The sequence below is a fragment of the Rhizobium sp. YS-1r genome (assembly GCF_000757525.1).
In the GTDB taxonomy this organism is placed as follows: Bacteria; Pseudomonadota; Alphaproteobacteria; order Rhizobiales; family Rhizobiaceae; genus Neorhizobium; species Neorhizobium petrolearium.
On sequence record NZ_JPYQ01000024.1, the window covers coordinates 1 to 56,714 of the forward strand.

The 56,714-nt window shown below is 61.6% G+C and carries 53 protein-coding genes (1 of these 53 running past the window's edge); 27 read left to right on the top strand and 26 right to left on the bottom strand.

Features of this window, described 5'->3' with window-relative positions; translation table 11 throughout:
• The first annotated feature begins 136 nt into the window (after positions 1-136).
• On the top strand, positions 137-622 hold the full coding sequence (locus JL39_RS16100) for an NUDIX domain-containing protein (RefSeq protein ID WP_244446904.1): 486 nt from the start codon (positions 137-139) through the stop codon (positions 620-622).
• Between the two features lie 17 nt (positions 623-639).
• On the opposite strand, the gene glgX is transcribed toward JL39_RS16100, so the two are convergent.
• From glgX to JL39_RS16110, 3 genes are all read right to left on the bottom strand, one after another.
• Positions 640-2,718, bottom strand: a complete 2,079-nt coding sequence (gene glgX / locus JL39_RS16105) for a glycogen debranching protein GlgX (RefSeq protein WP_052182910.1) — start codon at positions 2,716-2,718, stop codon at positions 640-642.
• Between the two features lie 68 nt (positions 2,719-2,786).
• Positions 2,787-3,029, bottom strand: coding sequence for a hypothetical protein (locus JL39_RS31620; protein WP_152601148.1), 243 nt, complete (start codon positions 3,027-3,029; stop codon positions 2,787-2,789).
• Positions 3,026-3,310, bottom strand: a complete 285-nt coding sequence (locus tag JL39_RS16110) for a hypothetical protein (RefSeq protein ID WP_052182911.1) — start codon at positions 3,308-3,310, stop codon at positions 3,026-3,028. The genes JL39_RS31620 and JL39_RS16110 overlap by 4 nt, the downstream gene beginning before the upstream one ends.
• A 113-nt stretch (positions 3,311-3,423) precedes the next feature.
• Here JL39_RS16110 and JL39_RS16115 point away from each other — a divergent pair, with 113 nt between their 5' ends.
• Positions 3,424-3,690: a hypothetical protein gene (locus tag JL39_RS16115; RefSeq protein ID WP_037152601.1), complete on the top strand. Its 267-nt coding sequence runs from the start codon at positions 3,424-3,426 to the stop codon at positions 3,688-3,690.
• A gap of 229 nt (positions 3,691-3,919) precedes the next feature.
• Here JL39_RS16115 and JL39_RS16120 read toward each other — a convergent pair whose 3' ends face one another.
• The 5 genes from JL39_RS16120 to coxB form a co-directional block, all read right to left on the bottom strand.
• Positions 3,920-4,984: a c-type cytochrome gene (locus JL39_RS16120; protein ID WP_037152604.1), complete on the bottom strand. Its 1,065-nt coding sequence runs from the start codon at positions 4,982-4,984 to the stop codon at positions 3,920-3,922.
• On the bottom strand, positions 4,981-5,643 hold the full coding sequence (locus tag JL39_RS16125) for a cytochrome c oxidase assembly protein (RefSeq protein ID WP_052182912.1): 663 nt from the start codon (positions 5,641-5,643) through the stop codon (positions 4,981-4,983). The genes JL39_RS16120 and JL39_RS16125 overlap by 4 nt, the downstream gene beginning before the upstream one ends.
• 206 nt (positions 5,644-5,849) lie before the next feature.
• Positions 5,850-6,233 carry a hypothetical protein gene (locus JL39_RS16130; RefSeq protein WP_037152605.1) on the bottom strand — a complete coding sequence of 128 codons (384 nt, stop codon included), beginning with the start codon at positions 6,231-6,233 and terminating at the stop codon, positions 5,850-5,852.
• Positions 6,230-8,746 (bottom strand): cytochrome c oxidase subunit I, encoded by a 2,517-nt coding sequence (ctaD, locus tag JL39_RS16135; RefSeq protein ID WP_037152607.1) that lies wholly within the window; start codon positions 8,744-8,746, stop codon positions 6,230-6,232. The genes JL39_RS16130 and ctaD overlap by 4 nt, the downstream gene beginning before the upstream one ends.
• The gene (gene coxB / locus JL39_RS16140) at positions 8,743-9,816 is read right to left on the bottom strand and encodes a cytochrome c oxidase subunit II (protein WP_081952865.1); all 1,074 of its coding nucleotides are present in this window, start codon (positions 9,814-9,816) and stop codon (positions 8,743-8,745) included. The genes ctaD and coxB overlap by 4 nt, the downstream gene beginning before the upstream one ends.
• A 200-nt stretch (positions 9,817-10,016) precedes the next feature.
• On the opposite strand from coxB, the gene JL39_RS16145 reads away from it, so the two are divergent.
• Positions 10,017-10,217, top strand: a complete 201-nt coding sequence (locus JL39_RS16145; RefSeq protein WP_037152610.1) for a hypothetical protein — start codon at positions 10,017-10,019, stop codon at positions 10,215-10,217.
• 40 nt (positions 10,218-10,257) lie between these two features.
• Entirely contained in the window at positions 10,258-10,818 is a 561-nt protein-coding gene (locus JL39_RS16150) for a type 1 glutamine amidotransferase domain-containing protein (protein ID WP_037152612.1), read from the top strand.
• Positions 10,819-10,820: 2 nt separating this feature from the next.
• Here JL39_RS16150 and JL39_RS16155 read toward each other — a convergent pair whose 3' ends face one another.
• The 6 genes from JL39_RS16155 to JL39_RS16180 form a co-directional block, all read right to left on the bottom strand.
• A complete protein-coding gene (locus JL39_RS16155; protein ID WP_052182963.1) occupies positions 10,821-11,924 on the bottom strand; it encodes a DNA topoisomerase IB in 1,104 nt (367 codons plus the stop codon).
• A gap of 57 nt (positions 11,925-11,981) precedes the next feature.
• Positions 11,982-13,682 carry a sensor histidine kinase gene (locus tag JL39_RS16160; RefSeq protein ID WP_052182964.1) on the bottom strand — a complete coding sequence of 567 codons (1,701 nt, stop codon included), beginning with the start codon at positions 13,680-13,682 and terminating at the stop codon, positions 11,982-11,984.
• A 236-nt stretch (positions 13,683-13,918) separates the two neighbouring features.
• Complete coding sequence (locus JL39_RS16165) at positions 13,919-15,025, bottom strand: ABC transporter ATP-binding protein (protein ID WP_037152614.1); 1,107 nt, start codon at positions 15,023-15,025, stop codon at positions 13,919-13,921.
• Between the two features lie 6 nt (positions 15,026-15,031).
• Positions 15,032-15,913, bottom strand: coding sequence for a carbohydrate ABC transporter permease (locus JL39_RS16170; protein ID WP_052182913.1), 882 nt, complete (start codon positions 15,911-15,913; stop codon positions 15,032-15,034).
• Complete coding sequence (locus JL39_RS16175) at positions 15,910-16,836, bottom strand: sugar ABC transporter permease (protein ID WP_037152616.1); 927 nt, start codon at positions 16,834-16,836, stop codon at positions 15,910-15,912. Before JL39_RS16175 ends, JL39_RS16170 begins: the two co-directional genes overlap by 4 nt.
• Positions 16,837-16,931: 95 nt before the next feature.
• Positions 16,932-18,182 carry an ABC transporter substrate-binding protein gene (locus JL39_RS16180; protein ID WP_200883974.1) on the bottom strand — a complete coding sequence of 417 codons (1,251 nt, stop codon included), beginning with the start codon at positions 18,180-18,182 and terminating at the stop codon, positions 16,932-16,934.
• Positions 18,183-18,448: 266 nt separating this feature from the next.
• Between JL39_RS16180 and JL39_RS16185 the strand changes: the two genes are divergently transcribed.
• On the top strand, positions 18,449-19,501 hold the full coding sequence (locus tag JL39_RS16185; protein WP_052182914.1) for a LacI family transcriptional regulator: 1,053 nt from the start codon (positions 18,449-18,451) through the stop codon (positions 19,499-19,501).
• Positions 19,502-19,566: 65 nt separating this feature from the next.
• Here the strand turns inward: JL39_RS16185 and JL39_RS16190 are convergent, their stop codons facing one another.
• The 5 genes from JL39_RS16190 to JL39_RS16210 form a co-directional block, all read right to left on the bottom strand.
• Positions 19,567-21,072 (bottom strand): tripartite tricarboxylate transporter permease, encoded by a 1,506-nt coding sequence (locus tag JL39_RS16190; RefSeq protein WP_037152622.1) that lies wholly within the window; start codon positions 21,070-21,072, stop codon positions 19,567-19,569.
• Positions 21,073-21,081: 9 nt separating this feature from the next.
• Positions 21,082-21,543, bottom strand: coding sequence for a tripartite tricarboxylate transporter TctB family protein (locus tag JL39_RS16195; RefSeq protein WP_037152624.1), 462 nt, complete (start codon positions 21,541-21,543; stop codon positions 21,082-21,084).
• Between the two features lie 202 nt (positions 21,544-21,745).
• Positions 21,746-22,729, bottom strand: coding sequence for a tripartite tricarboxylate transporter substrate-binding protein (locus JL39_RS16200; protein WP_037152626.1), 984 nt, complete (start codon positions 22,727-22,729; stop codon positions 21,746-21,748).
• Between the two features lie 210 nt (positions 22,730-22,939).
• Positions 22,940-24,325: a sigma-54 dependent transcriptional regulator gene (locus tag JL39_RS16205; RefSeq protein WP_037152628.1), complete on the bottom strand. Its 1,386-nt coding sequence runs from the start codon at positions 24,323-24,325 to the stop codon at positions 22,940-22,942.
• Positions 24,322-26,148, bottom strand: coding sequence for a sensor histidine kinase (locus JL39_RS16210; RefSeq protein WP_280114089.1), 1,827 nt, complete (start codon positions 26,146-26,148; stop codon positions 24,322-24,324). The genes JL39_RS16205 and JL39_RS16210 overlap by 4 nt, the downstream gene beginning before the upstream one ends.
• Positions 26,149-26,389: 241 nt before the next feature.
• Between JL39_RS16210 and JL39_RS16215 the strand changes: the two genes are divergently transcribed.
• The 13 genes from JL39_RS16215 to JL39_RS16275 all read left to right on the top strand — a co-directional run bounded on the left by JL39_RS16215 (position 26,390) and on the right by JL39_RS16275 (position 43,153).
• The gene (locus JL39_RS16215) at positions 26,390-26,884 is read left to right on the top strand and encodes a DUF4126 family protein (RefSeq protein WP_037152631.1); all 495 of its coding nucleotides are present in this window, start codon (positions 26,390-26,392) and stop codon (positions 26,882-26,884) included.
• Complete coding sequence (locus tag JL39_RS16220; protein WP_037152634.1) at positions 26,881-28,254, top strand: FAD-containing oxidoreductase; 1,374 nt, start codon at positions 26,881-26,883, stop codon at positions 28,252-28,254. The genes JL39_RS16215 and JL39_RS16220 overlap by 4 nt, the downstream gene beginning before the upstream one ends.
• Before the next feature lie 103 nt (positions 28,255-28,357).
• On the top strand, positions 28,358-30,325 hold the full coding sequence (asnB, locus tag JL39_RS16225; RefSeq protein ID WP_052182915.1) for an asparagine synthase (glutamine-hydrolyzing): 1,968 nt from the start codon (positions 28,358-28,360) through the stop codon (positions 30,323-30,325).
• A 2-nt stretch (positions 30,326-30,327) separates the two neighbouring features.
• Positions 30,328-31,635 (top strand): lipopolysaccharide biosynthesis protein, encoded by a 1,308-nt coding sequence (locus JL39_RS16230; RefSeq protein ID WP_037153635.1) that lies wholly within the window; start codon positions 30,328-30,330, stop codon positions 31,633-31,635.
• On the top strand, positions 31,632-32,789 hold the full coding sequence (locus tag JL39_RS16235) for a hypothetical protein (RefSeq protein ID WP_037152637.1): 1,158 nt from the start codon (positions 31,632-31,634) through the stop codon (positions 32,787-32,789). The genes JL39_RS16230 and JL39_RS16235 overlap by 4 nt, the downstream gene beginning before the upstream one ends.
• 112 nt (positions 32,790-32,901) lie before the next feature.
• Positions 32,902-34,566, top strand: coding sequence for a GumC family protein (locus tag JL39_RS16240; RefSeq protein WP_052182916.1), 1,665 nt, complete (start codon positions 32,902-32,904; stop codon positions 34,564-34,566).
• Between the two features lie 2 nt (positions 34,567-34,568).
• The gene (locus JL39_RS16245) at positions 34,569-35,909 is read left to right on the top strand and encodes an O-antigen ligase (protein ID WP_052182917.1); all 1,341 of its coding nucleotides are present in this window, start codon (positions 34,569-34,571) and stop codon (positions 35,907-35,909) included.
• Positions 35,902-36,675: a polysaccharide deacetylase family protein gene (locus JL39_RS16250; RefSeq protein WP_037152641.1), complete on the top strand. Its 774-nt coding sequence runs from the start codon at positions 35,902-35,904 to the stop codon at positions 36,673-36,675. Before JL39_RS16245 ends, JL39_RS16250 begins: the two co-directional genes overlap by 8 nt.
• Positions 36,672-37,934 (top strand): glycosyltransferase family 4 protein, encoded by a 1,263-nt coding sequence (locus JL39_RS16255; protein WP_244446905.1) that lies wholly within the window; start codon positions 36,672-36,674, stop codon positions 37,932-37,934. The genes JL39_RS16250 and JL39_RS16255 overlap by 4 nt, the downstream gene beginning before the upstream one ends.
• 420 nt (positions 37,935-38,354) lie before the next feature.
• Positions 38,355-39,464, top strand: a complete 1,110-nt coding sequence (locus tag JL39_RS16260) for a glycosyltransferase family 4 protein (protein ID WP_227705206.1) — start codon at positions 38,355-38,357, stop codon at positions 39,462-39,464.
• Between the two features lie 10 nt (positions 39,465-39,474).
• A complete protein-coding gene (locus JL39_RS16265) occupies positions 39,475-40,542 on the top strand; it encodes a glycosyltransferase (protein WP_081952866.1) in 1,068 nt (355 codons plus the stop codon).
• Positions 40,469-42,637, top strand: coding sequence for a hypothetical protein (locus JL39_RS16270; RefSeq protein WP_037152644.1), 2,169 nt, complete (start codon positions 40,469-40,471; stop codon positions 42,635-42,637). The genes JL39_RS16265 and JL39_RS16270 overlap by 74 nt, the downstream gene beginning before the upstream one ends.
• A 303-nt stretch (positions 42,638-42,940) precedes the next feature.
• The gene (locus JL39_RS16275; protein WP_152601151.1) at positions 42,941-43,153 is read left to right on the top strand and encodes a hypothetical protein; all 213 of its coding nucleotides are present in this window, start codon (positions 42,941-42,943) and stop codon (positions 43,151-43,153) included.
• A gap of 143 nt (positions 43,154-43,296) precedes the next feature.
• Here the strand turns inward: JL39_RS16275 and JL39_RS16280 are convergent, their stop codons facing one another.
• Positions 43,297-43,809, bottom strand: coding sequence for a ferritin-like domain-containing protein (locus JL39_RS16280; RefSeq protein ID WP_037152650.1), 513 nt, complete (start codon positions 43,807-43,809; stop codon positions 43,297-43,299).
• 76 nt (positions 43,810-43,885) lie between these two features.
• On the opposite strand from JL39_RS16280, the gene JL39_RS31960 reads away from it, so the two are divergent.
• The 4 genes from JL39_RS31960 to JL39_RS16295 all read left to right on the top strand — a co-directional run bounded on the left by JL39_RS31960 (position 43,886) and on the right by JL39_RS16295 (position 46,158).
• Positions 43,886-44,032 (top strand): hypothetical protein, encoded by a 147-nt coding sequence (locus JL39_RS31960; protein ID WP_161784768.1) that lies wholly within the window; start codon positions 43,886-43,888, stop codon positions 44,030-44,032.
• A gap of 97 nt (positions 44,033-44,129) precedes the next feature.
• A complete protein-coding gene (locus JL39_RS16285) occupies positions 44,130-44,309 on the top strand; it encodes a hypothetical protein (RefSeq protein WP_152601170.1) in 180 nt (59 codons plus the stop codon).
• Positions 44,310-44,343: 34 nt separating this feature from the next.
• A complete protein-coding gene (locus JL39_RS16290) occupies positions 44,344-44,547 on the top strand; it encodes a hypothetical protein (RefSeq protein WP_037152655.1) in 204 nt (67 codons plus the stop codon).
• Between the two features lie 105 nt (positions 44,548-44,652).
• Complete coding sequence (locus JL39_RS16295; protein ID WP_037153645.1) at positions 44,653-46,158, top strand: phospholipase D-like domain-containing protein; 1,506 nt, start codon at positions 44,653-44,655, stop codon at positions 46,156-46,158.
• Here the strand turns inward: JL39_RS16295 and JL39_RS16300 are convergent.
• The gene (locus JL39_RS16300; protein ID WP_037152658.1) at positions 46,138-47,079 is read right to left on the bottom strand and encodes a UPF0104 family protein; all 942 of its coding nucleotides are present in this window, start codon (positions 47,077-47,079) and stop codon (positions 46,138-46,140) included. The genes JL39_RS16295 and JL39_RS16300 overlap by 21 nt on opposite strands.
• Before the next feature lie 65 nt (positions 47,080-47,144).
• Between JL39_RS16300 and JL39_RS16305 the strand changes: the two genes are divergently transcribed.
• Entirely contained in the window at positions 47,145-47,897 is a 753-nt protein-coding gene (locus tag JL39_RS16305; RefSeq protein WP_052182918.1) for an endonuclease/exonuclease/phosphatase family protein, read from the top strand.
• Between the two features lie 2 nt (positions 47,898-47,899).
• Here the strand turns inward: JL39_RS16305 and JL39_RS16310 are convergent, their stop codons facing one another.
• The 3 genes from JL39_RS16310 to JL39_RS16320 all read right to left on the bottom strand — a co-directional run bounded on the left by JL39_RS16310 (position 47,900) and on the right by JL39_RS16320 (position 49,826).
• Entirely contained in the window at positions 47,900-48,580 is a 681-nt protein-coding gene (locus tag JL39_RS16310; protein ID WP_037153647.1) for a phosphoribosyltransferase family protein, read from the bottom strand.
• Between the two features lie 193 nt (positions 48,581-48,773).
• Positions 48,774-49,043, bottom strand: coding sequence for a hypothetical protein (locus JL39_RS16315; RefSeq protein WP_037152661.1), 270 nt, complete (start codon positions 49,041-49,043; stop codon positions 48,774-48,776).
• 219 nt (positions 49,044-49,262) lie between these two features.
• On the bottom strand, positions 49,263-49,826 hold the full coding sequence (locus JL39_RS16320) for an XRE family transcriptional regulator (RefSeq protein ID WP_037152664.1): 564 nt from the start codon (positions 49,824-49,826) through the stop codon (positions 49,263-49,265).
• 95 nt (positions 49,827-49,921) lie between these two features.
• Here JL39_RS16320 and JL39_RS16325 point away from each other — a divergent pair, with 95 nt between their 5' ends.
• Both JL39_RS16325 and JL39_RS16330 read left to right on the top strand, forming a co-directional pair.
• The gene (locus JL39_RS16325; RefSeq protein WP_037152669.1) at positions 49,922-51,295 is read left to right on the top strand and encodes an LLM class flavin-dependent oxidoreductase; all 1,374 of its coding nucleotides are present in this window, start codon (positions 49,922-49,924) and stop codon (positions 51,293-51,295) included.
• Position 51,296: 1 nt separating this feature from the next.
• On the top strand, positions 51,297-52,532 hold the full coding sequence (locus tag JL39_RS16330) for an MFS transporter (protein WP_348270567.1): 1,236 nt from the start codon (positions 51,297-51,299) through the stop codon (positions 52,530-52,532).
• Between the two features lie 46 nt (positions 52,533-52,578).
• Here JL39_RS16330 and JL39_RS16335 read toward each other — a convergent pair whose 3' ends face one another.
• Positions 52,579-54,096, bottom strand: a complete 1,518-nt coding sequence (locus tag JL39_RS16335) for a globin-coupled sensor protein (RefSeq protein WP_037152672.1) — start codon at positions 54,094-54,096, stop codon at positions 52,579-52,581.
• Positions 54,097-54,447: 351 nt separating this feature from the next.
• On the opposite strand from JL39_RS16335, the gene JL39_RS16340 reads away from it, so the two are divergent.
• Both JL39_RS16340 and JL39_RS16345 read left to right on the top strand, forming a co-directional pair.
• Positions 54,448-55,089 carry a TetR family transcriptional regulator C-terminal domain-containing protein gene (locus JL39_RS16340; RefSeq protein ID WP_037153651.1) on the top strand — a complete coding sequence of 214 codons (642 nt, stop codon included), beginning with the start codon at positions 54,448-54,450 and terminating at the stop codon, positions 55,087-55,089.
• 21 nt (positions 55,090-55,110) lie between these two features.
• Positions 55,111-56,304, top strand: coding sequence for a pyridoxal phosphate-dependent aminotransferase (locus tag JL39_RS16345; protein WP_037152674.1), 1,194 nt, complete (start codon positions 55,111-55,113; stop codon positions 56,302-56,304).
• A gap of 6 nt (positions 56,305-56,310) precedes the next feature.
• On the opposite strand, the gene JL39_RS16350 is transcribed toward JL39_RS16345, so the two are convergent.
• Positions 56,311-56,714 carry the end of a DUF763 domain-containing protein gene (locus JL39_RS16350; protein WP_037152677.1) on the bottom strand. Its footprint extends 856 nt past the window's final position, so only the last 404 of its 1,260 coding nucleotides appear in the window; its start codon lies beyond the right edge, outside the window; its stop codon occupies positions 56,311-56,313.

The window sequence follows — 56,714 nt, forward strand, 5'->3', positions numbered from 1 at the left end:
TAAAATCGGAGCCAGTGGAATCCACAGATTCACAAAAGCCGCCCGACGCTCTAGTTGAAGAATCGGATAGCGGATCGTCCGCTGCAACGCAGATTTGCTTCCGACAGGCCTTCCGATGGACAATCCGACACGCACCATGATTGTAATGGACTCTGGGCGTTCGCGTTTCCAGTTTCGAACCGCAGCGCTCATCCGCTCCAATGGACATCTTCTCATCCACCGGGGAACGACTGAGCCCTTCTGGTCGCTTCCGGGCGGTCGCGTGGAGTTTCAGGAAGCAACGACGGAAACGCTGGCGCGGGAAATCGAGGAGGAAATCGGATCCCGGGCAGCCATCGGTCCGTTGCGCTTTGTCATCGAGAACTTCTTCACCCTGGAGGGGCGGACGGTCCATGAAGTCGGCTTCTATTACGAGACCGAACTACTCCGCCCCCTGCCTTTCCACGAAAGTGAGGTCGTCCACCGTTGTCGCGACGGTTCCAACGACCTGGAATTCCGCTGGATTCGCCCCACGGCAAGCACGCTTGACGAATATGACCTGAAGCCCTTTCCGCTCCGTGCGTTGATCGCCGGCACGTCGAGCGACATCACGCATCTGGTCTATCGAGATCATGCCACTTGAGAGATTCCTGACGAGCCTCACGGTCTGCGGAAGAGCGCCAGACTGCGGCCTTCGAGCTCAAAATCCTTTTCCTTGGTGATCACCAGGCCGCGCTTCGAAAGATCGGACGTGGTGAGTTCCAGCACCCAGCCGCCCTCGCCGAATTGCGGGATGCGGAAGGGAACATTTCCTTCGAACGGGTTGAAGAGCAGCAGGACGTCGTGCCAGACGCCTTCCTGCCCCTTGAGATCCTCCCGGCCGATATGCAGGCCGAGTGTCGTGCCGTCATCCCAATGCTCGGGCTTCTGCTCGCCGCCGCCGGCATTGAACCAGTTCACCTCCATGCCGTCGCGCCAGTTTTCACGCCTCAGCAACGGCTGTTCCTGACGCAGCTTGATCAGGCAACGCGTAAACTCCCGCAGTTCTTCGCAGGTCTCCGGCAAGTTCTCCCAGTGGACCCAGGAAATCTCGTTGTCCTGGCAATAGCCGTTGTTATTGCCCATCTGGCTGCGGCCGAACTCGTCGCCGGCAAGCAGCATCGGCGTACCGTGCGAAAAGAAGAGCGTCGCGAGGAAATTGCGCTTCTGACGCTCGCGGATCGCGTTGATCGCCTCGTCATCGGTCGGGCCTTCGGCGCCGTAATTGTAGCTGTGATTGTCGTTATGGCCGTCGTTGTTGTCCTCGCCGTTCGCCTCGTTGTGCTTTTCGTTGTAGGAGACGAGATCGTTGAGCGTGAAGCCGTCATGGGCGGCGATGAAGTTGACGCTTGCCCAGGGCCGGCGGCCGCGCTGGTCGTAGAGATCGCCGGAGCCAAGCAGCCGGGCAGCGAAATCGGTCGAGACATTGGTCCCTTTCCAGTATTCCCGCACGGTATCGCGATACTTGTCGTTCCACTCTGACCAGCCGGGCGGAAAGCCGCCAACCTGATAGCCGCCGGGACCGATATCCCAGGGCTCGCCGATCAGCTTCACCTTCCACAGCATCGGGTCCTGCGTCATCGCGTCGAAGAAGCCGCCGCGCTGGTCGAAACCCTGCGGCTCGCGACCGAGGATGGTGCCGAGGTCGAAGCGGAAGCCATCGACATGCATGGCATCGGTCCAATAGCGGAGCGAATCCATGATCAGTTGCAGCACGCGCGGATGCGAGGTGTTCACCGTGTTCCCGGTGCCCGTATCGTTGATGTAGTAGCGATGCTGATCCGGCATGGTCCGGTAATAGGAAAAGTTGTCGATACCCTTGAATGAGAGCGTCGGGCCGAGTTCGTTGCCTTCCGCCGTATGGTTGTAGACCACGTCGAGGATCACCTCGATGCCGGCATCATGGAAGGCCCGCACCATGTCGCGAAGACCCTGGATCCCTCTCGGACCGTAGTAGCACGGGGCCGGCGCGAAGAAGCCGAGCGTGTTGTAGCCCCAATAGTTCTTCAGGCCTTTGTCCAGGAGATGCTGATCATCGGGGAAATAATGGACGGGCATCAGTTCGACCGACGTGATGCCGAGGCTCTTGATGTAGTCGACCGAAGCCTTGTGGCCCATGCCCTCGTAGGTGCCGCGGAGCTCTTTCGGGATCGCCGGGTTGAGCTGGGTGAACCCCTTGACGTGAGTTTCGTAGACGATCGCAGCCGGCCACGGGATGCTTGGGCGATTCTGATCCTGCCAGTCGAACGCATCCGGATCGATCACCCGGCATTTCGGCATGAAGGGCGCGCTGTCGCGCTCGTCAAACGTCAGGTCCTTGTCTTCATTCTGCAGGTCATAAGCGAAAAGCGCCTCGTTCCACTGCACATCACCGACAAGCTCGCGGGCGTATGGATCGATGACCAGTTTGTTCGGATTGAAGCGGTGACCGTTTTCCGGATCGTAGGGTCCGTGGACGCGAAAGCCGTAAAGCGCGCCGGGCTTCAGGCCGGGAACATAACCGTGCCAGATCTCGTGCGTATATTCCGGGAGTTCGAGACGCGCAGTCTCGATCCTGCCGCTCTCGTCATAAAGGCAGAGTTCGACGCGTTCCGCATGCGCCGAGAAGATCGCGAAATTGACGCCCTCGCCATCAAAATTGGCCCCAAGCTGGTGCCAGGAGCCCGGCTCAATGACGATATTGCTCGATTTGGTATCCATGCCACACCTGATGAAAGATTCGCGGAACAATGGTGCGACACAGCATTTCGTTCCCTCGGCCTTCGAGATTACGGGTTATTCGATCCCGAAGGCGCAGGATCTGCGGGCGGATTGTTCGTCGTCCCAGAGGGTGAGGTGGCCGGGCTTTGTCCTCCGGTACCGGTTTGCGGCGTAGGATCCTTGTCCGCCGGAGCTGTCGCATTCGACTGTTGCGGAGACGTGTTGTTGATCGGGTCGTTCTGGTTTTCGCCACTGTCGCTGCAAGCACTCAAGAGCATGAGGACAGAAAGGGCGGCGATCAAGCGTTTCATGTCCGGTCTTCCCCTTCGGATGTGCCGGATGCAGCCCGGCGGCGTGTATCGAGCGCAATGACCTTTTCAACGGCAGCAATATCTTCCGCCGCCGCGACCGGGATGGGGTCGCCGGCAATGGCTTCCAGGACTTCCGGTGCCAGCGCTCCGTTGCGGATCACATATTCCAGTGCTTCACGGGTCTGACGTTCTGCTTTCAATTGCGCGTAGAGGGCCAGGATCAACCGGTCGCGAACATCGCGTCCATGCTGGTCAGCCCCTGATTTGATGACTTGCGCCATGGTCTTCTCCATGTCCTTGTTCAGGAGGCCAACTTTCGGCGGGGCTGATTGTTCCCTCCTGAAAAGCCTCCCCTATCTTCATCAGGAAACAAAACATGACGAGGAGGCAACCTATGTCCGTGATGACGCCGGAGGAGCTGGAGGGGCGGTTGAACGCCCACCGAGAATTGCTGATCGAGCTTCTGGCCGCGATGATCGGCGGCGAAGTCACCATCACCGCTTTCCTGCAGCGGCTGAGGGATGACGCGACTTTCAAGGACAGCGAAGAAGACCCGGGGGTGATCCCTGAAGAAGCGTTTGCGATCGAGAATTCGGCTGCCCGTGAAGTGCGCGCGATCCTCGAAGCGGCCCGTGCCCGGGCGGAAGCGGATGGTCGTTAACCATAGCGCTTCACATTTATGACGATCTCGCCACGTTTATGGCCATTTCATGGAACTAGAATGCCGCTTTCACGTTCATCTACCACCGATGCGGAGGGAGGCGTCTATGGTCAGGGAATGGGTGGAGGCAGCAGGTTTCGTTCTGGTGATCGCAGCCTGCTACATGATGGTCGTTCCGGTCTGATACCGGTTTTCCGGACTCCTGGGGAGGAGAGCGTGGCCTGAAACTTCAGGGCACCCTGCTCTCGCGGCCGGCAAAGAAGGCTGCGAGAGCGGCAAAGTCCTCTTCCTTCAGCTTGCTGGCGACCTCGATCATGAGGTGGCTGAACGATGACCCGCCTCGGACGCCTGCATGGAAGAGCTGGAGCTGACGCATGATATAGGCGGCGTTCTGGCCCGAAATACGCGGATAGGCGGGATTTCCTCCGGGTTTTTCATGACAGCTGAAGCAGGCGGGAACCTTGTCCGCCGGCCTTCCCTTTTCGGCAAGTTCTTTTCCTTTTTCGATCAACTGCGCATCAGCAGGAGAAACCGCGCGCGGCGGCCGCGCCTGTTTCGCGTAATAGCGCGCAAGCTCCGGCAGGCTTTCATCGGCCAACGTGCCGACCGCCACCTCCATGACGCCACTCGGCCGCTGCCTTTGCGCATAGGCGCGCAGGCTGTTGAGCAGATAGGGCTCCGACTGGCCGGCGAGGCGCGGAATGATGCTGTCATTGGTAAGCCGCTTTTCCGCGTGGCAGCTCTCGCAGGTGATCGGCAGCGGCGAAACCTCGCCCGCATTGCCGATGCCGTGCAGGCCGGAGACCTGCAGATAGGCGTTGGTGTCCATCTCCGGCAGCTTTCGCAGGAAGGCGACCATCGCCCAGACCTCGTCGTCGCGCATTTGCGTCGGCCAGGCAGGCATGCCGGTGAAGCGCACGCCATGCTTGACGATCTCGAAAAGCTGCGCATCGGTCCAGGTCGGTACCACGGTCTTCAGGTCGGGCGGGGGGGGAAGCATGGCGCGCACCGCATCCGACCGGCTTTGCGCCGGCGAGCCGTGACAGATGGCGCAGCCCGTTTCGAAATGACCTGCAGCCGGCGGCAGGAGCGCCGGATTGTCAAGCGGGAGCGCCTCGACGGACAATGCAGCGGTGCGGACGGAATTCCGCATGACCCAATGCAGGAACCAGTCCGTCGCAGCCCAATGGCCGCTGCTCGCCCCGACGCTCATAAGACCGGACCAGGCGACCAGAAGCCCAAGCACAGGCAGCACGATGACCAGGACAATCAGATGCTTCCAGCGGATCATCATAGAGCTTTCCTCCCCAACGGCTCTGGCACATTGTCTCCCAGCGTCCGGGCAAGCAGGGCAATGCCGCCGGCGAGGTAGACGACGGCACCAACCAGCAGCATGACCACCCCGCCGACCTGCTGATCCGCCGCCGCTGTCAGCGTCACGCCCAGACAGCTTGCCTCCCCGCCACCGTAAAGCGGACGAGGCGAAAGAGAAAGAAGCGCTCCAAGCAGTGTCATATGCATGGAGGTGAAGAGGAGCCCGAACGTGCCGGAAAGCCGACGCTCTTCCCGTCCGCTCGATGTCCCGCCGAGGCAGGAAAGCCAGAGCGCCAGTCCTGCGCCTAGGAAGATTGCCTGTTCGATGGCCGCGAAAAGGACGGAGGATTCCGACAGGGCCCGCATTGCCGGGACATGCCAGACCCACACGGCGAAGAGTTCGGCAACAGAAGCAATGAGCGGCGTCATCCAGGCACAGCCGGCGGTAAAATCGAAACGCGTCCCGGAAAGCGCGATGGCGATCAGCGGCGCGGCGCCCGCGACCACGCCCATATGGGCGATCATGTGAACCGAGAAGGATGTCCGGTCGGCCAAAGGCAGGAGGACAATCCAGAGCAGGAACAGCATAACTGAGCCGACAATCAATGCTGCACGCTTGAACGCCGAGAAGGATGGCATGGCGTCACCGCGAACTCCCTCCGATCTCCCCCCTTGTGGGGGAGATGTCGCCGAAGGCGACAGAGGGGGGTGTGACGACAGTGCGGCAGATGGAGAGATCAATTCCCCGGGCAGATACCCCCCTCTGCCCTGCCGGGCATCTCCCCCACAAGGGGGGAGATCGGCAAGAGGCACCGCTTTCCGTCCCATATCCGCCTGTCTCCTTCTCATGGCTGGCACTCCGCGATGAACATCAGCGGGATGGCCATATAGGCGACAGCCACGAAGCTGAGGCCGGACAGCAGCAGCGTGGCAAAGCCCTGGAAATATCTGCGATCTTTGCGGGTCGGAGCGTCATGCGGCGGATCGCCGGAGCCAAAACCCCATTGCCGCCAGGCGAGATAGGCCGAGAGAACGATCATCGCCAACGCCAGCAGGGTGAAGACAGCAAGCGCAAGGCGGACGGTATCGAACGAAATATCGGAGGCAAGCCCCCTGGCGCAGAAGATTGCAAAGGTCGCGTAGCAGACGATGAAATGCAGCGCCCAGACCGTCGGCGCGGTAAACAGTGTCCACAAGCTCTCGACTTCACGCGGAATGACGCTCTTCATGCGCTCACCATCGGGAAAAGGCCGATGACGCCGAAAGTCACCACGGCGGTCACCGCCATGAAGTGCCAGTAAAGCGCGACATTGCGGATATCCTGGTCGTATTCGGCCGTCATCCTGCCCGCAAAACTGCGAGCCAGGCAGTAGAGTTGCATGATCGCGCCGACTGCTGCATGCGCCACCGTCCAGATCGCCAGAATCCAGACTGTCGCCGGATAAACGTTGGCTGTCGGGTCCATGCCATGGACGTAAGGTCCGGCAAGGCCTGCAAATGAAGCCGCGACCGTAACGGTAAAAGCCGCAACCAGCGCCATGCGCGCACCGATCGCCCCCTTGTTGTTGAACTCGCGGGCCAGCAGCGTCAGGACCCAGGCGACCACGAAAAGCACCAGCGCCACAATCGGCCAGAAGGTCCCTGGCCCGGAAACGACGGCGGTGAAATCCTCGTGGATGGTCCAGTAGAAGAAATAGCCGAAGACGAGGCTCGCAAACGCCGTGCCGTCGCCGACCATGGTGATGAACATCGCCCACCACCCGACCGAGGCAGGGCCGGAAACATAGATCGGCAGCTTCAGGCCAAGCCCGACATCGATCTCCGACGCTTCCGGAATAGGCGCAGTGCCGGTCCACAGCCAGACGATGATCGCGATGAAGGTAATGATGGCGAACACGATCGTCGTGATCCACCAATGAAACGTCAGTGCGATGAAAACGCCGCCGAGTGCCATGGCCGCAATAATCGTCACATAGGAAAGGCCGCCCACCCGCAGACATTGGATCGGCTCTGCATCGAGCACGGAGGTGACCAAGGTCTCGCGCTCCCCGGATTTCGCATCCGGCAGGTAATAGCGCCCTTCCTCGATATTCCGCCGAAGATCCGGCTGGTCCCAGAGCGGATAGCGGCTGGTGATGATCGGCACCGAACGCATGCCCCAGCTTTCTTGCGGGTCGTTCGTCCATTCCAGTGTGCCGGAATTCCACGGGTTGAGGTTGCGCTCGCGGGGCCCGGGCTTCGGGCGGACAATATCGATCACGAGGGTCGCCACGCCGGCCGCGAAGACGAAGGCGCCAACCGTCGAGAGAAGGTTGAACCAGTCCCAGCCGATACCTTCCGGATAGGTGAAGACGCGCCGCGGCATGCCGCGCAGGCCGGAGAAATGCATCGGGAAGAAGGCGATGTTGAAGCCTGAGAACATCAGCCAGAAGGCGACCTTACCCCAGAAATCGCTGAGTTTCTTTCCGGTAAAGAAGGGGAAATAGTAGTAGATGCCGGCGACGACCGGGAACAGCATGCCGCCGATCAGCACATAATGCAGATGGGCGACGACGAAATAGGTGTCGTGTGCCTGCCAGTCGAACGGCACCAGCGCCACCATGACGCCGGTCAACCCGCCGATCACGAAGATGATCAGCCCGCCGGCGCCGAACAGCATCGGCACGGAGAAGATGACGCGGCCCGCCAGCATCGTGGCGATGAAGACGAAGATCTGCACGGCGGTCGGAATGGCAACGGCCTCCGACGCCGCCGAGAAGAAAGCGAGCGAGATCTGCGGCAGGCCGGTGGCGAACATATGATGCACCCAAAGCCCGAAGCTCAGGAAACCCGTGCCCACGGCTGCCAGCACGATCCACGAATAACCGACGATCGGCCGCTGCGAGAAGGTCGGGACGATCATCGCCATCAGCGCGATCGCAGGCAGGAAGATGATGTAGACTTCCGGATGGCCGAAGATCCAGAAGAGGTGCTGCCAGAGCAGCGGATCGCCTCCCCTCTCCGCGTCGAAGAAGGGCCAGTCGAACATCCGCTCCATCTCGAACAGGATGTCGCCCGCGATCAGCGGGGGAAAGGCGAAGAGGATCATTCCTGCGACGATCAGCAGATACCAGGCGAACATCGGCATCAGATTGATGCGCATGCCGGGCGCCCGGCATTTCATGATGCCGACGATGATCTCGACCGCCGCGGCGATCGAGGCCACTTCGATGAAGGAAAGGCCGAGCAGCCAGATATCCGCGCCGATGCCGGAATATTCCTCGTCGGTCGCAAGCGGCGGATACATGAACCAGCCGGCATTCGGCGCGGCATTGAAGAAGATCGAGCCGCACACGAAGATGCCGCCGATGAGAAAACTCCAGAAACCGAAGGCCGAAAGCCGTGGGAACGGCAGTTCACGGGCGCCGAGCATGGAGGGCAGCAGGAAGATCGCGATCGCCTCGAAGATCGGCACCGCGAACAGAAACATCATCACCGTGCCGTGCAGCGTGAAGGCCTGATTGAAGAGATCGGCGGAGATGAGATCGTTCTCCGGCACTGCAAGCTGCAACCGCATCAGCAGCGCCAGCAGGCCGGCAAACAGCATGAAGGCAAACGCGGTGACGCCGTACCAGAGGCCGATCTGGCTGTTGTTGACCGAGGTCCAGTAACGGATGCCCTTCGGCGTCTCCCACACCTTGCGGAGCCGTTCTTCCTGAGCGGCCCTCTCCTGAGGCGAGAAATTGCCCAATTCCTCGGTCATCTGAGCCCCTTCAGGTAAGCGGCGATCCGGTCGATCTCGGCATCCGGCAGCATGGAAAAATGCGGCATGCGGGCTTCCGGCTTGATCGCGCCGGGGTCGCGGATGAAGCGGGCGATATGTTCCTCCACATTCTCCAGAGTGCCGGCTGCGACCGAGCCACGTTCTCCGAAGGCGGTGAGATCCGGCCCGATCGTGCCGCGCGCCTCGGTTCCGGAGATCGCATGGCAGCCGTCACAGCCCTGTTTCAGGAAAAGCGCCAGTCCGTCCATATCCTCGGTGCCGGATGCAACCTGCCGTGCAGCCATCCAATTCTCGAAATCCTGCGCCTCCATGGCGAGTACGGTGAACGCCATCAGCGCATGCGACGAACCGCAGAATTCCGCACAGACGCCGCGATAGGTGCCGGACTTTTCTGCCATAAGGGTGAGCTGGTTGTCGCGGCCGGGGATCATGTCCATCTTGCCGCCAAGCACGGGAATCCAGAAGGAGTGGATGACGTCGGGCGATTTGAGCGAGAAGATGACACGCTCCCCGACCGGAATCCGTACCTCGTTCGCCGTCTCGAATGCGACCGTGCCGTCTTGCCGGAGGTACCTCACACGCCACCAGAACTGCTCGCCGGTGACCTCGATGCGACGCACGCTGCCAGCCTCTCCCTGGAACCACGGCCGGATGTTCGGCATCAGCCAGACGGCATAGGCAAGCAGTGCTGCCAGCACGACGGTGGGAAAGATTGCGCCTCCCCAGAGGATGAGCTGACCGGCACCCTTTTCCGAATGAACACGCCGCTTGCGCGCGGCATAAAACAGCAGACCGACCACCGCGAGCCATATCACCGCGCCACCGATCAGCATGGTGAAGAAAAGCGTCGCGACATGCGCCGCCTCGCGCCCGGCAGGATCGAGCGCCGATTGAATGCCGGAGCATGAAACGAGCAACGGACAGAAAAAAGGTGCGGAGGCGATCGGCCGGACCGATCGGCAATAGCTGCCCTTGATGCCCTGCTGACCGAGGCTCCTTTTTGATCGGATTGGCCGGCGGCAGGGGCCGGTCAAGCGGTCATCATCCATTCAGCATGCACCCGGGCCAGAGGTCGTTTGCGACAGGAGATCACAGAAACGGTTGGCAAAAACACGCAGGCCGGAATTTTGTTCCAATGCCTGCGATAACTTTCTGTAACAGGCTGTGAAAAACGTGGAACGAATTCGCCACAGGGGGGTTTGCATTTTCGTGAGGGCAGACGCCCTTGTTCGCGCGACGGGAGATTATCATGCGACACTTTTTCAAAATGCTCAGGAACAGACTGAAGGGGACCCGGCAGGAGAAGAAGACGTTTGCCGTTGAACACCCGGAAGACGTGCAGGTCGTCGTACCTGAAGCCGTTGTCCTTCCGCTGCCGAAGGCACCTCGTGACGAAATCTGCGTTCCTGCCTCCATCAACGGCCGAGACCTTTCCAGCGGCCGCCTCTGAGCCCAACAGCAATGGAATTCGACTGAAAGGAGCACAGCATATGACCGCTATTGATACCGCTTCCATCCTGATCCTTGCCACTGACGGCTACGAACGCTCGGAACTGCGGGTCCCGCTCGATGAGTTGCGGAAACGCGGCGCGAATGTGAAGGTCGCCTCGATCAAGACCGGCGAAATCAAGAGCTGGGACAAGAAGGACTGGGGCGATACAATCGGTGTCGATCTGGAGGCAAAAAACGTCAAGGTCGAGGATTTCGACGCCCTCGTTCTACCCGGCGGCCAGATCAATCCGGACCTCCTGCGCGCCAACGAGGATGCCGTGCGCGTCGTGCGTGATTTCGTGAAGAGCGGCAAGCCGGTTGCGGCGATCTGCCATGGTCCCTGGCTGCTGGTCGAGGCTGACGCCCTGCGCGGCCTGAAGGCGACATCCTACCGCTCGATCCGCTCAGACATCCGCAATGGAGGCGCCTCCTGGAAGGACGAAGCAGTCGTCGTCGATAACGGCATCATCACCTCGCGATCGCCGAGCGACCTGCCGCAGTTCGTTGACAAGATCGTCGAGGAAGTCCAAGAAGGACGCCACAATCGCCGGGCTGCGTAGAATTACGCCCGCTCGGCCTCGGCCGCCCGCTGCTCCTCGCGGGCGGTCGTCGCGGGAACATCGGACACTTCCCGCAGGAATGCCAACAGACGCCGCTCGTTCGACCTCAAGCCCCTCGGACCGCTCAATACGGTCTCGTCCGCCATCACCTTTTCAAGCGGCGCGATATCTTCAGACAGCGCAAGAATCCCCGGATGGATATAACTTGACCGGCAGACCGCAGGTGTATTGTGCAGGGCAGCCGATGCTGCATTGGCCATCGTTTTGATCTTCGGGCGGCCACCATTCATCTCCATCGCCTCCCACGCCGCCATGAACGCTGTGAGACTGCCACCCCAGGTACGGAATGTCTTGGCCGAGATGGCAAAGCCCGCCGCCTTGGCAAGATAGGCGTTCAACCGTCCTGAATCGACCGGATGCGGCACGCCCTGCTCGTCCGGCCAGGAAAAAAGCTGCCGGCCGGGCAGGTCCGCAATGTCCTCGAGGATGCGCTGCAGACGCGGATGCCTCAAGGTATGCCGGACACGCTTGCCGCCCTTGGCCGTGAAGCGAAGCAGGATCGTATCGCCCGAGAGGGTCATATGCCGCTTGAGCAACGTCGTGGCGCCGTAGGTCTTGTTTTCCTTTGCATAAGCGCGATTGCCGACACGCAGATGCGTCGCATCCAGAAGGGCCACCAGAGCGGCGACAACCGTATCGGACCCCTCGAGATCAAGCGCGAGATGCCGCTTCACCTTGCGGCGTATGCGCGGCAGCGCCTCACCGAACCGGATGAGCTGGTCGAACTTCTGCTCGCTGCGGAAATTCTGCCAATCGGAATGGTAGCGATACTGCTTCCGCCCGCGGGAATCATAACCCGTTGCCTGAAGGTGCCCGCGCGGATCAAGGCAGATCCAGACATTCTCATAGGCCGGCGGCAGGCCGAGAGCGGCGATCCGGCGCCGTTCCTGATCATCCGTCAGCAAGCTCCCGTCGGGCAGACGGTAGCAGAAACCCCTGCCGCGGCGGAGCCGCCGGATGCCCGGCTCCGTATCGCTGACATAGGTGAGGCCGGTGATTTCGAGAAAACCCTGATCGATATCGAGCGAGTTGAGACGGGCGTCCATGTCCATGGCCGCTTAACGGCAAGCATATCAACTTCGTTCCAGCGATGTAGCCGGCGATCAGATCACGATGTCCTTGAGGCTTTCGGTACCTTCGCCCCGCTCGAAAGACGAACGCGGCGCAGTCAGTATCCAGCAGAGCCCCTCGGATCGGAAATCCACGTCGACCTGCCCTGAAAAAGCTGCTGCCGCATGGCGCTTGATGATCGTCGTGCCGAAACCGGTCCGTGCCGGCTCGTGGACCGGCGGGCCATCCCTTTTCTCCCAAACCAGCCGGAGATTGGGTTCGCTACCGGCCTCGTCGAGCACATCCTTCCAGGCGATACGGACCTTGCCCTGCGGCACGGAAAGAGCCCCGTACTTCACGGAATTCGTGGCAAGCTCATGCAGGATGAGGCCAAGATTCTGCACCGCCTCGGCCTTCAGTATGAAATCCGCGCCTTGCAACTCCACCCGGTCGGCCACTTCGGCAAAGGTGCTCATGTGGATTTCCACCACGCGCCGGATCGACACCCCGGCCCACTGCTCCTTCGCGAGCGCCTCGATCGATTTCCCGAGGCCCTGCAAACGGTTGCCGATCGCCTTCTGGAATTCCTCCATCGTGGTGTCCTTCCGCGCGAGCTGGCGCATCATCGCCTGGACAAGCGTGAGGATGTTCTTCGTACGGTGCACGAGTTCATGCAGGATAAGGTGGATGCGGTCCTCTGCCTGGCTGCGGTCGAAAGAAGCATTCGAAAGCGCAATGGCCACCTGATTCGCTTCTCTGATCTTCGTCTCCACCGGAGACACGATCTCGCCCTTGCCGATACGTTCGGCCATTTCCGCGATCTGACGGATCGGGATGCGAAGCTGACGGCCGACAAGCCAGGCGATCAGCATGCCGACGGCAAGGAAAACAGCGCCACCCGAGATCAGCTGCCGCCATGTGGTCAGAATGCTCGCCTGCGCTGCATCGATCGGCCCCCAGACCACGGCCTTCCATGTCCAGCCGGTGATCTGCGCATAACCGTACATCTGCTTCAACTCGCCATCGACATCCTCGATCGTCCCCTTGAAGCCGGTCATCAGCTTGAGCGTATCGGCCGGGAAAGCCGTGCCCGACGACAGCGCATGGGCACCCAAAGAGGTAACCACGTGTCCCGAACCGTCAACGATCGCGACCGTCCAGCCCTCGGAAAGCCCCTCAGTGGAGATGAGCTTCTGCAGGTCTTCGGCATTCTGGGTGATGATCATTGCCGCGCCCGAGGCGGAAACCTCCCTGGGCAGCGGCATGCTGATATTGAAAACGTGCTTTCCGCTGGTGGTGCCGAAAAAGACGTTGGAAGCCTCGGTCACGCGGCGACTGAGCACCGATTCGAGCGCCGGCATGTTGGATACCTTGCCGAGGGGCGTCCCGAAAGGCAGGCGTGTGTTGAGCTGCTGCTGGCCCGCGGCATCGACCAGGATGACATAGAGTGAATTCGACCGCAGGCTGTTCTGTGTCCTGTTGTGGAAGGCGCGCAGATCGCGCCTTTCCAGTTCAGGGGACGTGACGAGCAGCCGCAGCGTCGTCGCCATGTCCTGCAATTCGCGATCTATCGATCGCGCAATAAGCTGCGCATCCTCGGCTGTCTCGTTCGCCAGGATTTCGCGTTCGTTCGCCTCGAGCTCCATCATCAGATAGGCGACGAAAACCAGCAAGGGCAACGCAACGCCGACAGCGAGCGCAACCAGATAAGCGCCGATGGGCGCCGTCGGGAAAAACCGCGAAACCCTAATCATTCCGCGCATTTACCCAAAAGGAAAAACGCAGGCGCCTATGTCACCTGCCCCCGTATTCATTTTAGCATCCCGCCTTTTGCTAATACAACTAGCGGGTCTTTCTAACCGGTTTTGAAAGCTTGGCCAAGGATTGATTGCTGACCATACGCTTCTCCAAAAGGCACAATCCTCCGCCGGAAGGAGGCCTCCCGGCACCGCCTGCAAGCCGAAGGGTAAAAGGGCCGAACCTGCCCGCGTCAATCGATGCGGCCGGTCGTTTCCGGATCGAAGACGACCGCCTTGTCGAGATTGAAGGCGAAGGGGAATTTCTGGCCGACCGAGACATGCACATCGGCACGGGTGCGGGCCGTGAAGCTTGCCCCATCCAGCCTGCCGATCACGAACGTGTCGGAACCCGTCGGCTCGACCATGGTCACATCCGCTTCGATTTGCGCCACGGAACGCACCTGCGGATCGAGAAGGCCGGTGTCGGTAATCGCTTCCGGACGCAGCCCCAGGATGATCTCCTTACCATCGGCGAGGCTCTTCGTAACGGACGGCGGCATGGCGACCTTGACGTTCTCGTTGCCGAAAAGCACAATTGCCTGTGCACCGTCCGAGGAAACGACGTTGCCCTTCAGCATGTTCATCGCCGGCGAGCCCATGAAGTCCGCAACAAACAGGTTGGCCGGACGATTATAGATTTCCGAAGGCGTCCCGACCTGCTGCACGGTGCCTTCCTTCAAGACGACGATCTTGGTGGCCAGCGTCATCGCCTCGATCTGGTCGTGGGTGACGTAGACGATCGTCGCATGGGTGTTCTGGTGCAGCGCCTTGATCTCGGCGCGAACCTCAACACGCAGCTTGGCATCGAGGTTCGAGAGCGGCTCGTCGAACAGGAAGACGCGCGGCTGGCGGACAAGCGCCCGGCCCATGGCGACGCGCTGGCGCTGGCCGCCGGAAAGCTGGCTCGGACGGCGCTTGAGCAGATGCTCGATCTGCAGCGTCTTTGCGACCTGCTTCACTGCCGCCTCGCGGGCGGCCTTGTCGACGCCGCGCATTTCCAGCGCGAAAGCGATGTTTTCCTCCACCGTCATATTCGGGTATAGCGCGTAGGACTGGAAGACCATCGCGATGTCGCGCTTCGAAGGATGCAGATCGGTCACCACCTGACCGTCGATGACGATATCGCCCGACGACGGCGGCAGAAGGCCGGCGATCGCGTTCAGAAGCGTGGACTTTCCGCAGCCCGACGGACCGACAAGGACCAGGAAGCCGCCCTTTTCGAGATCGATATTGATGCCCTTCAGGATCTCGACATTGCCGATCTTCTTGCGAATGTCCTTGATTTCAAGAAAGCTCATAAGCGGTCATCCCTTGACTGCGCCGGCCATCAGGCCACGCACGAAATAGCGTCCGGCGACGATATAGACGAACAGGGTCGGCAAGGCGGCGAACACGGCTGCGGCCATGTCGACATTGTATTCCTTGACGCCGGTGGAGGAGGAAACGAGGTTGTTGAGCGCAACCGTCATCGGCGAGGCTTCGCCCCCCGCAAACGATACGCCGAACAGGAAGTCGTTCCAGATATTGGTGAACTGGTAGATGATGGTGACGACGATGATCGGCCCCGAACTCGGCAGCAGAATGCGCCAGAAGATGCGGAAGAAGCCGGCGCCGTCGATCATCGCGGCCTTCACGAGTTCGTCCGGGAAGGCCTCGTAATAGTTGCGGAAGAACAGCGTCGTGAAGCCGAGACCGTAGATCACGTGCACCATCACGAGGCCGGTCGTTGAGTTCGACAGCCCCATCAGGCCGAGCAGCCGCGCCATCGGAATGAGAACGGCCTGGAACGGAATGAAGCAGGCAAACAGCATCATGCCGAAGATGATCTTGTGACCCGGGAAGCGCCACTTGGTCAGCACGTAGCCGTTCAGCGCGCCGAGCAGGGTCGAAATGATCACCGCCGGAACGACCATCTTGATCGAATTCCAGAAATAGCCCTTGATGCCGACGCAGGAGACACCGATGCAGGCCTCGCCCCAGGCCCTCACCCAGGCGGCGATCGAAGGCTCGCGCGGCAGGGCCAGCATGTCACCGCCGCGGATTTCGTCGAGCGGTTTCAGCGATGTCGTGAGCATCACATAGAGCGGCAGCAGGTAGACGACCGCCAGGATGATCAGGGCCGCGTAGATGAAATAGCGGGCGGTGCGGGCCGAACCGGCGCTGATGGTTTCGTTCGCAGCGCTCATTGCTTCTTCTCCCGCAGTTCCGAATAAAGATACGGCACGATGATCGCGGTGATGCCCATCAGCATCATGACCGCGCTGGCCGAACCGACATTCATCTGGTTGCGCGTGAACGTGTAGGAATACATGAAGGTCGACGGCAGTTCGGTCGCATTGCCCGGTCCGCCGCCGGTGAGCGCGATGACCAGGTCGTAGGACTTGATCGCCATATGCGCCAGCACGATGAAGGCGGAGAGGAAGACGGGGCGAAGCAGCGGTATGATGATGCGGCGGTAGATGGCGACGTTCGACGCGCCGTCGATCTGCGCGGCCTTGACGATCTCGCCGTCGATGCCGCGAAGACCGGCGAGGAACATCGCCATCACGAAGCCGGATGCCTGCCAGACGCCGGCGATGACGACGGTGTAGATCGCCATCTTCGGGTTGACCAGCCAGTCGAACCTGAAGCTTTCCCAGCCGAGATTGTGCATGGTGTTCTCAAGCCCGAGGCCGGGATTCAGGAACCACTTCCACGCCGTACCGGTGACCACGAAGGAGAGCGCCATCGGATAGAGGAAAATCGGCCTGAGCACCCCTTCGGCGCGGATACGCTGGTCCATCAGGATGGCGATGAACAGGCCGAGCGCAATGCAGATGCCAATGTAGAGAACGCCGAAGATCGCCAGATTCTGCATGGCCACATACCAGTTCGGCTGCGACCAGAGACGGTAATAGGCATCGAACCCGCCCCACTTGTAGACCGGCAGGATACGGGAGGTGGTGAAGGACAGATAGACGGTCCAGAGGATGAAGCCGTAGACGAAGATAAGGATCACCGCGAAAGAGGGCGCCAACACGATCTTCGGCAGCGCATTGCGCAGTCCATCTGCAATCGAGCGCCCTTGTCTCTGCGGCTCCACAACCGGAACCGGTTCGATTGTCGTCATCATGACCTCCGGCAAACACCAGAAAGAAGGAAATTTGAAAAGTGGCCGGGATCGCCTCCCGGCCACTCAAGCTTCAGTAATTTGCGATCAACCGATCACTTGGCGGCAGCGACCGCTTCCGGCAGGCGCTTCAGCGCTGCATCGGTAGTGAGCTGACCGTTGAGGTGCTGGGTGATGACGTCCAGCATGGCTTCCTTGATGGCAGCCGGCTGGGCGTAGCCATGGGCGAGCGAGCCCATCATCGTGCCCTTCGAAGCAGCCTCGGCGAGATCCTTCATGCCCTTCTTGCCGCAATCATCGAACTTTTCGTCCGAGACGTCGGTACGGGCCGGAACCGAACCCTTGACCGTGTTGAAAGCGATCTGGAAGCCCGGATCCTCGACGGCGGACGCCATCTTGAGCTGGGCGTCGCGCTGGTCGTCGCCGACGTCGAACATCATGAACTGGTCGGCATTGAAAAGCACGGAGCCCTGAGTGCCGGGGAAGCGGATGCAGACGAAGTCGGTGCCCGGCTTCTTGTTGGCGCGCAGCCATTCGCCCTTCGACCAGTCGCCCATCTCCTGCGCGCCGGCCTTGCCTTCGATGACCATGGCGGTCGACAGGTTCCATTCGCGGCCCGAGAAGTTCGGGTCGAAATAGGTGCGGATCTTCGACATGGTGTCGAAAACCTTCTTCATCGTGTCACCGGAAAGCGCTTCTGGATCGAGGTCGAGGACGGCTTTTTTGTAAAACTCCGGGCCGCCGATGGAAAGAACGACGGCTTCCCACATCGTGCCGTCCTGCCACGGAACGCCGCCATGCGCGATCGGCGTGATGCCCTGCTCCTTGAACTTGTCGAGCATGGCGATGAATTCGTCGATATTCGTCGGCGGCTGAAGGCCGGCCTTGTCGAGGGCAGCCTTGTTGATCCACAGCCAGTTGGTCGAGTGGATATTCACCGGAGCAGCGATCCAGTGGCCATCATACTTGGAGAAATCCTGGAGAGCAGCCGGGATGACCTTGTCCCAGCCTTCCTTGGCTGCAAGGTCGTCGAGGTTTGCGGCAACGCCCATTTCCGCCCAGTCGCGGAGGTCGAAGCCGAGAAGCTGGACGGCTGTCGGCGGATCGCCGGCCGTGACGCGGGCGCGAAGCGCGGTCATGGCAGCGGAGCCGGCACCGCCGGCAACCGGCATGTCCTTCCAGGCGACGCCTTCCTTCTGGAGGTTTTCCTTCAGCACGTTGAGAGCCGCAGCCTCACCGCCGGACGTCCACCAGTGAAGGACTTCGACACTCTCCTGTGCCTTGGCGGCACCGGCCGTCAGGGCGATGATCGCCGCACCGGCGGCGAATTTGCTGATCATTCGAATATTCATTGAGAAATCTCCCTTTGCATCCGGGCTCCTCTCCGGATATGGCGATTTATAACGATATAAACGCGGTCGGTGTCAACCCAGCCGGAGGATTTTTTGCAGGGTTTCAGATGACGCCTAACATGATGAAAAAACTTGCAAATTTTGAAATCGACAAATTTTTCCTCAGGAATCGAGAAAATTTCCTGACGGCATTTGAAAAATTTGCAACGATGTAGATGAGGCCTGTTCCGATCTCGGAGCAGGAGCGGAGGAAAGAAGACATGTCGCTGGAAGACCTGGAGGACGAGGGTCGGCGGGCGAAGCCGGAGCCTGCAACGGAGAGAGCCGGCGCGGATACGAAGCCCACGCTGAAAACAATCGCCGAAATGACGGGCCTCGCCGTCACCACCGTGTCGCGGGCGCTCGCCGACGCGCCGCAGATCGCGCTTGAAACACGGATGCGCGTACGGCAGGTCGCAGAAGAGATCGGCTATCTGCCGGACCGGGCGGCGCAGCGCCTGCGTACCGGCCGCACCAATGTCATCAGCCTCGTCCTCGACCCGCACGAGGAAATTCTAGGCTATGCGACGTCGATGATCCGGGGACTGACCGAGGCGCTGCGGCGCACGCCGTATCATCTCGTCGTCACACCCCATTTCTCCGACACGCCGCAAATCGACCCGGTGCGCCACATCGTGCGCAACCGCATGGCCGACGGCATCATCTTCACACGCACCGAGCCCTCGGACCCGCGGGTGAAGCTGTTGATGGAGAACGGCTTTCCCTTCATCTGTCACGGCCGGACCGAACTTGCGACCGCCCACCCCTATGTCGATTACGACAATTACGGGTTCGCCTATCAGGCCGCGCGCAAGCTGATTGACGCCGGTGCGAAGAAGCTCTCGATCATCCTGCCGCCGGAGCGGTTCACGTTTGCCCACCACATGCGCCACGGCTTCATGACGGCGGTACGCGAGGAGGGTATCGGCTTCGAGATTGCCAGGGGCGTGACGCTCGACAGCAACTCGAATGACATCCGCGACTATTTCTATCGCCGGATGGGCGAGCCGGAACGTCCCGACGGGTTCATCTGCGGCGGCGAGGTGTCGGCACTCGCGGTCATGGCCGCCGCTTACGACCACGGCCTCGCACTCGGAAAGGATGTACGGCTGGTCGCCAAGCAGACCTCGGGCCTTTTCGATCAGGTTCGTCCACGAGTCGAGACGATCTACGAGGACCTTTCCGAAGCGGGCCTCTTGATGGGGCGGCTGCTCCTCAAGCGCATCGCCGGGCCGGTACCCGTCCACGAACTACAGGCGCTCCAGACGGTCTGACCGCCCGGAGCGCTGCCCGCATGATCCCGTCAGGATGATCATGCGAAGGGAAGGCTTCCAGCGTCTCAATCCTCTTCCTGGAACACCGCCTCGCGCTTTGCCTTGACGCTCGGCAGGAAGACAATCACGAGGACGACAACCGCTATAAAAAGCAGGGCTGCGCTGATTGGACGCGTGACGAACGTGCTCGGATCGCCGCGCGAAAGGATCATCGCCCGTCTCAGGTTTTCTTCGAGAAGCGGACCGAGCACGAAGCCGAGCAGGAGCGGCGCGGGCTCGCAGCGCAGTTTCGACAACACGTAACCGATGAAGCCGAAAAAGGCGACGGAATAGAGATCGTAGACGTTCGAATTGACGCTGTAGACCCCGATCGAGCAGAAGGCCATGATGATGGGGAACAGCACGTAATACGGGATGGTGAGCAGCTTCACCCACAGCCCGATCAGCGGCAGGTTCAGGACGACGAGCATCAGGTTGCCGATCCACATGGAGGCGATGATGCCCCAGAAAAGCGCCGGCTGCTCGACCGCGACATTCGGGCCGGGGACGATACCCTGGATGATCATCGCGCCGATCATCAGCGCCATGACGGGGTTTGCCGGAATGCCGAGGGTGAGCAGCGGGATGAACGAGGTCTGCGCGCCGGCATTGTTGGCCGACTCAGGGCCTGCGACGCCCGCCACCGCTCCATGGCCGAATTCCTGCGGGTTCTTCGAGACCTTCTTTTCGACGGTGTAGGACGCAAAGGCCGCAAGGATCGCCCCACCGCCCGGCAGGATGCCGAGAACCGACCCGATGACAGTGCCGCGCAGCACCGGCGCGATCATCGCCTTGAAATCCTCCTTTGTGGGCATCAGGCCGCTGACCTTGGCCATCAGCACCGTGCGGCTCTTTTCATTTTCGAGATTGCGCAGGATTTCGGCAATGCCGAAGACGCCGACCGCGACCGCGACGAAATTCAACCCGTCCGAATACTCGCGGATGCCGAGTGTGAACCGCGGCGTGCCGGTATAGATGTCCGTGCCGACCAGGCCGAGAAGCAGGCCCAGCACAACCATTGCCAGCGCCTTGACCATCGAGCCATGCGCCAGCGCGATCGAGGAGACGAGGCCGACCACCATCAGCGAGAAATACTCGGCAGCGCCGAACTGGAGGGCGATTTCAGTCAGGGGCGGAGCAAAGATGGCAACCAGGAAAGTCGAGACCGTGCCGGCGAAGAAGGAACCGAGCGCTGCGATCGCGAGCGCCGCACCCGCCTTGCCCTTGCGTGCCATCTGATAGCCGTCAATGGCGGTGACGGCAGACGAGGATTCGCCCGGGAGATTGATCAGGATCGCCGTGGTCGAGCCGCCGTATTGCGCACCGTAATAGATGCCGGCGAGCATGATCAGCGACGAGACCGGTTCGAGCTGGAACGTGATCGGCAGCAGCATGGCGATCGTCGCGGTCGGCCCGATGCCCGGTAGGACGCCGATGAGCGTCCCGAGCAGCACGCCGATCAGGCAGAAGAACAGGTTGGCGAGTGAAGAAGCGGTCGAAAAGCCGAGCGCGAGATTGTCGAGAAGATCCATGCTCAAACCTCAAAGACCGAGCCAGGGCCCGAAGCGGCGGAATGGCAGGCCAAGACCGTAGCTGAAGACCAGGACGCAGAAGATTGTCAGCGCCACGGACAGGACGATTGCCGTAAGCGGCTTCATGCGGCCGGACGCGAAGCAGGCGAAGAGCGCGGTGATGAACAGCGCCGGCACGAAGCCGAGCCCCCTCACCGTCAGCCCGAAGAGGATCGGCGCCGGCAGGATGAACAGCATGCCGCGCCAGGCGATATGGCCGATCGGCTCCCCCTGGACCCGTGCCGACTGGACGAGGATGACCAGTCCGAACAGCATGAGCGCGCAGGCGAGGATGAACGGGAAATAACCCGGCCCCATGCGCAACGCCGTGCCGAGATCGAGTTCAAAGGACTGATAGGCGAAGAAGATGCCGATCGCGATGAACAGCAGTCCGCAGATCAGATTGGTCGTGTCGAATTTCAGAGAATTCATGGTGTCTCCGTAAGGGTGGAGATGCTTGGCCGCGCTGCCCCTCATCCGCCTGTCGGCACCTTCTCCCCGCTTGCGGGGAGAAGGACCTGTGCCGCACCGGCTTCCCGAAACGTAAACGGTGGAGGTATGGCACGTCCCCTCTCCCCGCTCGCGGGGAGAGGGTTAGGGTGAGGGGCGAACTATCCAATCGCCGGTAAAAGTCTCAGTCCGCGTACTGGCCGGCAGCTTCGATGACCGGCTTCCAGCGGGCGATCTCGCCTTCCAGCTTGGCCTTGAGCGCTTCCGGCGTCGCATCGGCTTCCGGCGAAGGCTTGGTGCCGAGCTCGGCGAAGCGGGCTGCGACATTCGGGTCCTTCAACGCCACCTGCAACGCCTTGGAGAGCTTGTCGACCGCCTCCTTGGGCGTGCCCTTCGGAGCATAGATGCCATGCCAGATGCCGACTTCCATCTGCGGCAGCCCGGCTTCCCTGACGGTCGGCAGGTCCTTGAGCACGTCAAGCCGTTCCGGCGAGGTGACTGCATAGGCCTTCACGGTGCCGGCCTGGATCTGCTTGGTCGTGTTGGTCGTCTGGTCGCACATGATATCGACCTGGCCGCCCAGAAGATCGGTCATCGCCGGACCGGTTCCCTTGTAGGGAACGGTGACGAGCGAGGTCTCGATCGCGCTCATGAACAGCATGCCGCACAGATGCGAGGCGGCGCCGATGCCGGCATTGGCGACCGTCACCTTGTCCTGGTTGGCCTTGGCATATTCGATCAGGCCCTTGAGGTCGGTCGCCTCCATGTCCTTGCGGGCGAGAAGCGTCATCGGAACGTCGGTGACGAGGCCGACATATTCGAATGCGTTCAGCGTGTCATAGGGAAGCTTGCGGTAGAGCGTCGCGCTGGTCGCCATGCCGATATGATGAAGCAACAGGGTATAGCCGTCCGCCTCGGCATTGGCCACGCGGGCTGCCCCAAGCGTGCCGCCGGCGCCGCCGACGTTTTCGACGATGATCTGCTGGCCGAGATCCTTCGACATGGATTCCGCGACGAGCCGGGTGACGGTGTCGGTCGGGCCGCCCGCGGCGAAGGGCACGATCATGGTGATCTGGCGTTCCGGATAGCCTTGCGCATTGGCGGAAGCGGAAAAAAGCGAAAGTGCCGCAAGAGCGGTTGCGCCTAAGACGGCGTTCAGGATTTTCATCGGGGTCCTCCAAGATGAAATATATGGCAAAGCCGGCGCTCAAGTCTCCTCCGGCGCCAACCTGGCAGCCATTTGCTGCAAGCCGCGAAAGGCGTTCAACCGGTGCGAAAGTATTAAAACCGCATTTCTGCCGATATCGCGCCGCAACATGGGTGGATTCGGAAACAACGCGCAAAAAGCATGGGTGGATTTCCACCCATCCGGGAGCAGTCAGCCGTCTCTTTCGTCTTGAAGCAAGTGTTCCGGGCCGAGCAGTTTCTTGTCGAGCCCGTATTTCTGCATCTTTTCATAGAGCGTCTTGCGCGAAATACCGAGGGACTCGTAGACCGGTCTCAGCGCCCCGCCATGGGCGGCGATCTCGCCCGCAATCAGGTTCCGCTCGAACGCCGCGACCTTGTCGGCAAGCCGGCCCATCCCTTCCTTGCCCCCGTCCCGCACCGATCCGGCAGTTTCGCCTGGCTTTACGTCGAGGCCGAGCACCAGCCGGTCGGCGGCATTGCGCAGCTCACGCACATTGCCGGGCCAGTCGCGCTGGGCAACTGCCGAGATCATGTCGGCGGGCACATCCATATCCTCACGGCCGTAACGGGCCGCCGCCTCACGCACAAGCTGCAGGAAAAGCAACGGAATGTCCGCCCGGCGCTGCGCCAGTGACGGCACATGGATCGTCGCGACGTTGAGCCGATAGAAGAGATCGGCGCGAAAACGCCCCGCTGCGACTTCCGCTTCAAGATCAACTTTGCTGGTGGCGATGAAGCGCACGTCGAGCGGCACCATTTCGTTGGAGCCGAGACGGGTGATCACGCGCTCCTGCAGCACGCGAAGGAACTTCGCCTGCAGGTCGACGGGCATCGAGCCGATCTCGTCGAGCAATATCGTGCCGCCGCGCCCATGCTCGAACTTGCCGTAGCGGGGCCTGAGTGCGCCCGGAAAAGCGCCGGCCTCGTGGCCGAAAAGCTCGCTCTCGATCAGGTTCTCCGGCAACGCCGCGCAATTGATGGCAATGAAGGGCCTGTTGGTGCGCGGGCTGACGTCGTGCAGCGCCCTGGCCACCACTTCCTTGCCCACTCCCGTCTCGCCGATGATCAGCGTGTCGGCATCGGCGGCGCCGATCGCGCGGATGCTGTAGCGCAGGTCGACCATCACCTGGGTGCGGCCCGGCAGCCGCGTTTCGAGATCGTCGCGCTTGCCGGCGACCGCCTTCAGCCGCCGGTTTTCCAGCACGAGGCCGCGGCGATCAAGACCGCGGCGGATGATGCCGGCCAGATGCTGCGGCGTGAACGGCTTTTCCAGAAAGTCGTAGGCCCCTTCCCGCATCGCCTTGACTGCGAGTTGCACATCGCCATGGCCCGTCACCAGGATGACCGGGATTTCAGCATCGAGCTCGCGGATACGGTGAAGCAGCGTCATGCCGTCGATCCCTGGCATGCGGATATCGCTGACGACCACGCCGTCGAAACCGAAACCGGTGAGTTCCAGCACATGATCGGCATTGGAAAAAGTCTGGACGTCGAGGCCGAAAAGTTCCAACGCCTGTGCGGTCGAGCGGCGCAGTTCCTCCTCGTCGTCGACCAGCAAGACCCTTTGCCCGTTCACTCAGCCGCCTCCAGAAAGTTGCCGTCGGCGACTTGCAGCTCGATGAGAAAGACCGCGCCGCCTTCGGGGTGATCGGCGACGCTCAGACTGCCGCCGAAATCCTTGACGATATTGTAGGAGATCGAAAGACCGAGGCCCAATCCCTTGCCGACGCCCTTGGTGGTGAAGAAGGGATCGAAGATGCGCTCGCGGATTGCCGCCGCGACGCCCGGCCCGCGGTCGCGTACCGATATCGTCACCTTGTCCCCCTCACGTCCGGCGGAAACGGTGATGCGCCGGTCATCGAGCCCTTCGACCGCATCGGCGGCATTGGTGATGATATTGACCAGAACCTGCTGGAGCCTGACGGCGCCCGCCTTCACCGCCGGCAGCGCGGGATCGATCTTGATTTCGAGTGTTGCATCCGCAGCCTTGAGCCGCGCTGCGACGATTTCGAGCGTGTCTCGCATCGCCTCGTCCAGCGTGACTGCCCCGAGCTTTTCGTTCGGCTTGCGGGCGAAGTTGCGCAGGTGCTTGCTGATCGACGCCATGCGGTCGATCAGCGCCGAAATGCGGCTGACATTGTCTCTTGCCTCTTCGATGCGCCCGAGGTCGATCAATACACCGGTTGTCTCCGTATAGGTCTTGGCGGCCGCAAGCGGCTGATTGAGTTCGTGGGAGAGCGCCGCCGACATTTGCCCGAGACCGGCGAGCTTGCCGGCCTGGATGAGATCCGCCTGGGTCTGACGCAGCCGCTGCTCGGTGAGCCGCCGCTCGGCGATCTCCTCCTCGATGCGGCTGTTGACGCGGGCAAGATCGGCGGTGCGCTCGGCCACCCGCCGCTCGAGCTCGTTGCGCGCTTCCGCCTGCAACTGCATGCGCTCGTTCAACCGGGCGCGGCGCTGCACGATGATGGCAAGCGCCAGTCCGGCAAGACAAAGCGTCAGGAAGGCGGCAACGGTTACGGTCTGCGCCTGGACACGAACGGAACCGGTATCCATCAGGACATTCACGGTCCAGCCAGCCTCCGGCATCAACTGCGACACGACGAGATATTCCTTCTCGGCCCTGCCGTCGGCAATCATCATCACATCGCGGCCGGCAAAGCTTCCCCGTTTTACCGGCAGTTCGCGCAATTTCGCATCCGCATACCGGCGCGACGCTTCGGTGCGGGCGATCCGGTCCGGCGTCAGCGGCAGGATGCTCGCATAGAGCCATTCCGGGCTGCCGGTCATGAAGATGATGCCTTCCGGATCGGAAACGAAAATACGGTCGTCGCCACCGCCCCAGGAAGCCTCGATGGAATCGATATCCACCTTGAAGACGATCACACCGCGGATGACGCCGTCGATCTCGATCGGCGAGCCGAAGTAATAGCCGCGCTTGAGCGACGTGGTGCCGAGCGCATAGAACCGCGACTGCCGGCCCCCGACGGCATCCTGGAAATAGGGACGATAGATGAAATTCTCACCAACGAAGCTGACGGGGGAATCGTAGTTGCTGGCAGCGATCGTCTCGCCGTCCAAGGTCATCACATAGATGTCCGAGGATGTCAGAAGCGCGTTGATCTCCTTGAGATAGGCATTCGTGCGCGCCCGCAGGCCCTCGTTCTTCGGATCAAAAATGAGTGCCTCGATATTGTTCTGGTCGGCGATCAGCGCCGGCAGCGCCTCGTAGCGCTTCAGATGCCCGTCCAATGCCGACACCGCCAGGCGCAGCGTCGTGCCGGCCTGCGCCTCGGCCTCGTTCATATAGCTGCGCGCGGCAATCTCGCTGCCCTTCAAGACCAGCACCAGACCAATCGCTGCAAGTATGGCGAGCGGCAGAAGAATGCGATATCTCAACAGGTTCCCGGCTCCTCCATCCTCCCGGTGCTTCTAACGGAATTAGACGGCCATTTTAATCCTTGCACAACCGATTTCCATAAAATCCTGACACCGTACCGAATACACGCTTTGCGGGCGCTCAAGCCCTTTAAAGCAGACATATGCCAAGCTTTATACAAGTTTTGCTTGACCGGGTGCGAGGTCGGGAACAGTCTTGCAACCGGGCAGGTCAAGGTCGACAACGGCAAACGGGGGTCTCATGGTTTATGTGCTTGCACTTCTGATCGGCGTCGTGGCTGGCCTTCGCGCCATGACGGCACCGGCTGCCATCGCCTGGGCCGCCTATCTCGGCTGGCTCGATCTCTCCGGCTCATGGCTGGCCTTCATGGGCTCCGTCTGGGCCGTCGGCGTCTTCACGATCCTGGCGGTCGTCGAACTCGTCACCGACCAGCTTCCCTCGACGCCGAGCCGCAAGGTGCCGCAGCAGTTCGGTGCTCGGCTCGTCATGGGCGCTCTGACGGGGGCCGCGTTGAGCATGCCCGGTTTCGCGGCAATGGGGATGAGTTCCGTCGTCATCGGCGTGATCGCCGGTATCATCGGAGCGGTCGTTGGCACCTATGGCGGGGCCGCCGCCCGCTCCAGGCTGGCCGCCAGCTTCGGCAAGGACCCGCCCGCCGCCTTCATCGAGGACGCGGTCGCCATCATCGGCGCCTATCTCATCGTCGCCACTCTGCCCGTCCCGGTCACACCATGAGAACTTTTGACGCGATCATCATCGGAGCAGGCCAGGCCGGCCCGTCGCTTGCCGGGCGCTTCAACGACGCCGGCAAGACGGTTGCGATCATCGAGCGCAAGCATGTCGGCGGCACCTGCGTCAACACCGGCTGCAAGCCGACCAAGACGCTCGTCGCCAGCGCCTATGCCGCCCATCTCGCCCGCCGCGGCGCAGATTACGGCGTCGTGCTCGACAGCCCCGTGAAGATCGACATGCCGGCGGTAATGCGCCGTTCGCATCAGGTGACGCTCGATTCCCGCCACGGCAACGAAAGCTGGCTGGAAGGCATGCCGAAATGCACGCTGATCCGCGGCCACGCCCGCTTCGAAAGCAGGGATACGGTGCGCGTCGGCGACGAGCTTCTGACCGCTCCGCAGATTTTCCTGAATGTCGGAGGACGCGCCGCGATCCCGGATTTCGAGGGCATCGGCGACGTGCCCTACATGACCAACAGCGACATCGTCATGCTGGACCGGGTGCCGGTACATCTCGTCATCGTCGGCGGCAGCTATATCGGGCTCGAATTCGCCCAGATGTACCGCCGCTTCGGCGCGCAGGTGACAATCGTCGAAAAAGGCCCCCGCCTCATCGGCCGCGAGGACGAAGAGATTTCCGAGGCTGTCCGCGGCATTCTCGAAGCGGAGGGCATCAAGGTCCGCACCGGCGCGGAATGCATCCGCTTCAGCAAGCACAGGGATGGCGTCGCGGTTGGGGTGAACTGCACCGAAGGCGAGCCGGAGGTCATCGGCTCGGATATCCTGCTCGCGGTCGGCCGCAGCCCGAATACCGACGACCTCGGTCTCGACAAGGCGGGCGTGGAGACGGACGCACGCGGCTATATCAAGGTCGGCGAAGATCTCGCGACCAATGTCGAGGGCATCTGGGCGATGGGCGATTGCAATGGCCGCGGCGCCTTCACGCACACCGCCTATAACGACTTCGAGATTGTCGCGGCGAACCTCTTCGACGGCGAGAACCGCAAGGTCTCCGACCGGCTGCTCGGTTACGCGCTCTATATCGACCCGCCGCTCGGCCGCGTCGGCATGAGCGAGACGGAAGCGAAGAAGGCTGGCAGGAAGATTCTCGTCGGGCGCCGGCCCATGACCCAGGTCGGCCGCGCGGTCGAAAAAGGCGAGACGCAGGGCTTGATGAAAATCGTCGCCGATGCGGAGACGAAGCAGATTCTAGGGGCCGCGATCCTCGGCACCGGCGGGGACGAGTCGATCCACGGCGTGCTCGACATGATGAATGCCGGCGCAACGTTCGACGAGCTGCGCTGGGCGGTTCCAATCCATCCGACCGTCTCGGAACTCTGGCCGACCGTCATCCTCAGCATGCAGCCAGGGTGAACCTCTTTTGCACACAATTCGAATTTTACCGATCATGTAAGGGTACCGGCAAGCATTTCGCTTTATGAACGACGGCACTAGTCCCTGTTCATGATGGAAACAGATGTGCGGTTTTGCTGGCTTCATTGGTGAGGCATGCGGCTTCGGGAAGCCGGAGCGCCTCCTGTCATCGATGGCGCATGCGATCGCCCATCGCGGGCCGGACGGCCAGGGCGTGTTCGCCGCATCGGGTGTGGGGCTTGCCCATGTCAGGCTTTCGATCGTCGGCCTTTCTGACGGACAGCAGCCGATGACGGGCAGCGACGGCCGCTTCACGATCGTCTTCAACGGCGAGATCTTCAATTACGTCGAACTGCGTGACGAGTTGAAGGCGCGCGGGGTCGTTTTCCGCACCGGCAGTGATACGGAAGTGCTTTTGCAGCTTTATGCCGCTTACGGCGAAGCCTGCCTGTCGCGCCTCAACGGCGATTTTTCCTTTGCCATCTGGGATGCGCGTGAACGCCGGCTGATGCTGGCCCGCGACCGGATGGGCGTGCGGCCGCTGTTCTATGCCGAGCACAAGGGTGCGCTCTACTTCGCGTCGGAAATTAAGGCGCTGCTTGAAGTGCCGGGCATCGAGGCGGAACTCGACCCCGTCGCGCTCGACCAGATCTTCACACTCTGGACGCCGATCCCGCCGCGCACCGCGTTCAAGGACATTTTCGAGCTCGAACCCGGCCATCTGATGATCGCCGAGGGCACGCGAAGGGACATTCGCCCCTACTGGACCCTCGACTTCCCCGATGCCGGCGACCACAGGCAGGCCGATGAGGCTGCGAGCGAGGAGGAGCTGAGAGCGCTGCTGACGGATGCCACGCGTCTGCGCATGCGGGCCGACGTGCCGGTCGGCGCCTATCTGTCCGGCGGCCTCGATTCCTCGCTGATCACGGCGCTCGCTGCGCCGATGGCTCCGAACGGCCTCAATACGTTCTCGGTCACGTTCGACGACGCCGAGCATGACGAAAGCGCCTTCCAGATGGAAGTCGCCCGTGCGCTCGGCACACATCACCGCGCCGTCGCCTGCGGCCCGGCCGATATTGCCCAAAACTTCCCGGATGTCGTCCGCTTCACGGAGCGGCCGGTATTGCGCACCGCGCCCGCCCCGCTCTATCGCCTTTCCGGCCTCGTCCGCGAGGCAGGCATGAAGGTCGTGCTGACCGGCGAAGGCGCCGACGAGGTCTTTGCCGGCTACGACATCTTCCGCGAGGCGCGCGTGCGCCGCTTCTCCGCCCGCCAGCCGGGCTCGAGGATCAGGCCGCATCTCTTCCGCAAGCTCTACCCCTATCTCCCGGGCCTCAAACAGCAGTCGGCGGAGTATCTCGCCGCCTTTTTCGGCGCCGGCAGTGACGCGATGGACGATCCGCTCTTCTCGCACCGGCCCCGCTTTCGCACCACAGCAGCCGCCAAGATCTTCTATTCCGACGACCTGCGCGCTACGCTCGGCACTTACGACGCAGCCGAAGAACTCTCCTCGCGCCTGCCGGAAAATTTCGGCCGCTGGCACCCGCTGCATCAGGCCCAATACCTGGAAAGCCGCTTCCTGCTGCCCGGTTATATCCTGTCGAGCCAGGGGGACCGCATGGCCATGGCGCATGGCATCGAAGGCCGCTTCCCTTTCCTCGATCATCGGTTGGTGGAGTTCGCGGGTCGCCTGCCGCCCGGCATGAAACTGAGGGGCCTCGAGGAAAAGCATATTCTGCGCCGTGTGGCGAAGGACCTGTTGCCGGAGGCAATCAGCAAGCGGCCGAAACAACCCTATCGCGCGCCCGACAGCCGATCCTTCACCGGAAACGAAGAGCAGGCTTATGTCAGCGAAATGTTGAGCGGACAGGCCATCACCTCCAACGGCCTCTTCAATGCCCGGGCGGTGGAAAAACTTCATCAGAAGTGCCGTACGCAGCCTGTTTCTGGCTTCCGCGACAACGCCGCCTTCGTCGGCATTCTTTCCACCCAGCTCTGGCTGAAGAATTTTAGCTCCCGCGCGACGGCAGACATACCGAACCTCGCAGCGGCGGCAGGAGGCCGAGCATGACAATGCCCCACGCGATCGGAAAGCTGCGGCGCTATCGCGGACTCGTGCCGATGGCCATGTCCTATGCAGCTTCCGGCGGCAGCCTGATCGTCAGTTCGGCAGCCCAGCTCCTGACGTTTGCGATCCTCGCCCGATTTCTCGGCGTCCACGAATTCAGTCTGTTCGTGGCGATCACCGCGGTTGCGGCGATCGCCGTGCATCTCTGCGGCGTCGGTGCCACCGAATGCCTGGTGCGGCGCGTCGCCCGCGACCACGCCATGTACCCGGCCATGCTGGGGCACAACATCATCCTGATCTCGGTGAGTGGTATCCTGCTCGTCGTGATCGGCGCGATCATCCTGCCCTTCTTCTTTGAAGTCGCTCCCAACGCGGCTGTAAACAGCATCGAAATCGCCATGATGCTGGTGACCAACATCGTCCTGGTGCGCTGCATCCTCTTTTCCGAGCAGGTCTTCATCGCATTTTCCGATTTCGGTTCGGCCAACAAGGTGGTGATGGGCTTCGCGCTGATCCGCACCGCAGCCGCCGTGCTGGCCTGCCTCGTTTTCGGCGTCTCGACGCTCTCCGGCTGGATCGTCTGGCAGTTCGCCGCCCATGCGATCATGCTGGCCTTCTGCATCAGGGCACTTCGCAACCTCGGCCGGCCGCAATTCCGGATCGTCCGGGAAGAATTGCAGCTCGGCCTCTTCTTCAGCATTCCGTTCATCCTGAAGGCGGCGCGCCAGAACGCCGATCTCCTGGTGCTCAGCCTCGTCACCACGGCCGAGATCGTCGCAAGCTACAGCGTCGCGCGACGGATCATCGAAAGCAGCTATCTGTCCGTCGACGCGCTGAACCGCATCGTCTATCCGGGCACCGCCAAAGCGAGCCTCGGCGGCCTGCATCAGGCGACGGAGAGAGTCTCGAAAATCTTTGCGGCGGCGATCGCGATCAGCATCGGCGCTGCCATTGCAGTCTATATCCTCGCACCCGTCCTGCCCTATCTCTTCGGCCACGACTACACCTCGCTGGTGCTGTTCGTCCGGATCCTCTGCTGGGTCGTCATTCCGGTAACATGCTGGGCGATCGCCGTGGAGGCTCTCGGCGCAGCCGGCCACCAGGGTGCGCGTGCGTCCGTCCTTGGTCTGGGCAGCCTGCTCGGAGCGGCACTGGCCGCGTTGGCCACGTGGTACGCACCGCCCACCGGAACCTTCGTCTCATACTATGTCATCGAAATCGCGATGGCGCTCGCCGCCTGGGTGGTCTATTCCCACGTGGTCGGCAAGAGCAGGAGACAGGCAGGCCTTGCGGTTGGGGAGCCTGCCGAATGAATCTTCAGCCCGGCCTCATGCAGGCGCTTCGTCCTCAAACCTCCGTCGCTGCTCGTGAACATGCCCATGGCGTGCGACCGATGGAGGTTGCCGATCTTCAATCCGTCGGGCGGCTTTTCAACAAGGCGTTCCGCAGGAAAAACGAAGAGCCGCGCCAGGATCTCCTCGACTACCTCGATCGCGTTTTCCTGAAGAACCCCGGATATGCGCCGGATTACGGCAGCATCGTGCATGAGGATGGCGCAGGCCGCATCGACAGCGCGCTGCTTGCACTTCCGATGGCCTTTCACGCTGCGGGCCGCCGGATCACGGCCCGGCTTCTCTGCGCCTTCATGGCGGATGGCAAGGCAGGGTTTGCGGGTGCTGCGAGATTGGCGCGGGCGGTCCGGCTTTCACAACCCGACCTCTGCTTTTCCGACAACGCCTCCCCCGTCAGCGCCGATCACTGGACGACCGGCGGCGGCTTCATGCTGCCGATCCAGAGCCTCGAATGGCGCCGCACCTTCCGGCCCTTCCATACCGGGTTCAATCGCGTCCGGGAAAAGTTGCCGCTTGCCCGGTATCTGCCGCTTTCCCCATTCCTGAAGCCGGCCGATCTCGCCGCTAGGCGCCGCTTCGCAGCCTTCACGCCGCCGAGCCCCGAGGGCACGGCCTCCATCGAGGCGGGCTTCGACGAATTCTTCGCCTGCGCCGGCAGGATGACGGAACGCTTTGCCATCCGCCCGGACTGGTCGCGCGACGACCTGCTGTGGCTGATGGACACCGCTGCATCGAACATCTCGCTCGGCCGGCTCCGCTGCAAGCTCGTGGTAAACGGCCAGGGCGTCACGATCGGCTGCTACCTCTTCTTCGGCAAGCCGGGCGAGGCGGCGCATGTGCTCAACATCCTCTGTCTCGAAGGCCGCGAATTCGATGTCGTCGGGCAGATGTTCGCCGATCTCGCCGCATCCGGTTATGCCGCCGCCCATGGCACGGCTCAGCCTTTCCTGATGAATGCGCTGATGCGTCAGCGGCAGATGAGCTTCAAGCATCGCGGCTATTTCTGCATGGTGACCCGGCATTCCGATATCCGTGAAGCGGCGACCCGCAACGACATCTTCGTCGGCGGCCTGGCATCCGAAAGCTGGAGCCGCCTGCTGACGGACTTTCGATAGGACCAATGCCTTGGTTAACGCGATATTCATCGTGCTGACCTAGTGATTGACGCGATGTTATTTGCTGAAACGCGGTCTCTCCCATGCGAAGGCTGCATGGCTGGAGGTGTGCATGTACCGGCCGAAGGAGCCCGAGAACCGACGACCGGCATCATATGCTGCGTCCACCGGCCAGGGCACCGGCATGCCTTATCGCGGCTCGCTTCTCGATCGCCTCAATGACGACCGGTTCGAAACCGGAAAGCGGATCGAGGATGAGCGCGATGACGATCATGACGAATACTGGCGGCGCCCGACCCCGCGGCAGCCAGCGCCGGACCGTTTCGAGGAACCCGAAAAGCCGGAGAAATCCTCGCTCGACGGCATCATAGAAGCGCAGGTCCGCAGCCTTTCGGAAATCACGCCGGGAGACATTCTCTCCTGGCTGCGCGGCGGGCTGCGCTGGATCATCGTCATGACCGTCATTGGCGTGATTGCGGCCTTTCTCTATTCGGCAACCGCCACGCCCCGCTACACGGTCTACACGGACCTCATCATCGATCCGCAGAACCTCAACGTCGTCAACGACGACGTCTTCGCCTCCAACCCGCAGCGAGATTCGCAACTGCTGGAGGTCGAAAGCAGGCTGCGCGTGCTCACCTCCCGCAATGTCCTGATGCAGGTCATCAGGGACATGAAGCTGACCGAGGATCCCGAATTCACCAAACCGAGCCTGCTTGCGCCGCTCTACCGGGTGATTTCCGGCAACCGGCCGACCGGTGACAAGGAACTCGGCGTCTTGATGGAACTCGGCGACCGGGTGAAGGCAGGCCGGGAAGAACGCTCCTTCGTGGTCACGCTCTCGGTCTGGACCTCCGATCCGGAAAAGTCGGTCAGGCTTTCCGAGGCGATCGTCCGCGCCTTCGAGGCGGAACTCTTCGAATCCTCCGCCGACAGCGCCGGCCGCGTCGCCGCAACGTTGACCGGTCGACTGGACGAGTTGCGCGCCGCCGTGACGGACGCGGAGGAAAAGGTCGCGCAGTTCAGGCGCGACAACAATATCCAGGAATCCAATACGGGCGAGCTGGCCAGCACCCGCATTTCGAGCGCACTCGACACCCAGGTCCTCGACGCGCAGCAGAAGCTGATCCAGGCCGAGGCACGCTACAACCAGATGCGGTCTGCCGTCGCCGACAGGCGCACGGTCACCGCGACCGTGTTCGACTCGCCCAGTATGGAAACGCTGAGGGCGAGCTACAACACGCTGCAGCAGCAGATCGGTTCGCTGACCCTCACCTATGGTGCACGGCATCCGCGCCTGATCTCCATGCAATCCGAAAAGACCGCGCTCGAAAAAGCCATAGCCGACGAGGCGAACCGCATTCTTCAAAGTGCCAGGACCGACGTCGACGAAGCCCGCTCGACGCTCTCCCAGTTGCGCAGCAAGGCGGACGCGGAACGTTCGACCGTCTTCACCAACAACGACGCCCAGGTACGTCTCAGGGAACTGGAGCGGGATGCGCGCGCCAAGGCCGCCGTCTACGAGACCTATCTCGGCCGCACCCACCAGATCACCGAGCGCCAGCAGATCGACACGAGCAACGTGCGGGTCATCTCCCCGCCCGTGCCGCCGAAGACGAAAAGCTGGCCGCCGCGCACGCTGATCCTGCTTGTGGCAGGCGCGATCGGTGGCTTCATGGCCGGTACTGGCCTTGCTCTGGTACTGGGATTGTGGGGGCATCTCGGCGATGCCCGTGAACGCTTTGCCTATACGCAGAGATACGCCTTGAGGGGTTGACCATGCGCAGCCCCGCCGCCGCAGCGATAAGTTCACCTGAGATCGACCATCGCAGCATGATCGGCTCGCTGCTGTTCATCGCCATATTCCTGTTCGTCGCGATATCGATCAATCCTTTCTACGATCTGACACTGCCTTCATCCGCGAGCATCGAAACCGACAATTCCAGCAGGCTCAACCAGCTTCTGTTCATCTTCCTACCGCTCGGCGCACTCGCCTGCGCCATGATGACCCCGATGCGGGGCACGCTCCTGCAGCCGTGGTGGCTGATGCTGACACTTTTCCTCTGGCTTCTGTTCGTCTCGCTCATCTCGAACCACAGCTTCAACGGCCTCAAGGCGCTGTTCGTCACATCGCTGATCGTCGTCGGCGCCAATGCCTGCCTGCTGCTGCCGCGGTCCGAAACCCATTTCGCCAAGCTTCTGGCGATTGGAACGCTTGCCTGCATCGGGCTTGCCTATTACGGTATCTTCTTTCTGCCGTACTTTTCCATCCATTCGGCTGCAGAGGTTTCCGAACCCATGCATGCCGGGCTATGGCGCGGCTATTTTCCGCACAAGAACAATGCAGCGGCCGCCATGGTGCTGTTTGCCTTCTGCGGCATATTCATCATGCGAACCTGGTCGCGGCTGGTGGGCCTGACAATAGTCGTCAGCGCAACATGGTTTCTCATGCACACCGGCGGCAAGACCGCTTCGGCCATGCTGCCGGCAATTATCCTGCTGGCCTGGCTGTTCGAAAAATTCCCGCTCCTGCGCATCCCGCTTTCCTTCGGCGGGGTCGCAGCCTTCAACCTCGTCGCCGTAGGCGCCGCCCTTTCCCCGGCCCTGAGCGAACTGGTGACAAGCCTCGGCGTGGATGCGACCTTCACCAACCGCACCGATATCTGGCGGCTCGCCTTCAACGCGATTTCGCAATTCCCGATGACCGGTTTCGGCCTCAAATCCTTCTGGCGCACGCAGGAACTGGTCTATGGCGGCGAAGGTCTGGAGACCTGGGCCATCCAGGCGTCGCATGCGCATAATTCCTATGTGGAGATCCTGCTGATCGGCGGAATACCCGCCCTCGTTCTTTCCTTGATCTGGTTCTTCGCTGTGCCGCTGCGGAGCTTTTCGAAGATCGGCGCCCAGGGAAAGATAAGTCATAGCGGACGGCTTTTCCTGCGCATCTGGCTTTACATGATCTTCACCACGTGCCTCGAAAGCCTCCTTTATGAAAGTTCGGCCGGCTACATCATCGGCTGGTTCCTGTTCTGCATGGCGATCTTCGGGCTCCGTTACGAGGCGAATGCGGTCCATATCGAGGAGGAATCGATGCGAAGAGGGAAGCCAGCCCATGCCTGATGCATTGGAGGCAATGGGCAGCTTGATCGACCGGGTCAGCAACCGGCTCATCTGGAAGATGGCCCCGCGAACCCGTACGGTCGCAACCGATGTTCCGATCGTCTCGTTCACGTTCGATGACGTGCCGGATACGGCCCTGACCCACGGCGCGGCGATCCTGGAGAAATACGATGCGCACGGTACGTTCTACATCGCCGGTGGCATCGAAGGTCTGGTCGAACCGGACCGGACCTTGATCAGCCGCGAAGGCTCTCTCGAGCTTTTCCGCCGAGGCCACGAGATCGGCTGCCATACATTCGCCCATCGTCGCGTCCGCTCCTACGGCTCAGCACTGGCCGACGACCTCGACAAAAGCGCCCGCTATCTGCGTGGTATCGGCATTCCCCGCCCGGCCACCAGCTTCGCCTTCCCCTATAACGCCGCCTGGCCGCCGGCACGCCGTGAACTCGCCAGCCGCTACCGGACCTGTCGAGGAGCCGGCGAGGCGATCAACCGCGGCGCAGTCGACCCGTTGATGCTGCAAGCGGTGGAAATCCGTCAACCCGAGGAACATGCCCACGGGCTGACCTGCTGGATCGATGAGGTTGTGAACAATCCTGGCTGGCTCATTTTCTTCACCCACGACATTACCGAAACGCCGACGCCTTTTGGCTGCACGCCGGGGACTTTCGAACATCTGGTCCGTCATGCCCATGAAAGCGGATGTCGCATTTTGACGATAGAGGCGGCAGCGCGCGCCATGGGCTGGGAGGCTGATCCACGATGAACGCTCCAACGAATGTCCAGGTGACGATGGCGGACACACGTCGCCTTCTCAACATCAACAACTATTTCTACCGGCGCGGCGGCGCCGAGGCGGTGTTCTTCGACCATACGGCGCTTTTCGAAGAGATCGGCTGGAATGTCGTGCCCTTCGCCATGCAGCATGAAAAGAACCTGCCCTCGCCATGGTCGGACTATTTCGTATCCGAGATCGAATACGGCCGCGAGATCGGCTTGAAGGACAAGGTCGCGCAGGCCGCGAAGGTCATCTATTCTTTCGAAGCGCAGCGCAACCTGAAGCGCCTGATCGACGAGGCACGCCCGGACATCGCACACGCGCATAACATCTATCATCATATCTCGCCGGCGATCTTCTCCACGCTGAAAGATGCCGGCATTCCGGTGGTGATGACGGCCCATGACCTGAAACTCGCCTGTCCCTCCTACAAGATGCTGCGCGACGGAGCGATCTGCGAAGACTGCAAGGGCGGCCGCATTCACAACGTCGTCGTCAACCGCTGCGTCAAGGGCTCGCTGCCGCTCAGCGCCGTGGTCTTCGCCGAGACGCTCCTCCACCGGAGCCTCGGCCTCTATCGCAACAAGGTCGACCGCATCGTCGTGCCGAGCCGCTTCTATTGCGAGAAACTGATCGAATGGGGCTGGCCCGCGCAAAAGCTGGTCCATATCCCGAACTTCGTCGATGTGGATCATTTCTCCACCGACTGGACGGAGGGCGATTATTTTGTCTTCGCCGGTCGACTGGCGCCCGAAAAGGGCATCGCGACACTGATCCGTGCCTGCGCCAGGGCGGGCCAGAAGCTGGTGATCGCAGGAACCGGACCGGAGGAAGCGGCTCTGAAGGAAATTGCGCATTCGACCGCAGCCGACGTCACCTTCGCCGGTTACCTGTCGGGCGAAAATCTCTTCCGGCTCATCGGTCAGTCGCGCGGCCTCGTCCTGCCTTCCGAATGGTACGAGAATGCGCCGATCAGCATTCTGGAAGCCTATGCGCTCGGCCGCCCGGTCGTCGGTGCCGCAATCGGAGGCATCCCGGAAATGATCCGGGAAGGCGAGACCGGGCTGACCGCCACCGCCGGTTCGGTGGACGGCCTGGCAGAGGCGCTTGCAGATCTCGCCTCCCGTCCGGCCGCCGAGCGGGCGGCGATGGGACAGGCGGGCCGCGCCTGGATTGCCGATGAATTCTCACGGGCGGCCTACCGCCGGAAAACGCTTGATCTTTACCAATCCCTTACCGGGGTTTGACGGTCGCAAAAGCCGATTCCCAAAATAGGTCGAGTGTCTTCAAATTTTTCCGCCGCTTTGCTCAATAACTGCACAACTCCTTTAAAATCTTAGGATTTTTCTTGCCGGTATAAGAAGGTTCCCTCCGTAGAACCGACGCCAGGAAATGATTTCTGGTATCGGTGGATGGACAAGAAAATCAACACGTCGAGCAAACGGCACCCGCAGTCTGCCCGGAAGCTTCCGGAGAACCTGTCGTCGCTCGAACAGATCCCTGCGCAGTTGCTGCAGGCCCAGGCTCTTCCGCGCCCCGATCCGGCCGGGCAGCGCCGCATCGAGCGTGTCGTCGTCGGCCAGGCACCACGCCTCTCGCCTGCCCTACCCGACGTCGTCAACGCTCCCGACATCCTTGTGGGGCGCGAGACCCCTCGCCAGCGCGTCATGATGCTCGGCCTCCGAGGCATCCCGAATGTGCAGGGCGGCGTCGAAAAACATGTCGAAATGCTTGCCCAGGAACTCGTCGCACGCGGCTGGGACGTCGAAGTGCTCGGCCGCCGCCAGTATCTCGCCGAACAGAAGGGGTCGATCTGGCGCGGCATCCGCATCGCGCCGCTCTGGGCGCCGAAATCGATGCTCTTCGAGGCCTTCGCCCATACGCTCATCGGTGTCCTCTATGCCGCCGTCCGCCGTCCTGACATCCTGCATATCCACGCGGTCGGCCCCGGCCTGCTGACCCCGCTGGCGCGTCTTTTCGGACTGAAGGTGGTGATGACCCATCACGGCTACGATTACGACCGCGAGAAATGGAGCCCGACGGCAAAAAGGGTGCTGAAGCTAGGCGAGCGGCTGGCCATGCGGTTTGCCAGCGCCAGGATCGCCGTCTCGCGCGATGTGGCGGAGACGATGAAGCGTCGGTACGGCGCGAAGGTTGCCCATGTCCCGAACGGCGTGACCGTGAGGCCGAGCCTCGTCGGCAAGGCGACGCTCGACCGGTTCGGCCTGCAGCGCCGCCGGTACATCGTCATGGTCGCCCGCTTCGTGCCCGAAAAGCGCCAGACCGACCTGATCGCCGCATTCGGGAAGCTGAAGCAGACGGACTGGAAACTGGTCCTGGTTGGCGGCGCCGATCACCGGGGCACGACCTATGCGAAGGAGATCGAGGAGATGGCGGCACGCGTTCCGAACGTCGTGCTGACCGGCTTCCAGAGCGGCGAAGAGCTGGCCGCACTGTTCTCGCAGGCAGGGCTCTTCGTCCTGCCGTCGATCCACGAGGGCATGCCCATTTCACTCCTCGAAGCCATGGGTTACGGCCTGCCGGTGCTGGCAAGCGATATCGTCGCCAATCACGAGGTGGAATTGCCACCGGAAGATTATTTCCCCGCCGGGAATGTCGATGCCCTTGCCGAGGCTCTGGCACGCAAGATCGCCGAGCCCTTCGGTCACCAGACCGCCCTGTCGCGCATTCGGGAAATGGAACGGACCTATGCCTGGCCTTCCATCACCCGCAGCACGCTGGAAGTCTACAAATCCCTGGTATCGTCGGGAAAATGAAGGAGCGGCCGTGAGCGTATCGGTCATCATCAAGACGCTGAACGAGGAAAAGCGGATCGCCCGCACGATCGAATTCGCGCTGGCAGGACTGCCCGGCGGTCGAGGCGAGGTGATCGTCGCCGACAGCGGCTCGTCGGACGCCACCGTCGAGATCGCGTCGCGTTATCCGGTCCGCATCGTCCAGATCGAAAACCCCGCGCGTCCGAGCTGCGGCATCGGCCCGCAACTCGGCTTCCAGTATGCGCGGCAGGATTTCATCTGCCTGATCGACGGCGACATGGATCTCGATCCCGGGTTCCTCCCCGAGGCGCTTGCCTATCTCGACCGTCATCCAAAGGCCGGGGGCGTGACAGGCCATGTCGAGGAAATGATGCTCGACAATCTGGAATATACGCGCCGCGTCCAGCGCAATGCCCCGGAAAACCGCACCGGCGCCATCGACCGGATGAACGGCGGCGGGCTTTATCGCCGTGCTGCGGTCGAGAACATCGGCTACCTGACGGACAGGAACCTGCACGGATACGAGGAGTTCGACCTTGGCATCCGGCTTCGCCATGCGGGCTGGAGCCTCTTTCGCCTCGACCGCCGCTTCGTCCGGCACTACGGCCACAACGTCAATTCCTATCGCCTGCTCGTCCGCCGCTGGAAAACCAAATATCTCTTCGGCATCGGCGAATTGCTGCGTGCCTCGTTCGGAAAGCCCTATTTTGCCCGGCTCCTGACGGAATTGCCGGAGCTCCGGCTCTGGGCGCTGGTAGCGGCCTGGATCCTCTTTTCGCTCGGGTTGCTGATCGCCATCCCGGACAAGCTCCTTGCGCTGGGATCGGTGCTCGGCATTTTCGCAGCCGTCGTTGCGCTGATGTCGTGGCGGAAGGGTAATTTCAAGCTCGGACTTTATACGGTAGTCGCCTGGCTGTTCCACACGATGGCAGTGCCCTTCGGCTTTTTCGCCCCACGGCGCGATCCCGGCGGATGGGTGGAGAGCCGGGAGATCGGAGACGGAGATGAAAAGACTGGTCCGCATCCTGGCAGCGGCGCTCGCGCTCACGGTTTCGACCAGCCCAGCCTGGCCGGCTGACTGGCTTCCGGTCCGGGAGATTTCGCTTACCATCGCCCCCGGCAGCCCGCTCGATTTTTCCGGCTTCCTTCCGAACGGCCCCATCGACGGGGATAGCCGGCTTGTCGCCGGAACGGACGGCCGTCTGGCAAGAGCCGGCGCGCCGGATAGGCCGGCCCGCCTGTTCTGCGCCTCGCTCGCGTGGAGTCCAGCATCCGGCGGCTTTCCGAACCACGCGGACGCGGATGTCTACGCAATACAGCTCGCGATGCATGGCTACAACATCGCCCGCTTCCATTTCATTGACGGAAGCCTGATGTTCGGCCGGCAGAAGGATTTCGATTTCGATCCGGAAATCCTCGATCGCATCCACTACCTGATGGCTGCGCTGAAGAAGCACGGCATCTACTGGATGGTCGACGGGCTCACCTCCTGGCGCGGCGGTTATGGTGGTCATGACGACCGGTGGGCGCCCTCCGAAGGCCTCAAGCTCGAAGTCAATTATCAGGACAGGGCCTTCGCCCACTGGAAAAGGCTGGTCACGGATTTCCTCACCCGGGTCAATCCCTACACCGGCATCGCCCCGATCCGCGACGACGCGCTCGCCATGGTGGTCCTCGTCAACGAAAACAGCATGGAGTTCGAGACGGTTGTCCATGACCGGGCAGGCCGCCCCTATCCGGACAGCCTGCGCCAACCATTCAACACCTGGCTGCGCGAACGCTACGGCTCGACCCAGGCGCTTAGGGCCGCATGGCCGGATCTTCGGGCGAACGAACGGCTGGAAAATGCCTCGGTGCGCCTGCCCGTCGAACGTTATACCGATAGTCCGCGTCTGCGCGATCTGCAGGCATTTTTCGTCGAGACCGAGAAGGACGCACTTGCCCGCATGACCAGGGTCTTGCGGGAGCTCGGTTATCGCGGCCTCGTCAGCGATTACAACAACTGGCCGACGGTGCAGACCGGGCTCACCCGCCAGAACCTCGAAGCCGTCACCATGAACACCTACCAGGACGGCGTAATGAGCTATGAGCCCGGAGCGAAGATCAAGAACGAAAGCTCGCTCGCCGATGCCGGCTCCTACATGCGCATGGCCGCCGCAAGCCGCTGGCTCGGTAAGCCTTTCGGCATCACGGAATACGATCATCTCTTCTGGAACCGGTATCGCTACGAGGCCGGCCTCGTGATGCCCGCCTATGCAGCCTTGCAGGGCTGGGACATGCTCTGCCGCCACGGGCACGGACCGATCGCCCTGCAATATGGCGAGCCCTTCCCCCACAAGCGCGCCATGCTGCCCTATGCGATCGCGCTCGATCCGGTCGCCCGCGCCGGTGAGACGCTCTCCGCCCTCCTCTTCCGGCGCGGCGATGTCTCCATGTCGCGTAACACCATTCCCTTCCTCGTCCGCGGCGAGGAGGATTTGACGGATGACATGCAGGCGACCGAGCCCGACACCCTGACCGTGCTGTCGCTCGTCTCCCGCATCGGCCTCAGGCAATCGGACGGATTGCGCGAGTCGCTTGCGGTCAATCAGCCGCGCGGCGAGGCAGACGCCGGCAAACTGCTGGCGGCCATGAAGGCCTCGGGCCTGCTGCCGGAAAACAATCGCACCGACCCGGCCCAGGGCATCTTCCAGAGCGATACCGGAGAACTACTGCTCGACAGGGATAAGCGCAGTCTGACGCTATCGGCGCCGCGCACCGAAGCCGCCGCCTTCGTGGCACTGGATGGCCCGATCGATCTCGAAACGATCCGCATCGAACGCGGGGACGGCGACGCACTTTTTGCGGCCTCGGCGCTCGATGGGGCCGCATCTCTCGCGACGGCCAAGCGCATGCTGCTGATCTTCGCGACCGACGCCCGCAACACGAACATGCGGTTCCGGGATCGAGAGGAGAAGGTGATCGAGGATTTCGGCACCTTGCCGGTCTTGATCCGCAAGGGCACGCTTTCGATTGAATTCAAGCATCGAACCGGTCGCTGGCGGCTCTCGCCGGTCGGACTGGACGGCGTCGTACACGCACCGCTTCAAAGCGGCAATGGACCGTTGCGCTTCCAACTCAACAACGACACGCCGGCTGGTCCCGCCACATTCTTCCTGCTCGAAACAGACTGATCGTTCGGGCGTCCAGCCGAACCGACCAAGCATTCGCGGAAACGCTAACTCGGTAGCGAAGCCCGGGCAGACAGAGCAGTTTCACGATCACGAGGCAAACCATCTGGACGCGTAGAAAGCACTGTCATTCACGAGCAGGTGAAAACGGAACAAAACCACCCGCTCGAAACCGATCCGTCTTCGTTCTTGGCTTGCAAAGGGTAGGAGAAAGAGTCATCTTTCGGGCATCGCCAGCTATGGATAAGGGCAGCGGCGACTGGAAGACAGGAGCGCTTTCGCCCCCAGATAGTGGAGGCTGAAAAGATGAATCCGGCAGTTCTGACAAGCACTTTCGAACCGAATGAACTTGCATTTCTCAAGCGTCTTTTTGACGGTCTCTGCGCCGAGCGCGGGCTGACCGGTGGAAGCCTTGCCGCCAACGACCTTGCCGCAAGGATCATCCAGCTTTACCAGCAGGGCGTGCGGGATGAAAAAGACCTGCAAGTCCAGTTGGATTGCGGAGCTTTGAGAAACTGACATCGCGGCTGGGATCGAAAGCTGGAGCGCTGAGCCTTGTGGCGTCCGGATATCCTGCTCGGGCTTCCTCCTCGCATCAGCTTTGCTTCAGCCAATAAAACTCTCCTAAAAAGGTCTCACCATCCACTCTGGCCGGCCAAAAACTATCTCTTGGCCATAAGGTCCCGTTCGTCCCGCATCAGAAATATGCGAGTGATCGGATCGAGATTGGCTTCCAGCCAGTCGGCCATGGCAACTTCTTCCGCGAGGATGCGCTCGAAGACAGCTTTCGCCTCCATCTCCTCGAGTTCGTCGGCTGCAGCGATCAACACGCGATAGCTGGCTATTTCGAGATGCTCGAACGCATAGCTCGTCATCGCGCCCTTGACGACCTCGTCGCTGGTGAGCATGCCGCCGACACCCTGGGCCTTCGCGGCAAGCTTCGCCGCCATGTCCTTGAGCGTCACTGCGCCGGTCCAACCCGATAAATGATCAAGCAGGTCCTTCAAGGCCTGCGCATGCGCCTCCGTTTCATGAAGGTGCTGGACGATCCTGGCCTTGAGGTCGGGGTAGCTTTCTATCCGGCGCGATTGGTCGGTCAGCATGGTGACCGCCTGTTCCTCCATGGCATGGGCTGCGCGAAGCCAGGCCAGGAAATTGTCTCGAGCATGTGCCATTCTCATTTCCTCGCAAAACCGGTTTGCCGCCCGACAGGCGGATCGCAAGCAGTTTACTAGCCATAGGGGCAAGATCATGACGCTGACAACCAGAACGACCTCAATCGTCGGAGCCAATATTCCGGTGCTGCTGTTGCTGGCGGCCGGGCATTACCTCAGCCGCATATCGAACGACACGGCGCAGGGAAGCGACCCCACGAGCACCGGCTCCACGAACCGATAGGAACTGTTGGATCTTGACGGTTTCCGAAACGGCGATTTGCGAGGAACAATCACCATGCCGGACGGTTGTGGGCTGAATAACAGGGAGTATTCTCATGATACCTGATCCTCGCGAACCCAGCGAACAGCCGCCGATGCCGGCGCCTGTCTGGACCCCGGAGCCTCCGATCGAGGAACCGGAACCGGATCGTCTGCCGGATGAGGTGCCGGTGCCCAATCCTGATGAGAATCCCAATCCGCCAGCCCACATGCCGCCTGGCAACCCGACCGCACATTAAAGCGATACCGGCGCAAGGCGCCGGGAGGGCAACTATGGATATCCATCGCCATACGCACCTGGACCACAGGCAGATACCACGGAAAGACAGCAGGACATTGGTGACGTCCGGGCTCTGGAAGCTGCTTGTCGCGGCAGCCTTCATCCTTCTCGCGCTGGTCGCCTCCATGGAGATTTTTGGAGACACGGGCGGTGATTTCGTCGCGCCGAACCCACCGCAGCAAACCGAAGGTGAATAGTTGCCGGCCCCGCCCTCCCGCTCTCTCCCGGAGCGGGATTGGCCTTCGGGAACAAAGGATAAAATTCACACGTTTCCTTATCAATTGCACGACGAGGTGGTTGAGGTGGATACGAAGACGCGATCGCTTTCTTTTCAGGAATCCATATTCCAGTTCGAGCCCATCATCCGGCCGGGCCGCAACGCCTGGCGTAGCGCTACGGCGGAAAAGCTCGCCTTCCTTATCGACGGCGAGGATTATTTTTACCGGCTGGACCAGGTGTTGCGCCAAGCCAAGAGTTCGCTCTTCATCATCGGCTGGGACTTCAATCCCAACATCGTGTTGAGGCCCCACGATCCGGACGGAGAGACACTTGGTGATCTTCTTCGCAAGCTGGTCGACGAAAAGCCCGCCCTCGAAATCCGCATCCTCGTCTGGGGCATGGGACCGGTCTATTCCGGCAAGAGCCTGAAGATTTTCGGCAAGATGGAATGGAGCGACCATCCCCGTATCTTTCTGCATTTCGATTTCGATCATCCGCTTCGCGCCAGCCATCACCAGAAGATCGTCGCCATCGACGACAACACAGCCTTCCTCGGCGGCATCGACCTGACGGCCCGCCGCTGGGACGACCGCAGCCATGCAGCTACAAATCCCCTGCGTTGCTCGCCGGATGGCACGCCCTATGGACCGCTCCACGACATGCAGACCATCGTAACCGGCGATATCGCGCGATTGATCGGCGATGTGGCGCGACGACGCTGGAAGAAGGCCACCGGCGAAGTCCTCACCCCTCAGCATATTCCCGGTGAAAAGCCTTGGCCGGCAGATCTCAAACCGGCGCTGACCCATTGCAGCACCGGCCTTGCCCTCACGGAACCGTGGAGGTGGAAAGGCCGCCTCGGCCACCGTGAAGCGATCCGCCTGACCCACGACGCGCTGCGCAGCGCCAGGCGGCATCTCTACATAGAGACCCAATACCTGGCCTCCTTTGGCGTGGCCCGCACCCTTGCCAGACGGCTCCGCCGGGCCGACGGCCCGGAGGTCGTCGTCATCGTCACCCGTGAATCCCACGGCTTCCTGGAGAAGCTGATGATGGGTCACAACCGAAATCGTCTGATCCGCCGCCTGAAGCGGGCCGACCGACACGGCCGGCTGCGTGTGTTCTATGCCGCGGTGCCGGACGGCAAAGGCGGCGAACGGGAGATCATCGTGCATTCCAAGGTGATCATCGTCGATGATCGCTTCGCGCGTGTCGGATCGTCCAATCTGAACAATCGCTCGGAGGGACTGGACACAGAATGCGATCTTGCCGTCGAGACCGCCGATCCTGCCGGCAGGCAGGCCATCGCTGCTCTGCGCAACGACCTTCTGGCGGAACATCTCGATGCCGAACCGGCCGAAGTGGCACGGATCATCAACGAGACAGGCTCCATGCTGGCAGCCATCGACAGGCTGAACGTCAAGCCGCGCGGCTTGCGATCCTTCGATATAGATCCCGAAAAAGGCGAGACCGAATCCATGGTCGGCACCGGAATCATCGATCCGAAACAGCCCTTCTGGCCGATCCCGCTGATCCGAAACGGACTTCGGAACTTCTTCTCCAGCCTGTCACATCACCGTCTGTTCTGAATACCTGCCGCCCCGATGGCGATAATAGGCTTCGGTCACGATGAAGATCGGTACGCCGATTGTCAGTGGCACGAAAAAATAGAGCACCCGGAAGGCGACCAGGGCGCCGATCGAGGCGGTCGACGGCAGGATGCCGAGCATCGTCGCCTCAAGGACTCCGAGCCCGCCCGGCACATGGCTGATGAGGGCTGCGATATTCGCCGTCACGTAAGCGCTCGCCACTTCAAGATAACCGGCGTCGGTGAACGTCGCGAGAAGCTGGCGGATCGAGGCGGCAACGCATGCAAAATTGAGCGCGCCAATGACGATCTGGCCGAGGGCAATTCTTGTTCCCGGCGGCTCGAAACGCCATGTCCGCAGGCAGAGAGGCCGGCGTACAAAGCCGCAAAGCAACAGATAAGCGGCCGGTATGGCAAGACAGAGGAGGCTCACGGCGATCCTCGCCGGGCCACCAAGCCCGATAAGGTTCGGTTCATCGCCCCGCTGCAGCAACAATGCCAGGCCGGCAAGCGTCGCAAGCCCGAGCCCGACCGTTATCCCGCAGAAGATGATGACCTTCGCAACCTCCTCGGCCGTCAGCCCCCAGCGCGAATAGAACCGATAGCGCACGGCGCCGCTGCTCAGGGCTGCAAGCCCGACATTGTGCCCGATCGAAAGCGCTGTGAACGAGGCAAGCGCCGTCTGCCGGTAGGCAAGCCGCTTGCCGGTATAAAGCACCGCGAGCGTATCGAAGCCGGTCAGGCAGAGATAGGACAGGACGACGAAGGAAAAGGCGGAAGCCAGCCGGAAACCGGCAATCGACTGGACCGATTCCTCGATTTCATCGAGGGTATAGCGGCCCAGACTGCGATAGACGAGGAAGATCGCCAGGCAGATCGCCGCGCCGACGAGGAGCTTCACCATGTAACGCCTGAAGGTCATACCCTTTCCCGCGAGTGGTTATATGTGGACGGGAACGAAAAACCGGCAAAGGTGTTCCCTGCCCTATGAACGATCCGACAGTTCCACCATCCTTCGAGGGGCCTCGCCTGAAAATCCTGAGCTACAACGTCCATAGCTGCATCGGCACCGATCGCAAGCTTGACCCTGCGCGAGTGGCTGAAGTCATCGCAACCGTAGAACCCGATATCATCGGATTGCAGGAACTGGATGTCGGCCGCAGCCGCACCGGCGGCGTCGATCAGGCTCATGCTATCGCCTCTCTGCTGCGCATGGAATTTCATTTCCATCCAGCCCTCAACGTCGCTGAAGAACGCTATGGAGACGCGATCCTCACTGCTTTGCCGGCAAGGATGATCAAGGGCGGAGGCTTGCCCTCCGTTGGCGAACCGCGTGGTGCGATATGGGTGGAGATCAAGGTCGGCGATCATTGCCTGCAGGTGTTCAATACCCATCTCGGACTGCGCGGCCGTGACCGGATCAGCCAGATCGGCGCGCTTCTCGGCCCCTCCTGGCTCGGGAGCCCCGCCTGCCATCAGAAGCCTCGTATCCTGATCGGAGATTTCAATTCCACTCCGTCTACCGCCACCTACAAAACCGTCGCCCGCCGGATGGCTGACGTACAATCTCGTTTGAAGGCAAAACCCAAGGCAACCTTCCCGTCACGTTACCCGCTATTGAGGATCGACCATATCTTCGTGTCCAGCGAGGTCACGCCGGTAGACGTACAGGTCATCTCAACGCCGCTGACCCGCCGCGCCTCCGATCACCTGCCGCTCCTGACCACCGTCCATCTATGATTTCAATGGATCATCCGGTTCAGCCTTCGGGCTTCCTTCAGAAGGCGCACGACATCCTGGTCCGTCGTTTCCGTGAAATCGGCATAATGCGCGCTCACCGCCTCGAGGTGCTGCGGCGCAGACAGGCAGACGATGTCATTGACCTCTTCCCGCAGGGATTCCACGAGATCGTGCGGCGCGACGGGCACGGCGATCCAGATCGAGCCGACGCCCATCTCCTTCAGCGCATGGATACCGGCGCGGATCGAGCTCCCGTTGGCGATGCCGTCATCGACCAGGATGATATCACGGCCCGCATGATCGTGGTCCTGCGGCTCATCTTCGCCGAAATATATGCGGTGCCGGCGTTCAATCTCGGCCAACTGATGCTCCCGCTCGGTGGCGAGATATCCCGGCGGAATGCGGAAGTGGCGGGCAGCCTCTTCGCTCACCACCACATGCGGTTCCTTGCAGTCGACCACCGCTCCGATACCATATTCCGGATGGCCGGGTGCCCCGATCTTACGCACGATCAGGAGATCAAGCGGCGCTCCCAGCCGCTGTGCGATCTCGAAGGCGACAGGCACGCCGCCGCGAGGAAGTGCCACAACGACAGGATCCTGAAGCTGCACCGACTGCATCGCTTCCGCAAGCTGCCTGCCAGCATCTTCGCGATCGGAAAAAGCGGGGGCCAAACCGGGCATGTCTTCCTCCCATAGCATGGCGGCGCGACCGCGGGCCGCGCCTCCTGTTTCCTCCGGCACAAAGAGCATAACCACCGCAGGGATGTGGGGCAACCTTAAGGCCGGTTTCATCTCCGATATGCAGCACCAGACGCCGCCATCCTTGCAATGTTCGCTTTCATGCTCGCGGCTGCAGCATGGAACTGCGGTTCGCTCAGTGCTTCGTCCGGGATACGAACTTGTTGAAGCGGCTGGTCTTTCCGGCCTCCGTCTCGTCCTGATAAAGGAAGGCGAGTTTGTTCTTGTCGAAGATCGAGAAGAAGTCGTTCCATTCGATCTTCTCCAGCGCTTCCTCCGGCTTGCCGAAGTCGACACGCAGGATGCCGCCTTCCCCGGCGCCCTTGACGCGGGCCGGGTGACCGCCGCGTTCTTCGATCCACTGACGGATTTCAGTGTGGTCCATGGTCTCTACGGCTTTGCTCATCGCTTTCGTTCTCCCTGTTGGTCGATTGCAGAACCGACGCCGCCGGGGATTGTTCCTTTTGCGAACACGAGATCGAAATCCCAAATGGAACAAAATTCACGACTATGTGTTCACGGCGTGTCGGACGACGAACCTCCACGCGGCCGACAGCGTCATAAGTACCCTCCCCAACTGGCGCTTCCCCTGTGCGGGAAGCGCTTTTTCTTTGCAAGGCCCGTCTCAGCGTCTCGTCAGCGCCACCACGTAGCGCGTCGGGGCCTTGCCCGGATTGAAGAAGACGCAATCGGACGGCGGACCGAGCAGCAGGCAATCACCCTCGGAAAGATGATGCAGCGCCGTCCCTTCCTGAAAATCGAGCCGCCCCGAAAGCACCCAGATCTGCTGGTGCTGGAAAGCGAAGGCCGCGGCGGGATAAGGCACGCGCACGCCCGGCGGCAGCGAGACATCGATAAGCTCCAGCATGGAATTCGGCGGTGAGACGGCCCGGCGCGTGTAACCGGTTTCCGGGTCGGTCCAGACCGGTTGTTCCGCTTGCGGGGCAATGCGCTCCTGTACCCGCTCCGCCAGGGCCAGCAACACCGAAAGCGGCAGGCCGAAGGCACCGGAAAGCCGGCCGAGCACGGTCGCCGTCGGACTTGCCTCGCAGCGCTCGATCTTGCTGATCATCGCCTTGGAGACTCCGGAACGTTCCGCAAGCTCCGCAAGCGACCAACCGCGCGCTTCCCGCTCGATCTTCACCCGCATGGCAATCGCCTGAACCGGGTCCTTCTGCACCTGCTGCAAAGCTGCTTGCCTTTCGTCAATCGTCTTTTATAGTGGACGTTTAAATCATATAAGAGACAAGACCCGTCCGCAACGAGAATAAAGGGAAGTGTGTCATGGGGAATAATGGGACGCGCGAAATCCGTTTCAACGCTTTTGACATGAACTGTGTCGGCCATATTCAGCAAGGGCTATGGGCGCATCCTCGTGACCAGTCGCATCGATACGCCGAACTGCGCTACTGGACAGACTACGCGAAGATCCTGGAAGCCGGCCTGTTCGACGGCATTTTCCTGGCCGATGTCGTCGGCGTCAACGATGTCTATGGCGGCAGCAATGCCGCAGCGCTGAAGCATGCGGTGCAGGTGCCGGTCAACGATCCGATGATGCTGGTGCCGGCCATGGCCGCCGTCACAGAACACCTTTCGTTCGGTGTTACCGCCAACCTGACTTATGAGCCGCCTTTCCTCTTTGCCCGACGCATGTCGACGCTTGATCACCTGACCGGCGGACGTATCGGCTGGAATATCGTAACCGGCTATCTCGACAGCGCCGCAAAGGCGATCGGCCTTGATACGCAGGCCGCTCATGACGACCGCTATGATCTTGCGGACGAATATATGGAGGTGATGTACAGGCTCTGGGAGGGAAGCTGGGAGGATGACGCGGTCATCTTCGACCGTCAGAGCCATCTTTATGCTCATCCCGAAAAGGTCCATAAGATCCATCATCGCGGCAAACAGTACCGCATCGACGCGATCCACCTCTGCGAGCCGTCACCGCAGCGGACCCCGGTCCTCTACCAGGCGGGCTCCTCGACGCGCGGCCGACAATTCGCGGCGACACATGCCGAATGCGTTTTTGTCAACGGCCAGAAGATCGAAGGCGTGAAGGATATCGTCGACGACATCCGCGCCCGCGCCGTCGAATATGGCCGCAGGGCGGACGACGTGAAGGTGTTCATGGGCGCAACCATCGTCACCGGCCGCACGGAGAAGGAGGCGCAGGAGAAATTCGAGGACTATCGTGCCTATGTGAGTTCCGAAGGCGCACTCGTGCATGCCGCGGGTTCGCTCGGCATCGATCTTGCCAAATACGATCTCGACGAGCCGATCGAAACAGGCAAGAGTTCGGCGATTGTCTCGAACATCGAAGCCATGACCCGCACCGTCGGACCGCAATGGACCAGGCGCAAGCTCCTGGAACAGATGGTGCTCGGCAGCCGTCAGGCACCGATGATCGGCTCCGCCGAACAGATCGCCGACACCCTCGTCACCTGGGCGGAACAGGCCGGCGTCGACGGTTTCAACCTGTCGCGCACCGTTGTGCCGGAGTGTTTCAACGATATCATCGCGCTCGTGATCCCGATCCTGCAGGAGCGCGGCCTCTACAAGACGAGCTATCGCGACGGCACGTTCCGTGAAAAGCTGTTTGGAACACCGCGGCTACCGAACCGGCACATGGCCACGAAATATCGCATGACGGGGTGAGATGATGACGACAGCGAAGTCCCTGGAACTTCAGGCCGAAGGCCGCTGGCGCATGCTTTCCCTGCTGTGCCTTGCGGTCGTCCTGTCCTTCTCCACCTGGTTTTCGGCGAACGCCATCGCGCCGGACCTCAAACACGCCTGGTCGCTTTCCGAAAGCACGGCTGCATGGCTCACCAACGGAGTGCAGATCGGTTTTGTCATTGGAGCGCTATCGGCGAGCTTCTTCAACCTGCCCGACTTGGTCCGCATGAACCGGCTGATGGCTGGTTCGGCTCTGCTCGCGGCGCTCTCCAATGCCGCGATCCTTCTGGAACCCGGCCCATTCGGTGCTGTCCTCTGTCGCATGGTCACCGGCTTTGCGCTCGCCGGCGTTTATCCGCCGGCGCTGAAGCTCGTCTCGACCTGGTTCATCTCCGGCCGGGGGCTGGCACTTGCCGGGGTTATCGGCGCCATCACCGCAGGCTCGTCGCTGCCGCATCTCTTCCGTGGCATGTCGTCCGCCATCGCCTGGCAATATGTCGTCCTGCTTTCGAGCAGCGCAACGCTGATCGGCGCCATGGTCTTCCTCGCCTGCACACGGGAAGGGCCATACCCGTTCGGCAAGGCCTTGTTCGACCCGGCTCAGATCGGCCGGGTACTGAAAGACCGCAATCTGCTTTTGGTGAACGGTGGCTATCTCGGGCATATGTGGGAGCTTTACGCCATGTGGGCCTGGCTGCTCGCTTATCTGACCGCCGCACTCGACGGCGGCAGCGACATCAACAGCCAGGCCTCGCTTTTGACCTTCGTTGCCGTGGCCTCGGGCGTCATCGGCTGCTTCGCCGGGGGCCTCTTGTCGGACCGCTTCGGCCGCACCGCCACCACCGCCGGCCTGATGATCGTCTCCGGCACCTGCGCCCTGCTGATCGGCTTCGTCTTCGACGGGCCACCCTGGCTGCTGACACTCGTCGTGATCGTCTGGGGGATCTCGATCATCGGGGATTCTGCACAGTTCTCCGCTGCCGTGACGGAACTCGCCGATCAGAAATATGTCGGCACCGCGCTTTCCCTGCAGATGGGCATGGGTTTTGCGCTCACCATCTTCATGATCTGGCTGATGCCGCATCTCGCGGAACTGCTGGGCGGCTGGCGCTGGACTTTCATGCTGCTCGCGGTCGGGCCCATCTTCGGTGCAATATCGATGCTGATCCTGCGAGGCAGGCCGGATGCTATCCGAATGGCCGGCGGAAGGCGCTGACGCATATCAAGGGGCCGACGCGCCCCATAGGTCGCAATAGTGGACGTCAGGCGACGCGGCGGCTTTCCTCTTCCCGCTGTTGACGATCGCGCCCAAGCCGCTCCAGGCTGCGGGTCTTGAAGCCACGCAACGCCGTCACCAGCCGTTCCACCGCATCCCGAAGATCCGAAGTCCGTCCGAAGGTTTCCTGCACCATGGCGGAATTCTCCTGGGTGAGCTTGTCCATGTGGCTTAAAGCGCCGTTGACCTCGCGGAGGCCGAGGGATTGGTGCCCGGCTTCCGTAGCGATGGTCTTCACAATGGCATTGATGTCGTCGATGCGGTCTGTGATCTGGCTCAAAGCCGTGCCGGCATTGTTGACGAGGTCGACGCCCGCCTGAACCTGACGGGAACTGTCGGAAATCAGGTCCTTGATCTCCTTGGCTGCATCGGCGCAACGTTGGGCGAGTGCCCGCACCTCCTGCGCCACGACGGCAAAACCCCGTCCCGCTTCTCCAGCGCGGGCTGCCTCGACGCCCGCATTGAGCGCCAGGAGATTGGTCTGGAAGGCGATCTCGTCGATGACACCGATGATCTTGGAGATCTCGTCGGATGAGCGTTCGATCTCTCCCATCGCCGCGACTGCCTGCTTGACCACCGGACCCGAAGCTCGTGCTTCCGACAGCGCGACATCGACGGCAGCGGCCGCCTTGCCGGCGCCCTCGGCGGTGCCGGAAACGCTTTGTGTGAGCTGGTGCAGCGTCGCCGAGCTTTCCTCCAGTCCCTGCGCCTGCTCTTCCGTTCGCCGGGCAAGATCCTTGGAAGCCTGGGTGATCGCATTGGTGCTGGTGAGGATTTCCTCACCGGATTGGCGGACCGTTGCCATCGTCAGGCGCAGCTTCTCGGCGCTGTTGTTGTAATCCTCAGCCATGCGGACGAAATTTGACGGCAGGTCGGTGGAAAGCCGGCTTTCCAGATCACCAACGGAAAGCCCCTTCAAAACGTCGTCCAGCGCCTGAAGCGCGATATTCTGCTCCCGCTCGGCCGCCTGCTTTGCCTCCTCTGCCTTACGGCGCTCTGCGGCAAGGATATCGAGATAGGCGGAGATCGAATAATCCATGTCGAGCATCGCTGCCTTGACGAGCGTGCTGATTTCCTTGGCAAGCTTTTCGGAATTGCTGCGGCCGAAGCGGGACGGCCAGTTGGCCGCCATTACCGCATGGATCAAGTGCTCTACGATCAACGCATAGCCGCCGATATACCAGCGCGGATCAAGACCGGTACGGGCATGCGCAGCACCGACCGCGCGGACGCCTTCCACATAGTGTTCGTCGTATTTCGCTTCGCCGACGACGCGCCAATGGTTCATCTGGCGCTTCTTGGCGGCATCCATATGCGCCTTGTTCGAAAAGAAGCCGGCAACTTCCGGTGTCGATTGGACCTTTTTGTAGAAGGCATCGAGCCCCGGTGCCAAGCTGGCGCTGATGACCGGATCCAGTCGGCGAAGCGTGGCACGCGCCTCCTGGTCCAGCCCGACGAAATCCAGGCGCTTCTGCAATTCTCGTTTCTCTTCAGCCGACGACATTCTGCAAAGCCCCCGTTCCGCAGTGCACTATCCGTACGAAATGTACGGGCGCCATATTGTGAACCTATGGTATACGATCCCTTAATAAGGCTCCCTGAAACCTGATGATATCTTGGCTTTTCGGGGAGATTGGTGATCGGGCGCTGCGTGCTGGAAGAGATCGGCACTTGTGCGGCAATTATCCAATCGTATAATAACAATCAAATCCGAAAAGAGCGGCCCGAATTCGGAGCAGCCGAAAAGGTCCGCTTCCGTTTTCCCGAGGGATATCTTTATGAACGCCTACGGCTCGCGGGCCATGTCGACGTCTTTGTTGCGTGTTCTGATACGTCATCCGGACGAGACCCGGCGATGACGGAGAACCGACGGACTTATTATCGCGCCAGCGAGGCCGAGCGGCGCGAGGATCTGATCACCGCAACCCTCGACTGCATCGCCGAGTCCGGCATCCAGGGCGCCACGGTCCGCCAGATCGCCACGCGTGCCGGCGTGACGGGAGGGCTGATCCGGCATTATTTCACCGGCAAGGACCAGATGCTGCAGGCCGCCTACCGCAAGGTGATGACCGGCATGACGGAAGCCGCGATCGCGGCGGCCATCGAGGGCGAAACGGCCAAGGCGCGGCTGCGCCGCTTCATCGTCGCCAATGTCACGCCGCCGGTGACCGATCCGCGCACGCTTTCGCTCTGGGCCGCCTTCATCAGCCATATCCAGATCGATCCGAGCTTTGCCGCCACCCATCGCGAGAACTATCTGGCCTTTCTCGAAGCGCTGGAAACCCTGCTCACCGCCTTCTTCAAGGAGGAGCAACGTCCTGTAAGTTCGGACCAATGCCGCAGATATGCGATTTCGCTGAGCGCACTGGTCGACGGCCTATGGCTCGAAGGAACATTGGCCGCAGACATGTTCGCAGACAGGGAATTGGCCGAGAATGCGCTGAGTTCGGTGGAGGCGCTTTTGCATCTCCAGCCGGGCGGGCTTTCAGACGAATAACGACAAGAAAAGGAAATACCGATGCGTTATGCCTCGATCACCGACCGTCTCGCTCATCTCGGCTCCGGCCGCTGGGCCGTCCATCTGGCCGCCCGCCGCATGAAGGCAGCCGGCGAGGAGATCATCGAGCTCACGATCGGCGAGCCCGACGTGGCGCCGGACAAGGCGCTGCTCGATGAAGCGGCGCGTGCGATGTATGCCGGCCGCACCCGCTATTCAAACGGTCGCGGTGAACCGTCGATCCTGGAAGCACTGGTCCGGAAATATTCGAAACGCCGACCGGACGTCACCGAGAAGAACTTCCTCTGCTTTCCCGGCACCCAGACCGCGCTTTACAGCGTCATGACCGGCCTTGCCGAAGCCGGCGACGGCGTGCTCGTCGGTGACCCGCTTTATGCTACCTACGAAGGCGTCATCGCCTCGACCGGCGCCCATATGATCCCGGTTCCGCTCCGCCCGGAGAAGAAATTCCACCTGCAGGCCGAAGACCTGAAACGGGCGATCACCCCGGAAGCCCGTGTGCTGCTCCTCAACACCCCGCATAACCCGACCGGCGCAGTGCTGACCGCCGCCGAGATCGCCGCAATCGGCGACGTCTGCCGCCGCCACGATCTCTGGATCGTCTGCGACGAGGTCTATGAGCAACTGATCTTTGAAGGCACCCCCTTCGCCTCACCCTTCGATATTCCAGAACTTGCCGAGCGCACCATTGTCGTCTCGTCCATCTCGAAGTCGCATGCCGCTCCGGGCTTCCGCAGCGGCTGGGCCGCCGGTCCCGAAGAATTCTGCGAAAAGCTGCTACCGGTCTCGGAAACCATGCTGTTCGGCGTCCAGCCGTTCATCTCCGACATGACGGCCATGGCACTCTCGCAGCATTTCGAAACGGCAGACGTGATGCGCGAGAACTATCGTCGTCGCGCAGAGATCGTCGAAAAGGCCTTTGCAGGCAGCAACCTGATCAAGCCCATGCCGCCGGAAGGCGGAATGTTCGTTCTTCTCGATGTCACGGCAACCGGCCTCAACGGCGAGGAGTTCGCCTGGGAACTCTTGCATCAGGAGAAGGTCGCGGTGATGCCCGGCACCTCCTTCGGTGATCAGGCGGCCGGCTTCCTGCGCGTCTCGCTGACGGTGCCGGAAGACGTGCTCGCAGTCGCCATGGGGCGTGTCGGCGAACTCGCCGGCCGCCTTGTCTCGGCAGAGGAAAAGCGCGCCTGACGGTTCTCAACCGCCACGCTTTTCAGCCTTGTTCTCCGGCGGCGGCTCGAAGCCGAAAACGCTGCGGCCGCCCCATTCATGCGAGTGGTGGAATTCTCCGGCGACGATCTCCTTGAGGTCCGGGCCGGTGACGTAGCGTTCGAGCTGGCGGGCCTGGTCATCCAGCCGCTTGAGCGCCTGCAACTCCTCGTCGCGGCCGAGCCTCGCCTTGCCGACGGCCGATTTCATTACGCGGATCGTCTCGTCATAGACCTTGATCGGCACGGGGAACGGTTCCCGGTCCTTGCCGCCATGCGCAAGCGAGAACCGCGCCGGATCGGAGAAGCGGCAGGGCGCCCCATGCACCACTTCGGCGACCATGGCGAGCGCTTTGACCGTGCGGGCGCCGACACCCGGCGTGAGCAGCAATT

What these genes read in the sequence shown, in the direction of transcription:
- JL39_RS16100 (WP_244446904.1), top strand. Translation starts at nt 137, where the DNA reads ATGATTGTAATGGACTCTGGGCGTTCGCGTTTCCAGTTTCGAACCGCA.
- glgX (WP_052182910.1), bottom strand. Translation starts at nt 2,718, where the DNA reads ATGGATACCAAATCGAGCAATATCGTCATTGAGCCGGGCTCCTGGCAC.
- JL39_RS31620 (WP_152601148.1), bottom strand. Translation starts at nt 3,029, where the DNA reads ATGAAACGCTTGATCGCCGCCCTTTCTGTCCTCATGCTCTTGAGTGCT.
- JL39_RS16110 (WP_052182911.1), bottom strand. Translation starts at nt 3,310, where the DNA reads ATGGCGCAAGTCATCAAATCAGGGGCTGACCAGCATGGACGCGATGTT.
- JL39_RS16115 (WP_037152601.1), top strand. Translation starts at nt 3,424, where the DNA reads ATGTCCGTGATGACGCCGGAGGAGCTGGAGGGGCGGTTGAACGCCCAC.
- JL39_RS16120 (WP_037152604.1), bottom strand. Translation starts at nt 4,984, where the DNA reads ATGATGATCCGCTGGAAGCATCTGATTGTCCTGGTCATCGTGCTGCCT.
- JL39_RS16125 (WP_052182912.1), bottom strand. Translation starts at nt 5,643, where the DNA reads ATGCCATCCTTCTCGGCGTTCAAGCGTGCAGCATTGATTGTCGGCTCA.
- JL39_RS16130 (WP_037152605.1), bottom strand. Translation starts at nt 6,233, where the DNA reads ATGAAGAGCGTCATTCCGCGTGAAGTCGAGAGCTTGTGGACACTGTTT.
- ctaD (WP_037152607.1), bottom strand. Translation starts at nt 8,746, where the DNA reads ATGACCGAGGAATTGGGCAATTTCTCGCCTCAGGAGAGGGCCGCTCAG.
- coxB (WP_081952865.1), bottom strand. Translation starts at nt 9,816, where the DNA reads ATGGATGATGACCGCTTGACCGGCCCCTGCCGCCGGCCAATCCGATCA.
- JL39_RS16145 (WP_037152610.1), top strand. Translation starts at nt 10,017, where the DNA reads ATGCGACACTTTTTCAAAATGCTCAGGAACAGACTGAAGGGGACCCGG.
- JL39_RS16150 (WP_037152612.1), top strand. Translation starts at nt 10,258, where the DNA reads ATGACCGCTATTGATACCGCTTCCATCCTGATCCTTGCCACTGACGGC.
- JL39_RS16155 (WP_052182963.1), bottom strand. Translation starts at nt 11,924, where the DNA reads ATGGACGCCCGTCTCAACTCGCTCGATATCGATCAGGGTTTTCTCGAA.
- JL39_RS16160 (WP_052182964.1), bottom strand. Translation starts at nt 13,682, where the DNA reads ATGATTAGGGTTTCGCGGTTTTTCCCGACGGCGCCCATCGGCGCTTAT.
- JL39_RS16165 (WP_037152614.1), bottom strand. Translation starts at nt 15,025, where the DNA reads ATGAGCTTTCTTGAAATCAAGGACATTCGCAAGAAGATCGGCAATGTC.
- JL39_RS16170 (WP_052182913.1), bottom strand. Translation starts at nt 15,913, where the DNA reads ATGAGCGCTGCGAACGAAACCATCAGCGCCGGTTCGGCCCGCACCGCC.
- JL39_RS16175 (WP_037152616.1), bottom strand. Translation starts at nt 16,836, where the DNA reads ATGACGACAATCGAACCGGTTCCGGTTGTGGAGCCGCAGAGACAAGGG.
- JL39_RS16185 (WP_052182914.1), top strand. Translation starts at nt 18,449, where the DNA reads ATGTCGCTGGAAGACCTGGAGGACGAGGGTCGGCGGGCGAAGCCGGAG.
- JL39_RS16190 (WP_037152622.1), bottom strand. Translation starts at nt 21,072, where the DNA reads ATGGATCTTCTCGACAATCTCGCGCTCGGCTTTTCGACCGCTTCTTCA.
- JL39_RS16195 (WP_037152624.1), bottom strand. Translation starts at nt 21,543, where the DNA reads ATGAATTCTCTGAAATTCGACACGACCAATCTGATCTGCGGACTGCTG.
- JL39_RS16200 (WP_037152626.1), bottom strand. Translation starts at nt 22,729, where the DNA reads ATGAAAATCCTGAACGCCGTCTTAGGCGCAACCGCTCTTGCGGCACTT.
- JL39_RS16215 (WP_037152631.1), top strand. Translation starts at nt 26,390, where the DNA reads ATGGTTTATGTGCTTGCACTTCTGATCGGCGTCGTGGCTGGCCTTCGC.
- JL39_RS16220 (WP_037152634.1), top strand. Translation starts at nt 26,881, where the DNA reads ATGAGAACTTTTGACGCGATCATCATCGGAGCAGGCCAGGCCGGCCCG.
- asnB (WP_052182915.1), top strand. Translation starts at nt 28,358, where the DNA reads ATGTGCGGTTTTGCTGGCTTCATTGGTGAGGCATGCGGCTTCGGGAAG.
- JL39_RS16230 (WP_037153635.1), top strand. Translation starts at nt 30,328, where the DNA reads ATGCCCCACGCGATCGGAAAGCTGCGGCGCTATCGCGGACTCGTGCCG.
- JL39_RS16235 (WP_037152637.1), top strand. Translation starts at nt 31,632, where the DNA reads ATGAATCTTCAGCCCGGCCTCATGCAGGCGCTTCGTCCTCAAACCTCC.
- JL39_RS16240 (WP_052182916.1), top strand. Translation starts at nt 32,902, where the DNA reads ATGTACCGGCCGAAGGAGCCCGAGAACCGACGACCGGCATCATATGCT.
- JL39_RS16245 (WP_052182917.1), top strand. Translation starts at nt 34,569, where the DNA reads ATGCGCAGCCCCGCCGCCGCAGCGATAAGTTCACCTGAGATCGACCAT.
- JL39_RS16250 (WP_037152641.1), top strand. Translation starts at nt 35,902, where the DNA reads ATGCCTGATGCATTGGAGGCAATGGGCAGCTTGATCGACCGGGTCAGC.
- JL39_RS16255 (WP_244446905.1), top strand. Translation starts at nt 36,672, where the DNA reads ATGAACGCTCCAACGAATGTCCAGGTGACGATGGCGGACACACGTCGC.
- JL39_RS16260 (WP_227705206.1), top strand. Translation starts at nt 38,355, where the DNA reads ATGATGCTCGGCCTCCGAGGCATCCCGAATGTGCAGGGCGGCGTCGAA.
- JL39_RS16270 (WP_037152644.1), top strand. Translation starts at nt 40,469, where the DNA reads ATGAAAAGACTGGTCCGCATCCTGGCAGCGGCGCTCGCGCTCACGGTT.
- JL39_RS16275 (WP_152601151.1), top strand. Translation starts at nt 42,941, where the DNA reads ATGAATCCGGCAGTTCTGACAAGCACTTTCGAACCGAATGAACTTGCA.
- JL39_RS16280 (WP_037152650.1), bottom strand. Translation starts at nt 43,809, where the DNA reads ATGGCACATGCTCGAGACAATTTCCTGGCCTGGCTTCGCGCAGCCCAT.
- JL39_RS31960 (WP_161784768.1), top strand. Translation starts at nt 43,886, where the DNA reads ATGACGCTGACAACCAGAACGACCTCAATCGTCGGAGCCAATATTCCG.
- JL39_RS16290 (WP_037152655.1), top strand. Translation starts at nt 44,344, where the DNA reads ATGGATATCCATCGCCATACGCACCTGGACCACAGGCAGATACCACGG.
- JL39_RS16300 (WP_037152658.1), bottom strand. Translation starts at nt 47,079, where the DNA reads ATGACCTTCAGGCGTTACATGGTGAAGCTCCTCGTCGGCGCGGCGATC.
- JL39_RS16305 (WP_052182918.1), top strand. Translation starts at nt 47,145, where the DNA reads ATGAACGATCCGACAGTTCCACCATCCTTCGAGGGGCCTCGCCTGAAA.
- JL39_RS16310 (WP_037153647.1), bottom strand. Translation starts at nt 48,580, where the DNA reads ATGCCCGGTTTGGCCCCCGCTTTTTCCGATCGCGAAGATGCTGGCAGG.
- JL39_RS16315 (WP_037152661.1), bottom strand. Translation starts at nt 49,043, where the DNA reads ATGAGCAAAGCCGTAGAGACCATGGACCACACTGAAATCCGTCAGTGG.
- JL39_RS16325 (WP_037152669.1), top strand. Translation starts at nt 49,922, where the DNA reads ATGGGGAATAATGGGACGCGCGAAATCCGTTTCAACGCTTTTGACATG.
- JL39_RS16330 (WP_348270567.1), top strand. Translation starts at nt 51,297, where the DNA reads ATGATGACGACAGCGAAGTCCCTGGAACTTCAGGCCGAAGGCCGCTGG.
- JL39_RS16335 (WP_037152672.1), bottom strand. Translation starts at nt 54,096, where the DNA reads ATGTCGTCGGCTGAAGAGAAACGAGAATTGCAGAAGCGCCTGGATTTC.
- JL39_RS16340 (WP_037153651.1), top strand. Translation starts at nt 54,448, where the DNA reads ATGACGGAGAACCGACGGACTTATTATCGCGCCAGCGAGGCCGAGCGG.
- JL39_RS16345 (WP_037152674.1), top strand. Translation starts at nt 55,111, where the DNA reads ATGCGTTATGCCTCGATCACCGACCGTCTCGCTCATCTCGGCTCCGGC.